47 protein-coding genes and 1 pseudogene (1 of these 48 only partly in view) are annotated in these 57,072 nt (G+C 72.5%); 21 read left to right on the top strand and 27 right to left on the bottom strand.

The genetic code is table 11. The annotated features are described in order from the left end of the window. From ACFV9T_RS20185 to ACFV9T_RS20175, 3 genes are all read right to left on the bottom strand, one after another. Nucleotides 1-1,175, bottom strand: partial view of a Na+/H+ antiporter NhaC family protein gene (locus ACFV9T_RS20185; RefSeq protein WP_385442134.1) — the 5' portion only. 232 nt of this gene lie to the left of the window's left edge; the window shows 1,175 of its 1,407 coding nt (coding positions 1-1,175); it begins with the start codon at nt 1,173-1,175; its stop codon lies off the left edge, out of view. 248 nt (nt 1,176-1,423) lie between these two features. Further along, a complete protein-coding gene (locus tag ACFV9T_RS20180; protein ID WP_385442131.1) occupies nt 1,424-2,878 on the bottom strand; it encodes a M81 family metallopeptidase in 1,455 nt (484 codons plus the stop codon). Between the two features lie 42 nt (nt 2,879-2,920). Continuing rightward, nucleotides 2,921-4,264 (bottom strand): diaminopimelate decarboxylase, encoded by a 1,344-nt coding sequence (locus tag ACFV9T_RS20175; protein ID WP_385442129.1) that lies wholly within the window; start codon nt 4,262-4,264, stop codon nt 2,921-2,923. Between the two features lie 118 nt (nt 4,265-4,382). Between ACFV9T_RS20175 and ACFV9T_RS20170 the strand changes: the two genes are divergently transcribed. The 3 genes from ACFV9T_RS20170 to ACFV9T_RS20160 all read left to right on the top strand — a co-directional run bounded on the left by ACFV9T_RS20170 (nt 4,383) and on the right by ACFV9T_RS20160 (nt 6,370). Next, a complete protein-coding gene (locus ACFV9T_RS20170) occupies nt 4,383-5,414 on the top strand; it encodes an Lrp/AsnC family transcriptional regulator (protein WP_385442126.1) in 1,032 nt (343 codons plus the stop codon). A gap of 259 nt (nt 5,415-5,673) precedes the next feature. Continuing rightward, nucleotides 5,674-5,928, top strand: a complete 255-nt coding sequence (locus tag ACFV9T_RS20165; RefSeq protein WP_385442123.1) for a hypothetical protein — start codon at nt 5,674-5,676, stop codon at nt 5,926-5,928. Then, nucleotides 5,873-6,370: a sodium:calcium antiporter gene (locus ACFV9T_RS20160; protein ID WP_385442120.1), complete on the top strand. Its 498-nt coding sequence runs from the start codon at nt 5,873-5,875 to the stop codon at nt 6,368-6,370. The genes ACFV9T_RS20165 and ACFV9T_RS20160 overlap by 56 nt, the downstream gene beginning before the upstream one ends. 81 nt (nt 6,371-6,451) lie before the next feature. Here the strand turns inward: ACFV9T_RS20160 and fabV are convergent, their stop codons facing one another. From fabV to ACFV9T_RS20145, 3 genes are read right to left on the bottom strand one after another with little or no spacing between them, the layout of a single operon-like run. Continuing rightward, nucleotides 6,452-7,666 (bottom strand): enoyl-[acyl-carrier-protein] reductase FabV, encoded by a 1,215-nt coding sequence (gene fabV / locus ACFV9T_RS20155; RefSeq protein WP_385442118.1) that lies wholly within the window; start codon nt 7,664-7,666, stop codon nt 6,452-6,454. 2 nt (nt 7,667-7,668) lie between these two features. Then, the gene (locus tag ACFV9T_RS20150; RefSeq protein WP_385442116.1) at nt 7,669-7,941 is read right to left on the bottom strand and encodes an acyl carrier protein; all 273 of its coding nucleotides are present in this window, start codon (nt 7,939-7,941) and stop codon (nt 7,669-7,671) included. After that, complete coding sequence (locus ACFV9T_RS20145) at nt 7,938-9,128, bottom strand: radical SAM protein (protein ID WP_385442114.1); 1,191 nt, start codon at nt 9,126-9,128, stop codon at nt 7,938-7,940. The genes ACFV9T_RS20150 and ACFV9T_RS20145 overlap by 4 nt, the downstream gene beginning before the upstream one ends. A 460-nt stretch (nt 9,129-9,588) precedes the next feature. Here ACFV9T_RS20145 and ACFV9T_RS20140 point away from each other — a divergent pair, with 460 nt between their 5' ends. Continuing rightward, entirely contained in the window at nt 9,589-10,509 is a 921-nt protein-coding gene (locus ACFV9T_RS20140) for a slipin family protein (protein WP_385442113.1), read from the top strand. A gap of 263 nt (nt 10,510-10,772) precedes the next feature. After that, a complete protein-coding gene (locus tag ACFV9T_RS20135) occupies nt 10,773-11,849 on the top strand; it encodes a S1 family peptidase (protein WP_385442112.1) in 1,077 nt (358 codons plus the stop codon). A 94-nt stretch (nt 11,850-11,943) separates the two neighbouring features. Here ACFV9T_RS20135 and ACFV9T_RS20130 read toward each other — a convergent pair whose 3' ends face one another. Continuing rightward, nucleotides 11,944-12,390, bottom strand: coding sequence for a subtilase-type protease inhibitor (locus ACFV9T_RS20130; RefSeq protein WP_385442109.1), 447 nt, complete (start codon nt 12,388-12,390; stop codon nt 11,944-11,946). A 428-nt stretch (nt 12,391-12,818) separates the two neighbouring features. Further along, nucleotides 12,819-13,229 (bottom strand): annotated as a pseudogene (locus tag ACFV9T_RS20125) (PPOX class F420-dependent oxidoreductase); the annotation flags it as partial. A 221-nt stretch (nt 13,230-13,450) separates the two neighbouring features. On the opposite strand from ACFV9T_RS20125, the gene ACFV9T_RS20120 reads away from it, so the two are divergent. The 3 genes from ACFV9T_RS20120 to ACFV9T_RS20110 all read left to right on the top strand — a co-directional run bounded on the left by ACFV9T_RS20120 (nt 13,451) and on the right by ACFV9T_RS20110 (nt 19,196). Then, nucleotides 13,451-16,957 (top strand): DNA polymerase III subunit alpha, encoded by a 3,507-nt coding sequence (locus ACFV9T_RS20120; RefSeq protein ID WP_385442107.1) that lies wholly within the window; start codon nt 13,451-13,453, stop codon nt 16,955-16,957. Next, entirely contained in the window at nt 16,954-18,156 is a 1,203-nt protein-coding gene (locus tag ACFV9T_RS20115) for a helix-hairpin-helix domain-containing protein (protein WP_385442104.1), read from the top strand. The genes ACFV9T_RS20120 and ACFV9T_RS20115 overlap by 4 nt, the downstream gene beginning before the upstream one ends. Nucleotides 18,157-18,332: 176 nt before the next feature. Then, on the top strand, nt 18,333-19,196 hold the full coding sequence (locus ACFV9T_RS20110; protein ID WP_385442101.1) for an esterase/lipase family protein: 864 nt from the start codon (nt 18,333-18,335) through the stop codon (nt 19,194-19,196). A gap of 15 nt (nt 19,197-19,211) precedes the next feature. On the opposite strand, the gene ACFV9T_RS20105 is transcribed toward ACFV9T_RS20110, so the two are convergent. Further along, nucleotides 19,212-19,628: an organic hydroperoxide resistance protein gene (locus ACFV9T_RS20105; protein ID WP_385442099.1), complete on the bottom strand. Its 417-nt coding sequence runs from the start codon at nt 19,626-19,628 to the stop codon at nt 19,212-19,214. A 111-nt stretch (nt 19,629-19,739) separates the two neighbouring features. Between ACFV9T_RS20105 and ACFV9T_RS20100 the strand changes: the two genes are divergently transcribed. After that, entirely contained in the window at nt 19,740-20,243 is a 504-nt protein-coding gene (locus tag ACFV9T_RS20100; RefSeq protein WP_385442097.1) for a MarR family winged helix-turn-helix transcriptional regulator, read from the top strand. Between the two features lie 26 nt (nt 20,244-20,269). Here ACFV9T_RS20100 and ACFV9T_RS20095 read toward each other — a convergent pair whose 3' ends face one another. Together ACFV9T_RS20095 and ACFV9T_RS20090 are read right to left on the bottom strand one after the other, a co-directional pair. Beyond that, on the bottom strand, nt 20,270-21,046 hold the full coding sequence (locus ACFV9T_RS20095; RefSeq protein WP_385442094.1) for a class I SAM-dependent methyltransferase: 777 nt from the start codon (nt 21,044-21,046) through the stop codon (nt 20,270-20,272). Next, nucleotides 21,043-22,359, bottom strand: a complete 1,317-nt coding sequence (locus ACFV9T_RS20090) for an APC family permease (protein ID WP_385442092.1) — start codon at nt 22,357-22,359, stop codon at nt 21,043-21,045. The genes ACFV9T_RS20095 and ACFV9T_RS20090 overlap by 4 nt, the downstream gene beginning before the upstream one ends. Before the next feature lie 80 nt (nt 22,360-22,439). On the opposite strand from ACFV9T_RS20090, the gene ACFV9T_RS20085 reads away from it, so the two are divergent. The 7 genes from ACFV9T_RS20085 to ACFV9T_RS20055 all read left to right on the top strand — a co-directional run bounded on the left by ACFV9T_RS20085 (nt 22,440) and on the right by ACFV9T_RS20055 (nt 32,532). Further along, complete coding sequence (locus ACFV9T_RS20085; protein WP_385442091.1) at nt 22,440-22,892, top strand: Lrp/AsnC family transcriptional regulator; 453 nt, start codon at nt 22,440-22,442, stop codon at nt 22,890-22,892. A 106-nt stretch (nt 22,893-22,998) separates the two neighbouring features. Further along, nucleotides 22,999-25,068 carry a carboxyl transferase domain-containing protein gene (locus ACFV9T_RS20080; protein ID WP_385442088.1) on the top strand — a complete coding sequence of 690 codons (2,070 nt, stop codon included), beginning with the start codon at nt 22,999-23,001 and terminating at the stop codon, nt 25,066-25,068. 163 nt (nt 25,069-25,231) lie between these two features. Next, on the top strand, nt 25,232-26,461 hold the full coding sequence (locus ACFV9T_RS20075) for an acetyl-CoA carboxylase biotin carboxylase subunit family protein (RefSeq protein WP_385442258.1): 1,230 nt from the start codon (nt 25,232-25,234) through the stop codon (nt 26,459-26,461). Nucleotides 26,462-27,174: 713 nt separating this feature from the next. Then, entirely contained in the window at nt 27,175-28,848 is a 1,674-nt protein-coding gene (locus ACFV9T_RS20070) for an IucA/IucC family protein (RefSeq protein WP_385442256.1), read from the top strand. Nucleotides 28,849-28,907: 59 nt separating this feature from the next. Further along, complete coding sequence (locus ACFV9T_RS20065) at nt 28,908-30,680, top strand: IucA/IucC family protein (protein WP_385442086.1); 1,773 nt, start codon at nt 28,908-28,910, stop codon at nt 30,678-30,680. Further along, nucleotides 30,677-31,876, top strand: a complete 1,200-nt coding sequence (locus ACFV9T_RS20060) for a type III PLP-dependent enzyme (RefSeq protein ID WP_385442084.1) — start codon at nt 30,677-30,679, stop codon at nt 31,874-31,876. The genes ACFV9T_RS20065 and ACFV9T_RS20060 overlap by 4 nt, the downstream gene beginning before the upstream one ends. A 74-nt stretch (nt 31,877-31,950) precedes the next feature. Next, nucleotides 31,951-32,532 (top strand): Uma2 family endonuclease, encoded by a 582-nt coding sequence (locus ACFV9T_RS20055; RefSeq protein ID WP_385442255.1) that lies wholly within the window; start codon nt 31,951-31,953, stop codon nt 32,530-32,532. Here the strand turns inward: ACFV9T_RS20055 and ACFV9T_RS20050 are convergent. From ACFV9T_RS20050 to ACFV9T_RS20030, 5 genes are all read right to left on the bottom strand, one after another. After that, complete coding sequence (locus ACFV9T_RS20050) at nt 32,479-33,573, bottom strand: LacI family DNA-binding transcriptional regulator (protein WP_385442081.1); 1,095 nt, start codon at nt 33,571-33,573, stop codon at nt 32,479-32,481. The two genes, ACFV9T_RS20055 and ACFV9T_RS20050, sit on opposite strands and share 54 nt — an antisense overlap. A gap of 118 nt (nt 33,574-33,691) precedes the next feature. Continuing rightward, nucleotides 33,692-35,455, bottom strand: a complete 1,764-nt coding sequence (locus tag ACFV9T_RS20045; protein ID WP_385442079.1) for a glycoside hydrolase family 35 protein — start codon at nt 35,453-35,455, stop codon at nt 33,692-33,694. Then, entirely contained in the window at nt 35,430-36,671 is a 1,242-nt protein-coding gene (locus ACFV9T_RS20040; protein ID WP_385442253.1) for an MFS transporter, read from the bottom strand. Before ACFV9T_RS20040 ends, ACFV9T_RS20045 begins: the two co-directional genes overlap by 26 nt. Nucleotides 36,672-36,797: 126 nt before the next feature. Next, nucleotides 36,798-37,133, bottom strand: a complete 336-nt coding sequence (locus ACFV9T_RS20035) for a helix-turn-helix domain-containing protein (RefSeq protein ID WP_385442076.1) — start codon at nt 37,131-37,133, stop codon at nt 36,798-36,800. Then, the gene (locus ACFV9T_RS20030; protein ID WP_385442073.1) at nt 37,133-37,504 is read right to left on the bottom strand and encodes a type II toxin-antitoxin system RelE/ParE family toxin; all 372 of its coding nucleotides are present in this window, start codon (nt 37,502-37,504) and stop codon (nt 37,133-37,135) included. The genes ACFV9T_RS20035 and ACFV9T_RS20030 overlap by 1 nt, the downstream gene beginning before the upstream one ends. An 86-nt stretch (nt 37,505-37,590) precedes the next feature. Between ACFV9T_RS20030 and ACFV9T_RS20025 the strand changes: the two genes are divergently transcribed. Next, nucleotides 37,591-38,751: a methyltransferase domain-containing protein gene (locus ACFV9T_RS20025; RefSeq protein ID WP_385442072.1), complete on the top strand. Its 1,161-nt coding sequence runs from the start codon at nt 37,591-37,593 to the stop codon at nt 38,749-38,751. A gap of 13 nt (nt 38,752-38,764) precedes the next feature. Here ACFV9T_RS20025 and ACFV9T_RS20020 read toward each other — a convergent pair whose 3' ends face one another. Then, nucleotides 38,765-39,706 (bottom strand): GNAT family N-acetyltransferase, encoded by a 942-nt coding sequence (locus ACFV9T_RS20020; protein ID WP_385442070.1) that lies wholly within the window; start codon nt 39,704-39,706, stop codon nt 38,765-38,767. Between the two features lie 111 nt (nt 39,707-39,817). Here ACFV9T_RS20020 and ACFV9T_RS20015 point away from each other — a divergent pair, with 111 nt between their 5' ends. Both ACFV9T_RS20015 and ddaH read left to right on the top strand, forming a co-directional pair. Further along, the gene (locus ACFV9T_RS20015; protein ID WP_385442068.1) at nt 39,818-40,201 is read left to right on the top strand and encodes a GntR family transcriptional regulator; all 384 of its coding nucleotides are present in this window, start codon (nt 39,818-39,820) and stop codon (nt 40,199-40,201) included. After that, nucleotides 40,198-40,974, top strand: coding sequence for a dimethylargininase (ddaH, locus tag ACFV9T_RS20010; RefSeq protein ID WP_385442066.1), 777 nt, complete (start codon nt 40,198-40,200; stop codon nt 40,972-40,974). The genes ACFV9T_RS20015 and ddaH overlap by 4 nt, the downstream gene beginning before the upstream one ends. A gap of 10 nt (nt 40,975-40,984) precedes the next feature. Here the strand turns inward: ddaH and ACFV9T_RS20005 are convergent, their stop codons facing one another. Further along, nucleotides 40,985-42,136: a DUF5925 domain-containing protein gene (locus ACFV9T_RS20005; protein ID WP_385442063.1), complete on the bottom strand. Its 1,152-nt coding sequence runs from the start codon at nt 42,134-42,136 to the stop codon at nt 40,985-40,987. A gap of 159 nt (nt 42,137-42,295) precedes the next feature. Here ACFV9T_RS20005 and ACFV9T_RS20000 point away from each other — a divergent pair, with 159 nt between their 5' ends. Beyond that, nucleotides 42,296-43,693, top strand: a complete 1,398-nt coding sequence (locus ACFV9T_RS20000; protein WP_385442061.1) for a xylan 1,4-beta-xylosidase — start codon at nt 42,296-42,298, stop codon at nt 43,691-43,693. An 18-nt stretch (nt 43,694-43,711) separates the two neighbouring features. Here ACFV9T_RS20000 and ACFV9T_RS19995 read toward each other — a convergent pair whose 3' ends face one another. The 7 genes from ACFV9T_RS19995 to ACFV9T_RS19965 all read right to left on the bottom strand — a co-directional run bounded on the left by ACFV9T_RS19995 (nt 43,712) and on the right by ACFV9T_RS19965 (nt 52,309). After that, a complete protein-coding gene (locus ACFV9T_RS19995; RefSeq protein ID WP_385442058.1) occupies nt 43,712-47,425 on the bottom strand; it encodes a polysaccharide biosynthesis C-terminal domain-containing protein in 3,714 nt (1,237 codons plus the stop codon). A gap of 4 nt (nt 47,426-47,429) precedes the next feature. Next, nucleotides 47,430-48,230: a polysaccharide deacetylase family protein gene (locus ACFV9T_RS19990; RefSeq protein ID WP_385442056.1), complete on the bottom strand. Its 801-nt coding sequence runs from the start codon at nt 48,228-48,230 to the stop codon at nt 47,430-47,432. Then, nucleotides 48,227-48,382, bottom strand: coding sequence for a hypothetical protein (locus ACFV9T_RS19985; protein ID WP_385442055.1), 156 nt, complete (start codon nt 48,380-48,382; stop codon nt 48,227-48,229). The genes ACFV9T_RS19990 and ACFV9T_RS19985 overlap by 4 nt, the downstream gene beginning before the upstream one ends. Then, the gene (locus tag ACFV9T_RS19980) at nt 48,379-49,587 is read right to left on the bottom strand and encodes a glycosyltransferase family 2 protein (protein WP_385442052.1); all 1,209 of its coding nucleotides are present in this window, start codon (nt 49,585-49,587) and stop codon (nt 48,379-48,381) included. The genes ACFV9T_RS19985 and ACFV9T_RS19980 overlap by 4 nt, the downstream gene beginning before the upstream one ends. Then, nucleotides 49,584-50,396 carry a glycosyltransferase family 2 protein gene (locus ACFV9T_RS19975; protein ID WP_385442049.1) on the bottom strand — a complete coding sequence of 271 codons (813 nt, stop codon included), beginning with the start codon at nt 50,394-50,396 and terminating at the stop codon, nt 49,584-49,586. The genes ACFV9T_RS19980 and ACFV9T_RS19975 overlap by 4 nt, the downstream gene beginning before the upstream one ends. Nucleotides 50,397-50,779: 383 nt before the next feature. Further along, complete coding sequence (locus ACFV9T_RS19970) at nt 50,780-51,892, bottom strand: GNAT family N-acetyltransferase (RefSeq protein ID WP_385442046.1); 1,113 nt, start codon at nt 51,890-51,892, stop codon at nt 50,780-50,782. A 3-nt stretch (nt 51,893-51,895) separates the two neighbouring features. Further along, a complete protein-coding gene (locus tag ACFV9T_RS19965) occupies nt 51,896-52,309 on the bottom strand; it encodes a hypothetical protein (protein ID WP_385442045.1) in 414 nt (137 codons plus the stop codon). A gap of 370 nt (nt 52,310-52,679) precedes the next feature. Here ACFV9T_RS19965 and ACFV9T_RS19960 point away from each other — a divergent pair, with 370 nt between their 5' ends. After that, entirely contained in the window at nt 52,680-53,486 is an 807-nt protein-coding gene (locus ACFV9T_RS19960) for an SGNH/GDSL hydrolase family protein (RefSeq protein ID WP_385442042.1), read from the top strand. Here the strand turns inward: ACFV9T_RS19960 and ACFV9T_RS19955 are convergent. Next, nucleotides 53,470-55,092, bottom strand: a complete 1,623-nt coding sequence (locus tag ACFV9T_RS19955) for a protein kinase (protein WP_385442040.1) — start codon at nt 55,090-55,092, stop codon at nt 53,470-53,472. The two genes, ACFV9T_RS19960 and ACFV9T_RS19955, sit on opposite strands and share 17 nt — an antisense overlap. A 44-nt stretch (nt 55,093-55,136) precedes the next feature. After that, complete coding sequence (locus ACFV9T_RS19950) at nt 55,137-56,618, bottom strand: nickel transporter (protein ID WP_385442252.1); 1,482 nt, start codon at nt 56,616-56,618, stop codon at nt 55,137-55,139. Between the last annotated feature and the right edge of the window lie 454 nt (nt 56,619-57,072).

Here is a 57,072-nt window from a genome sequence, read left to right as displayed (position 1 = left end):
TTGTCGAGTAGGACCACGTGTGCGGCTGCCGCTCCAGGAGCGCCGAGCATGCCCAGCAGGGCAACCACTGCCACGAATGCCAGGGGGGACATCGAGCCGAGGTCGTCGTTGAACATCGTGCGCAGCACGTCGAACGGCTTCAAGTGTTCGACGGCGATGAAGAAGACGGCCATCAGCCAGAACAGGAAGAACATCCTGAGCTGCGTAGAGGCTCCCCGAATCACGTGCTGCAATGTCGCAAGGACCGGCAGGCCGCCGGCGACACCGGTGACGACAGCGATCGCCGGCAGGGCGAGCAACGGAAACGATGTACCGGCGCCGGCAGCGATGGCGTAACCGACGCAGACAGCCAGGGTGACAGCGAAGGCGACGGTCGCGCGGGTGCGCCGAATACCGGGGGTCGGCTCGTCGGTCTCGGCGACCTCCGAGCCGTCATATTCATCACCGGTGTTCTCGGTACGCCGTTGCATCCACGGGATGACGATCATGCCGCCGATGACAGAGAGCACGGCCAGCGGGGCGGCACCGTAGAGCAGGTACTGCGGGTAGCTGACGCCCGCTGAGGTCATGATCGCCACGTTGGTTCCCGCGAAGGGGGCAACGGCCAGGCCCGCGGAGCCGCCCAGAAACATCATTGCCGCTGTTGCGGAACGCGTGAAGCCGAGACGGGCGGCCACCGGGAGCAGCAGCGGGGCCGCCACGGCCAGCGCCCCCGCCAGAGTGCCCAGCGCGGCGACCAGGACAAGGCAGACCAGCATGATGCCGAGGATGGTGCGTTGGGGACTCTTGTCGCCGGTCACCCGCAGCATGGACTTGACGATGGTGTTGGCGGTACCGGTGATGCGGAGAATCTCACCCGTGCCGGCGCCGAGCATGATGATCACGCCGATCATCGTCACGGTTTCTCCGAGCGAAGCGCCGAACATGTCCCCGATGGCGCTGGGAGCCGGCAGGAGCATGAGCAGCACGCTCATCACCGACACGGCTGTCGCGATGAGGATGTCCATCCCCAGCAGGGTGAGCAGTGAGAAGAAGACGACTGGCAGCAGGCCCCACAGCGTCGGTGGCGACGTCGCGATCCCTGCGATCAGGGAGGCAACCAGGCCGACAGCGGTTGCCGCAGGGACAAGGCGGCGCCCTTTGGGCTCTGACCGGTCTTTCGGGCTGAGCGCCATCTCGGACTCCTTGGTGGGGGACGTCGCTACAGCGGCCGTAGGACCGGTCCGCGAACAGTCGTGCAAGTCGCTCATGGCGTGCCTCCGTGCCGGTTGGATGAGTGGCTTTCGAGCGGCGGCACGGACGGTCCCTGCCGGGACATCGGTGCCAGGTGTGCGGGCCCGCGAGGGGCGCGTCGGTCGGTTGCTGAGGGGCAGTGCTGCGTGGGCGAGGCCTGCGGGAGACCGGCAGCATGTGGGCGAGCTGCCTACTTCTCAGAGATCGGCCACTTGGGAAGCCTCGCCTTTTGATACGTCAGATCGCTCCACCGGGGAGTCGCCGAACCAGGCGCACCGACATACAAGACATGGGGCGAGAGCTGCGAGAACGACTTGTAGAAGTGATGGGCGGACTTGACGACCACTACGGCCTTGTCATCGAGGGGGCACCCCAGTCCGGTGAACAGATCGATGTTCAGGGCCTGTGCCCGCTCGGATGTGAGTACGCACTCGATACCGTTGGCTTCCACCAGGGCGGCGTCCCCGACCGACAGAGGCTCTCCTGTTTGATTGGTCTCCGTGTGCTTGCGGCGCAGCGCCTTCACCCGGAAGACCTCGTCGACGGGGCTTCCTGACATGGGGCTGGTCTTGCCGCCGACGCGCATCGGCAATCGCGCGCCCACGCCGGCTGCGAAGGCGGTCTGCACGGCCACCGGGTCCCACAGTGGTCCGAGGGCCACATTGGTGATTTCTCGTTCGATCAGCCGCTGCAGGATGAAGGTGGAGTCTCCGGCTGCGCCGCTTCCAGGGTTGTCGGAGCGGTCAGCGAGGATGACGGGCCCGGGGCGCTGACTCAGCGCGGCGTCGAGAGCTTCATCGACCATCAGGTACCGGACGAGGAACTCTTCCCGCAGGGAGATCAGTTCGTCTGCCAGTTGCTGTGCCGTCTTATGAGCCGTCGGCAGGTCTGCGTCCGTGTAGACGAGGACCTTCGTTCCCATGTCCGGCACGTCTCCTGTGGCGAAGCCCTGGATGGTGGACACGGAGAGCACGCCGCCCTGTCCTTCCAGGGCCTTCATCCGGGCGACGTACGAGAGGCCCGGCTCGCGGGAGGTGTGCAGGGGGATGACCATGTTGGTGTCGATGACGGCGGGAACCGGCCGGATCTCCCCGGCGAACGTTCTTGCACACAGGTCGACGAGCTCCACGGCCCGGTCCTCGATGTCCGAGTGCGGATACTCCTTGTAAGCGATCAGGACGTCGGCGTTGGCCACCATGGCGTCACTCAGGTGTGCGTGCGGATCGAGTTCGCAACCTATCGCTGCATCCGGACCGGCCACCTCTCGTACCCGCGTGATGATGTCGCCCTCGCAGTCGTCGTAGCCGTCGGCGACCATGGCGCCGTGGAGGCCGAGGAGAACCACGTCGACGGGCAGACTGCGCCGCAGGTCCACCAGGAGCTCGTCGCGCAGGCCCTCGTAGGCCTCGCGGGAGACCAGGCCTGCGGGATGGGTGTTGGCGAAGACCCCATCGAGGATCGTCCACCCTTCCTGGCGGGCTCGTCGTTTGGCCACCGTCATGGGGGCGGAGTACCGGGTCATGTGCTCCGGATGCGTTCCTGCGGGAAAGTAACCCTGCTCGTGGAAGGCGTCGATCCCGGTGGGCAGGGGCGAGAAGGTGTTCGTCTCGGTGCCGATCCCGGCGGTAAAGACACGCATGGTCATCCTTCGCTCGGTCTGTGCTTGCGTGTGGTGCTCGAGGTGACTTCAGCGGTCCTCGGCGCTGTTGAGGGCCAGGAGGGCGTCGCGGTGTTCCGCGCCTGCCTCTGCGACGACTTCCGCCGTGGACTGGGCGGTGCGGATGGGTACGAAGACCGTGCCGTCACCGGCACTGCTGAATCCGTGTACGGCCGGGCGGGGCAGGCTGTTGTAGGAAAAGTGGGACGAGAAGTAGTAGGCGCCGGTGTCGCGCAGGACCACCAGGTCGCCTTCCGTCAGCTCCGGCAGCTCGCGGCCGTGGGCCACGACGTCGCCGGCGAAACAGCATGGCCCGGCCACGTCCTGGACCAGTTCGCGGCCGCGGCGGCGTCGGCCGCCGGCATCGTAGGCCTCTACTCGCAGCGGCCACGCCTGAGGCATGAACACGGTGCGCGTCGCCGTCTGCGCGCCGGCATGGGTGATGGCGATGCGCCGCCCGCCGGCGTCCTTGGTGTATTCGACCAGCGAGGCGATGAAGCCGTTCTTTGCCAGCAGGGACCGACCGAACTCGGTGACGAGCGAGTAGCGGCCGCTGAAGAGTTCGGGCACGCGCGCCCGCAACACCGCTACGTACTCCGTGTAGCTGGGGCGGACCGAGTCGTCGTCGAAGTTGACCGGCAGGCCTCCGCCGATGTCCAGGCTGGTTACCTGGCGCCGCCCGACGGCGGCGTTGATCTCTTCGGCGAGTTCATACGCCGCGCGCACGCCCTCGGCGATGAGTTCCAGCGGGCAGCCCTGCGAGCCGACGTGCACGTGCAGGCGCGTGAGCCAGGGTCGGGCGGCAAATGCCGACACCACTTCGTCGCGCATGCCGGGATCGGCGAGCGGGACACCGAATTTCGAACTGGCGGAGGCCGTACTCATCGCACTGATCGACCCGGCTCCCACCTGGGGGTTGACGCGAATTCCCAGGACGGAAGCCGTCTGTGGCGTGACCAGTTCGTCGATCCGCTTGAGCTCGTCGAGATTGTCCGCGTTCACCGCCACTCCGAGGTTGAGCGCCTCGGCCAGTTCTGCGCGCGTCTTCGCTGGCGAGTCCAGAACGATGCGTTCGGCAGGAAACCCCGCGGCAAGAGCCTGTGCCAGTTCGCCCGGGCTGGCCACCTCGCAGCCGAGCCCTCTGGCTGCCAGCAACCGCAGCACCGGGACGAGCGGGCATGCCTTCGCGGCAAAGGCGTGCAGAACCGCGACCCCTTCGAACGCGCTCTGCAGTTCGCCGACCGTCGTGTGCACCCCGTCGATGTCGATGAACCCGGCCACCGGATGCGCGGCCCCGGTGAGTCCCGCCTCGACCGCGGCCCGAACGACCCGATTGAATCGGCCTTCGCTGGATGGCTGACTGTCCCGCTCCATGGATGCACCTTCCTGTTCGTGTCCCCCAGACTCACCCCACTGCGGCACACCGGATCCTGGGCGGTGAAATTCGTCACATGTTCGCTGAATCAAGCCGAAATATTGCACACTCCGCTACATGCCCCTCAGTGACCTGCCTGATTTCGTCGTCGATGAGGTCGATCTCGAGCTCATCAACGCGCTGCAGGTGGCCCCACGGGCGACGTGGGCCGTCCTGGGCCGGACGCTCAGGCTCGATTCGGCCACCGTCGCGCGGCGGTGGCAGCGCCTCAGCGCGGCCGGTCTGGCCTGGGTGACCTGCACCGTGGGCCCGCCCATGCACAGCGATACGTGCATGGCGTACGTCCGCGTCGTCACGGCACAAGGTCACTTCGATGACGTGGCGACACGTCTCGTGGAGAATCCGGCCGTGCGCTACGTGCACCACACGACGGGAGCGAGTTCCCTGCTCGTGGTGGTCGCCCGGAGAAGCCCCGCGGCCGTGGCCCACTTCCTGCGCGACGTGCTGGACGTCATGCCCGGCGTGCTGTCGTACCAGTCCGAGATCCGCACGGTCGGTTACAGCGAACCGAGTCGTTGGCGCCTGCGGAGTCTTGCCCCAGCACAGCAGCAGACCCTCCAGGCGCCAGCCGTCGAAGCCCGCGGAATCAGGGTGGACGAGGTCGACCGATCCCTCTACGAGTTGCTCCACACAGACGGGCGCATGGGCTTTACGGAGATGGCCGAACAGGCAGGCGTCAGCGAGGCCACCGTCCGTCGGCGGGTGAACCGGCTTCTTGCCAGCGGCTCCCTGCGGCTCAGATGCGAGGTGGCGCAATCGGTGTCCGGATGGCCGACGACCGCCATCCTGTGGGCGCGCGTACCGTCCTCTTCTCTCGACCAGGTCGCGCGTGCGCTCGTCCCGCGCCCCGAAGTCCGCCTGAGCTGCTCCCTGTCGGGTCCCGACAACCTGCTGACGATGGTGTGGCTACGAACCCCGGCCGAGCTCCCGGAGTTCGAACGCGTCCTGTCCGAGCGCCATCCGGAGTACACCGTGACCGACCGAGCCGTCTGCCTGCACACCATGAAGCAGATGGGGCGCCAACTCGACGCGGACGGGCGCTGCATCCGCGCGCTCGCGATGAACCCGCATGCTTTCCCCGTCACCTGACCCCGCCGCCCTGGAGCATTGGGTGGGCCGCGCCACACCCGCGGACGTCTTGGCCGTGTACCACGACCGGCTGCGAAGGGGAGTAGCCCCGCAATACGGTCGTCGACACACTGGAGCCCCCGGGTTCCCGGTGACCGGGCCCGTGATCGTTGAGACTGCGGGTGGGCGAGACCTTCGGCCCTTTGTCGACGACATTAAGTGCGTATCGGCGGGGTCGAAGACGTTCCGATGGCTGGGCGAGCGCCTCAACGTCGGGAAGATGGCAGTCGGAACGATCCTGGCCGCCTTTGGTACCGCCCTGCCCGAGTCCGTGGTGACGCTGGTCGCAGTGACCACCGGCGCAACCGAGGAGGCAAAGAACATCGGCGTCGGTGCCGCGAGGGGCGGTCCACTCGCCCTGGCGACCGTCGCCTATGGCGTGACCGGCACCATGCTCCTGCTCAAGCGCCGCAAGGAACGTGCCGCCCTCCTCGCACACAGTGGGCGGTGGCGGAAGCGACGTTGCTCCGCCTGACAGCGATGCCCTCGGCGACGCGAAGGACCTGAAGCGCCTGGCCAAGGACCAGCAGTGGTTCCTGCCGATCTTCATCGTCAAGGTCGCGCTCGGCCTGGTCGCCTTCGCCTTCAAGCCGACGCTCGGCCTGTTGTTCTTCGCCGCCTACGCCGTGTACTTCTGGCGTGAGATCCGCAGCAGCAAGGCGGCCGAGGACGACGAGGAGCTGGAGCCGCTGAAGTTCCAGCCCGGCAAGGCTGCTCCGGCCACGTGGGCCGTAGTGGCCCAGACCCTGGCCACCCTCGCAGTGATCTTCTTCGCCGCCCACTTTTTCGTGAAGCAGCTGGACGTTAGCGGCCCCATGCTCGGCTTGTCCGCCACCGTGACGGCACTGTTGCTGTCGCCGATCGCCACCGAGCTCCCGGAGATCATGAACGCGGTCATCTGGGTCCGCCAGGGCTAGACCAAGCTCGCGCTGGCCAACATCTCCGGCTCCATGATGATCCAGGCCACCGTGACGCATGGCGTTCCTCCAGATGAAATGTCAGCGTGTGTACGTGGGCCAGGGGACGGCCGTCTCGACAGGCCGGGCGTAGTCGATGCCGGGCACGTCGAAGCCGTAGAGGCGCCGTACCTCGGCCTGGAACCAGTCGAGGTCGGCGAGGTTCGCGATGGTGCTGCTGGTGGCTTCCTTCCAGCGCTCGGCGACGGCGGCCTGGACGTCGCCGGCGAGTTCCCAGCTGTCCAGCCGGACACGGCCTTCGTCATCGACGGTCAGCGGTGCCGTGCCGGTGAGCTGGTCCCACAGCTCGGCGAGCTGTCGGGCAGGGGGTACGAGGGCGTCGCCGAGGACGCCGCGCAGCAGACCGACGTACAGGGCGATGCCGGGGATGGCGGTGGAGGACTGAGTGACAGCGGCCGCGTTGACGGAGGTCACCGCCCGGCCGCCGACGAGCTTGCCCAGGCGCTCGTTGAGGGTGCGGGCGGTGGTTTCCAGGTGGGTCTTCGCGGCGCCGATGGTGCCTTGCCGGTAGATCGCGGCGGTGAGCGGGGAGCCGATGTAGGAGAGGGCGGCGGTGGTGAAGCCTTCGGCGAGCAGGCCGCGGTCGGCGAGGTGGCTGATCCACCGGTCCCAGTCGGCGCCGCCCATGACCGCGACGGTCTGCTGGATGTCGTCGCCTTCGGCCGGGCCGGTCTCGACCTCGCGGACCTCCGGGTTCCCGTCGTCGCCGAAGACGAGGGTCTTGGTCCGGTGCGCCTGTCCGATGGGCTTGAGGACCGAGGCGTACGGGGTGCCGGTTTCGGGGTCGGTGCGGCGGGGCGCGGCGACGGAGTAGATCAGGTAGTCCAGCCGCCCGCCGAAGCGGTGCTCGATCAGGTCGCCGACGTGGCTCTTCATGGAGTCGGCGAACGCGTCACCGTTGAGAAAGACCATGTCCCGCCCTGCGGCATCGGCCAGGTCGGCGGTGGCGGCGGTGCGGTACCAGCCCGCAGTGGCGCTGCGCCGCTCGGTGGGGGCCTTCTCGAAGCAGATGCCGATGCCGCGGATTCCGGCTCTCTTCAGCCCGGCGACCGTGGCCGCCAGCCCGTACCCGGCCGAGGAGCCGATCACGAGCGCCACCGGCCCGTCGTCGGCCGGTGTGACGGCCGGGCCGGGGACGGCCTGCCACATGTCCTCCACGAGGCGTTCACAGCCCGCCGGGTGGGAGTCGAGGAAGAGGAAGCCGCGGTTGCGGGGGACGATGACGCGTTCGCTCACGATCAGGTCCTTATGGTCGGTTCGGACACAGGAGCGGCAGCCGCGAGGCGGCTCACCGAGTCCTGCAAGTCTGCAACCGTCTGAATACGCGCCGTGACTTCATCCGGCACAATGATCGCGAGTCGGTCTTGGAGCGTTTCCACCATTTCGAGTAGCGCGAGGCTGTCCACACCGAGGTCCGACAGCAGGACCTCGCGCCGCGTGCACACCTCCCGGGACTGCCTCGTGATCTGCGCCAGGACTTCGGCCGCCACCGCTTCCGTGTCCGTGCTCACTGAACACTCCCCGTCGGCTGAACGCGGGTGAGCAGGGAGGCGGCGGGGATGACCGGCGCGGACAGGTGCCCGGTCCTCTCTCCCGTGATCTTGTCGTGCTGACCGATGAGCAGGGCGCAGGAGTCGCAGAAGGAAGTGCAGGTGGTGTTCTCCGTATAGGAGGACGGGACCACATCGTGCAGCGCTTTCAGGCCGCGTCCGGCCCGGACGCGGGCGATGTACGTGGAGTCGTTCGCGCGAGCGAGGACGTTCCTGGCGGGCTCCCGCAGCAGGTTCCCGAAGGCCAGCTTCTCGGGCACGTTGAAGGCGGCGCAGGAGTACCAACAGCCGTCCTGCTTCATCAGGGACGTCGGCAGCACGTAAGCGCCGACGGTGGGCGCGAAGCAGTCGAAGCAGTGGTCCATCCAGCGCGACACGGGCGTCTGGCCGGGCCGGTTCACCGCTGCTTGCCCGTCGAGGCGTTCGTTGTTCAGGTAGACCCGCATCGTGGAGTGGGCCCGGTCGTGCGGGAAGTCGCCGTGCGCCTTCTCGTAGACCGCCATCAGCTCATCGACCTTGTGCTCGCGGGTCGCGGGGTCGGCCAGCGAGGAGACAGCGACGTTCAGATCCTGGACGGTGTAGTGGGTCACCGCGTGGTGGAGGATCCGCGCGACATCCTCAAGCGGGGTGGTCTGCTCGCCTATGGACAGCATCAGCAGCGGGACGAACAACCTCCCGTCCAGGAAACCGGCCTTCTCCAGACGATCAAAGACCGGCCCGCACCGCCGGGAGGTCCCCCAGATTCCGTTGGTGGTCAGCTTGGAGATGTCGATCCCGCGGTCACGGGCGCCCTCCAGAAGCACCAGCAGCGCTCGCCACGCGGTGAAGGGCTCGCCGCCGGTGATCGCCAGCGACGGCAGGCCGATGGAGGTGAACTGGTCGAGCAGAAAGCGGAGCTGCCCATCGGTGAGGGTGCGGCCGTCGGCCAGCGCCCCCATCCCGCACGTCTGGCAGGCGTCGTTGCACTTGGTGGTCAGCTCCATCTCGATCCGCATCGGCAGATACGGCGAGTCCGGATCCAGCCCGGCCGCCGCCCAGCCCTGCCGGACGCGGTCGAAGACGTCCGGAACCTTGACCGCGTACTTCCCACGGTACGGCTCCACTGCTCGCTGTCCCTCGACGAACAGGTACGACCCTTCCTTGATCACTTCACAGCTCCCTTTCCGCAGCGATCTGACCTGGCGTCAGCGCTGGGAGTCTGGGGCCAGCGTGGTGAGCGGAGGCAGGGGGCGAGCCAGCGGCACTTGGGGAGCGCCCGGTGCGGCGCTGAGGGGGAGCGGAAGGGAGCGGAAGCCCGGCGGGACGAGGAAGCGCTCCCCAGGCCCACGGAGGTGTGCTACTGCCAGTTACGTAACCTGCACAGTGAGATCACGCCTGTGGGGCCGGCGTTCTCGTACTGGTTCCGCATCTGCGGTTTCACGGAAAAGCGTCTGGTCGCCGTCGCCGAGCGGCCGAGCCACCGGCCATCTTCTCCGCCCGTCTCGGCCGCCATTTGACGGCCGCGGACCGGTTATCCACAGGGCTCCCGGGGCGGGCGGAGCGGGACTATCGTGGACATCGGTACCCCGGGTGGGGCATTATTCGCGATTTGGACGGCAGGTGGCCGTGATGCTCGATGCACTCGTGACAGTGGTGGTGATCCTGGCCTGTGCCGGTGTCGTCTGCGCCATGGCGGCGGCCCGCGTGGTCAAGCAGTACGAGCGGGGGGTGGTCTTCCGGCTCGGAAGGCTCCGCTCGGATGTCCGGGGGCCCGGCTTCACCATGATCGCTCCGGTCTTCGACCGGCTCCGCAAGGTGAACATGCAGATCGTGACGATGCCCGTGCCCGCCCAGGAGGGCATCACCCGCGACAACGTGACCGTGCGGGTCGACGCGGTCGTCTACTTCAAGGTCGTGGACCCGGCCGAGGCGATCGTCGCGGTCGAGGACTACCGCTTCGCGGTCTCCCAGATGGCCCAGACCTCGCTGCGTTCGATCATCGGCAAGAGCGATCTGGACGATCTGCTCTCCAACCGGGAGAAGCTCAACCAGGGGCTGGAGCTGATGATCGACAGCCCGGCCGTCGGCTGGGGCGTCCATATCGACCGCGTCGAGATCAAGGACGTGTCGCTGCCGGAGACCATGAAGCGGTCGATGGCCCGGCAGGCGGAGGCCGACCGGGAGCGCCGGGCCCGGGTGATCAACGCGGACGCGGAGCTGCAGGCGTCGAAGAAGCTCGCTGAGGCCGCCAAGCAGATGTCCGAGACCCCGTCCGCCCTTCAGCTGCGGCTGCTGCAGACGGTGATGGCGGTCGCCGCCGAGAAGAACTCCACGCTGGTCCTGCCCATACCGGTGGAGCTGCTGCGCTTCCTGGAGCGGGGCCACCAGCCCCCGGGTGCGGCCCGGTCGGACGGCGGCAGCGCCAAGGAGCAGGTGCCCGCCGGGCAGGAGCCCCCGCCCGCCGTACAGGAGGCCCCGCCCGCTCCGGCCGTCCCCACACTGACGGAGCGTGAACCGGAGCGCGAACCGGAGCGTGCCGTGGAGCGGTGATCCGTCGGCCGTAAACCCCGTGCCCGCGTGCCCGATAGAGGTGCGCGGGCACCGTCATGTCCGGATATGAGGATCGACGCTCCATAAATTTCATGCAGATGACGTGAACGCGGTCTTGTGCGCCCCCGGCGGCGCTGGGAATACTCGGCGGCGCAATTTGGCATGGACGCGCTCCCGCACGGGCAGGCGCGCCCCGTGCCGTACGCCCTCCGGGCCGGGCACCCCACTGCCGACGGCCCAACCCCCCACTGGAGGACAGAGAGTTGAAGCACCGCCGCATACCCAAGCGCCGTGCAGCCATAGCCGGGACCGGAGCCGTGGCACTCGTCGCCGCTGCGCTTACCCTGCAGAACGCCAACGCCGCCCCCGCCGAGCCGCAGCCGCACACGCTCTCGGTGAACGCCGCGGGCAAGCTCGCGGGCACCCTCACGTCGGCGCTCAAGGGTGACACCGTCGGTTCGTACTACGACGCCAAGGCCAAGAAGCTCGTGGTCAACGTGGTGAACAAGGCCGCCGCCGAGCGGGTCGCCGACGCGGGCGCCGAGGCCAAGGTGGTCGAGCACACGCTGGCGCAGCTCAAGGAGGCGCGCACCACCCTGAAGGACAAGGCCACCATCCCCGGCACCTCGTGGTCGGTCGACCCCAGAGCCAACAAGGTCGTCGTCACCGCGGACAGCAGTGTCAAGGGCAGCCGGATGGCCACGCTCAACAAGGTCGCCAAGGGCCTGGGCGACAAGGTCGAGGTGAAGCGCTCGGCCGGTAAGTTCTCCACCTTCCTCGCGGGCGGCGACGCCATCTGGGGCGGTGGCGGGCGCTGCTCGCTGGGGTTCAACGTGGTCAAGGGCGGCGAGCCGTACTTCCTGACCGCCGGTCACTGCACCGCGTCCATCGACAGCTGGTCCGACTCGCAGGGCGGTGACGAGATCGGGGCCAACGAGGGCAGCGAGTTCCCCGGCAACGACTACGGCCTGGTCAAGTACACCAAGGACGTCCCGCACCCGAGCGAGGTGAACCTCTACAACGGTGACACCCAGGCCATCTCCAAGGCCGGTGAGGCCACCGTCGGCCAGAAGGTGACCCGCAGCGGTTCCACCACCCAGGTGCACGACGGTGAGGTCACCGGTCTCGACGCGACCGTCAACTACCAGGAGGGCTCGGTCAGCGGGCTGATCCAGACCAACGTCTGCGCCGAGCCCGGCGACAGCGGCGGCGCACTCTTCGCGGGCGACACCGCGCTCGGTCTGACCTCGGGCGGCAGCGGCGACTGCTCCTCGGGCGGCGAGACCTTCTTCCAGCCGGTGCCGGAGGCGCTGGAGGCGTACGGAGCCGAGATCGGCTGACCTGCCGACAGGCCGACCTGGCGACAGGGACAGGCCCCCGGACACCCGTGGACGGTGTCCGGGGGCCTTCGCGCGGCTGTTCAGAGGCAGCGGCTCAGAACTCGAAGACCTGGGTCAGGGCCGCGTTCTTGAGGCAGTTGTTGGCGAAGGTGTGCTCGTACGCCACCCGCTGACCGTCCCAGATCCCCTCCGCGGTGACGGTCACCGGCCGCCAGTCCTTGGTGCACACCCGGCCGGACTCGGTGCCCTCGGTCAGGGTGGAGAACTCGCCGTTCACGGCGCGCAGTTCGGCGCAGGCCCGGGCGGGCGCCGGGTGGGTACCCGAGGGGGTGGGCTGACAGCTCACCGTCACCGCCCGCTGGACGGCCATCGAGGACGCGTCGGGTCCGTGGCCGATGCTGAGGACCAGCGCGGAGGGCGGATACAGGCTCTTCGGCGTCGCGGACTCGGCGTGTGCCGTGCCGCTGGCCCCCAGTCCGAGCGCGGCGCTCATGGCCAGCGCGGCGCCGATGCCACCGATCGCCCCTGTCGTCTTCCGCATATCGAACACTCCCTTGCTCGTGCTTGCAGATACCGGACGGAGTTCTACGCCCCGCAAGTCGGGAACGCACGTTGATCGAGCACTTCCGGTCGCTACAAGTAGTCATTCGGTGGCTCATTGTCGCGTGTGCGGGGTGTGGCCCAGCGGAACGCCGCGTGTCGACCGGGTGCGTGCTGATGTGCGGGCCGGGGGAGCGCGGTTGCCTCGCCGCGCCGTCGAACGACAGTTCAGTGGCGCTCAAATCGATTCAGAAATGCTCAGATGTGAGGCATGCCGAGAGTGTCGGTGCACGAGTGGCGCCAGGGCGAGAACCTGCCAGGGCAAGCCGACCGTAAGGGGACGAAGCCGGTGGCTTTTCGGCTGCCTGATTCAGGCGAGGGGGAGTGTCGGTCCAGTGCGCCGCTGAGCGGACCGGTGTTGCGGCCCCAGCCGTACGCGCGGGAGGTGCGCAGCCGCACCACCAGCCGCCGGTCGGCCACCATCGCGGCGCGGAACTCCTCCCAGTCCGGGTGGTCGCCCTGGATGGCGCGGTAGATCTCGACCAGCTCGTCGGCGGTGGCGTCGTGCGGGTCGGTCGTCACGGGCGTCAGCTCGGCGTCGCCCTCGGCCACCAGATAGGAGAAGCGGTCGCCGCTGGTGACGTAGAAGCTCGCGCGCGGGTCGCGGCGCAGATTGCGGGTCTTGGCGCGGTCGTCGGTGACCGAGACGCGGATGAGGTGCTCGGCCGGGTCGTAGCTGTAGGCGACGTTGGACAGCTGGGGGCGGCCGTCGCGCTTGAGGGTGACCAGCGCACCGGTGTGCTGTTCCCGCAGCAGGTCGAACAGGGTCGGCTCCGTCATGGTGATCAGGATACGGGTGCCGGTGGCCGATTTCCCGGGATGCGACACGCGGAATGAAGGGGCGATTTGCATGCTTATGGTGTATATGGAAGCGCCGCGAGAGGTGCCCGATGCCCGTTCGAGGCCACTCGCACGCTTGTTCGAGAATGGGGTTAAGGTGGGGGCCGGGGAGGACGACCAGAGCAGGATCGGCCAGGGGGTGTGAGCAGTGGGAGGTGCGGATGCCAGGCTTCACGCATCTGCACACCGCCTCCGGGTTCTCCCTGCGGTACGGCGCCGCACACCCGGAGCGGCTGGCGACGCGCGCCGCCGAGCGCGGCATGGACGCCATCGCGCTGACCGACCGCGACAGCCTCGCCGGAGCGGTGCGATTCGCCCGGGCGAGTGAGGCCGCGGGCGTCAGGCCGCTCTTCGGCGTGGACCTGGCCGTCCAGCCGGAACCCCAGGACCCGGCCGGGCGCACGGCCCGGCGGCGCACGCCCGTGCGCGGCGGGGCGTTCATCGACGAGTCCACGCCCCGGGTGGTCTTCCTCGCCCGGGACGGCGCCGCCGGGTGGGCCGCCCTGTGCGGGCTGGTCTCCGCCGCCCACGCCGGGCTCGGCCACCCCGGCACCGCCCGTACGAACGGCGACGGACCGCCCCTGCTGCACTGGCGCGACCTGGTGGACACCCCCGGGGCGCTCGCCCCCGTGACCCCGCTCCTCGGCCCGGACTCCGACGTCGGCCGCGCCCTGGCCGCCGGGCGCCCCGACCGGGCCGCCCGGCTGCTCGCCCCCTGGCGCGATCTGTTCGGCGACGCGCTGCGCCTGGAGGCCGTATGGCACGGCCGCACCGGCACCGGGCCCGGCTCGCTGCGGCTGGCCGCCCGTACCGTCGGCTTCGCCGCCGACCAGGGCGTGCGGGCCGTGCTCAGCAACGCCGTCCGCTACGCCGACCCCGGCGAGGGCCCGGTCGCCGACGTCCTGGACTCCGCCCGCAGGCTCGTCCCCATCGACCCGCGCAAGCCCGCCGCGCTCGACAGCGGTGAGCGCTGGCTCAAGGGCCCGCGCGACATGGCGCGCGCCGCCGAGCGGATCGCGGAGGCGGCCGGGCTGCGGCGGGACGGTGCGCACCGGCTGCTGGAGGAGACGGCGCGTACCGCCGCCGCGTGCCTGGTCGACCCCGAGGACCACATCGGCCTCGGTACCGTCCACTTCCCCGAACCGCGCCTGGTCGGCGCGGGGCGGCGGAGCGCCGAGCGGGTGCTGCGGTCGCGCTGCGCCGCCGCCATGGTGCTGCGGGGCTACGACCGCGACCGGGCGCGCTGGGAGCGTCTTGAGGACGAGCTGCGCACCATCGAACGGCTCGGCTTCGCCTCGTACTTCCTCACCGTCGCCCGGGTCGTGGACGACACCCGGGCGCTCGGGGTGCGGGTGGCCGCCCGGGGCTCCGGCGCGGGCTCGTTCGTCAACCATCTGCTCGGCATCGCCCACGCCGACCCCGTGGCCTGCGGTCTGCTGATGGAGCGCTTCCTGTCGGTACGGCGGGCCGCGCTGCCCGACATCGACATCGACGTGGAGTCCGCGCGCCGCCTCGACGTCTACCGCGCGATCTTCGACCGCTTCGGGCCGGAGCGGGTCGCGACCGTCTCGATGCCCGAGACCTACCGGGTGCGGCACGCCGTACGGGACGTGGGCGCGGCCCTCGGCATGGACCCGGCCGAGGTGGACCGGCTCGCCAAGGCCTTCCCGCACATCCGCGCCCGCGACGCGCGGGCGGCGCTCGCCGAACTGCCCGAGCTGAAGGAGGTCGCGGCCGAGCAGGATCGTTTCGGCAAGCTCTGGGAGCTGGTCGAGGCGCTCGACGGCCTGCCCCGGGGCATCGCCATGCACCCCTGCGGGGTGCTGCTCTCGGACGCCGGGCTGCCGGGCCGTACCCCCATCGTGCCGACCAGCGGCGAGGGCTTCCCCATGTCGCAGTTCGACAAGGACGACGTCGAGGAGCTGGGGCTGCTCAAGCTCGACGTCCTCGGCGTACGGATGCAGTCCGCGATGGCGCACGCGGTCGCCGAGATCCGGCGGGCGACGGGTGAGACCGTGGACCTCGACGACCCCGCGCAGGTCCGGCCCGGCGACCCGGCGACCTACGACCTGATCCGCTCCACCGAGACGCTCGGCTGCTTCCAGATCGAATCGCCCGGCCAGCGCGATCTGCTCGGCCGCCTCCAGCCCACCTCCTTCCACGACCTCGTGGTCGACATATCGCTCTTCCGGCCGGGCCCGGTCGCCGCCGACATGGTGCGCCCCTTCATCGACGCCCGGCACGGCCGCCACCCCGCCCGCTATCCGCATCCGGACCTGACCGACGCGCTGCGCGAGACCCATGGGGTCGTCGTCTTCCACGAGCAGATCATCAAGATCCTGTCGATCATGACCGGATGTGAACGGGACCTCGCCGACGAGGCGCGCCGCGCCCTGTCCGACCCCGAACGGCAGGGCCGGGTGCGGGCCTGGTTCCACGCGGAGGCGGGCATGCGGGGGTACTCGGCGGAGGTGCTGGGCCGTACCTGGGAGATCGTCGAGGCGTTCGGTTCGTACGGCTTCTGCAAGGCGCACGCGGTCGCCTTCGCGGTCCCGACGTACCAGTCCGCCTGGCTCAAGGCGCACCATCCGGCGGCCTTCTACGCGGGGCTGCTCACCCACGACCCCGGGATGTACCCGAAGCGGCTGCTGCTGGCGGACGCGCGGCGGCGGGGCGTACCGATCCTGCCGCTCGATGTGAACCGCTCGGGCTCCGACTATCGAATCGAACTGGTGTCTGGGGATGGTGGTGGTGAGGGTGATGGTGGTGTGGGGGTCCGGCTGGCGCTGAGCGACGTCCACGGCATCAGCGAGGCCGAGACGCGGCGGATCGCCGCCGGTCAGCCTTACTCCTCGCTCCAGGACCTGTGGCTGCGCGCCCACCCCGGGCGGCCGGTCGCCGAACGGCTGGCCCAGGTCGGGGCGTTGGACGCGTTCGGTACGGGCCGCCGCGATCTGCTGCTGCACATCGCCGAACTGCACCGGCAGCGCGCCGGGACCCACGACGAGGGTCAGCTGCCGCTGGCCGAAACCGGACCGCCCGCCCCCGCCGGGCTGCCCGACCTCGACGACGGCGAACGCCTCGGCGCCGAGCTGGGCATCCTCGGCATGGACGTCTCCCGCCATCTGATGGCCGACCACCGGGCCTTCCTGGACGAGCTGGGCGCGATGCCCGCGAAGCGGCTGCGGTCGGCCCGGCATGGGGAGACGGTGCTCGTCGCGGGCGCCAAGGCCGCCACCCAGACCCCGCCGATCCGCTCCGGCCGCCGGGTCATCTTCACCACCCTGGACGACGGTACGGGCCTGGTCGACTGCGCCTTCTTCGACGACAGCCACGCCGCCTGCGCGCACACCGTCTTCCACTCCTGGCTGCTGCTGGTGCGCGGGGTCGTCCAGCGCCGTGGCCCGCGCAGCCTCAGCGTCGTCGGATCGGCCGTCTGGAACCTCGCCGAACTGGCCCGGCTGCGGAGCGAAGGCGGTCTGGAGGCGGTCGCCGCCGAGCTGGCGGGCGCGGACCCCGGCGAGAGCGGGGCCGAGGCCGACTCCGGCCGCCGCATCCAGCTGTCCACCGGCTACGCCCTGCACCCCTGGGCCGACCTCCAGCCCGCGGGCGACCAGTCCGCCACCGGCCGCAAACTGTGGCACTCGAGCCCGGGGAGCGCGGGATGAAACCGAACCCGACCGAAGACCCCTCGCTGCCGCCCGGCACCCCGACGCCGTACGACGCCGCGGCGGTCGACTCCGGTGCTGAGCCGGGTGGAGCGTCCGAGCCGGGTTCCGGCGCCGTGCCGGGGACGGGCGCGCCGCGCCCGGCAGGCGCGGGGGATGGTGGGGGGTCGCCGGGCGACGCCGTCGCCGCGGTCGGTGCGGGCGAGGCGCATGTGCTGTACGTGCGGTTCCAGGGCGACGGCGCGCTCGCCGAGGACGTCTATCAGGGGCTGCTCGCGCTGCTCGGCGAGGTGACGCCCGTCGTGGAGGCGCTGCCGCCCGATGCCGCGCTCGCCGATGTCCGGGGCGCGCTGCGGTACTTCGGGCGGGACGCGGCGGGGCTCGCGGAGATCGTACGGGTACGGGCGCTGGCCCGGTACGGCGTCGACTGCACCGTGGGCGTCGCCGCCAACCCCATGCTCGCCCGCATGGCCGCCCACGACACCCCGCCGAACACGCCCGGCACGGTCCGTACCGTGCCCGGCGACCCCGGCGCCGTCGCCGGGTTCCTGGCCCGTAAGCCGCCCATCGCGCTGCCCGGGGTGGGCGCCGCGACGGCCAGGGCCCTGTGTGCGTACGGCCTCGACAGCACCGAGCGGATCGCCGCCGCGCCGCTGGGCACGCTGCAGCGGATCCTCGGTGCGGCGACCGCGCGCCGGGTGCACGCGTGGGCGCACGGCATCGACCCCGCGCCCGTCACCCCGAACGCCCCCGCCCGCGCGGTGGGCGCCGAGCACCGCTTCGACCGCGATGAGCTGGACCCGGTCCGGCGGCGCCGGGCGCTGCTGACGCTCGCCGACGGGCTCGGTATCCGGCTGCGGACGAGCGGGCAGATCGCGTCCCGGGTCAGCCTCACCGTCCGGTACGCGGACCGCTCCTCGACGACCCGTACCCGGACCCTGACCGAGCCGACCGCCCACACCCCGGTGCTGACCGCCGCCGCGTACGCGCTGCATGACGCGCTCGGGCTGCAGCGGGCCCGGGTGCGGTCCGTCGCGCTGCGGGCCGAGGGGCTGATGAGCGCCGAACTCGCCGCCCATCAGCTGTCGTTCGACGCCGAGGACGACAAGGCCCGCCGGGCGGAGGCCGCCGCCGACCGGGCGCGGGCCCGCTTCGGGGTGTCCGCGGTCAGGCCCGCCGGATTCCTGGACGTCGCGTAAGGCGCGGCGTAAGTCCTGGACGTCGCGTAAGGGCTGGGTGAACTTTTCTTCACCGGCACATGGCTGGAAGTCCCCGCTACTCACGCGTAATTTGATCCTCGCGCCATGCGTTTGTGATCCGGGTCACAGGGTGCGCCGTCAGTGCGACTCCATCCCCACCGCGAGGAGTTCATGTGATGCTGCCCTGGAGGCATATCCGTACCTTAGTGCCCGCCCTGGCCCTGGCGGTCGCGGCGGCGACCGCGGCCCCCGCCGCCGCGGTCGCCCAGTCGTCGCAGGCCACCAGCAGCGGCTGGAACGACTACTCCTGCAAGCCCTCCGCCCAGCACCCCCGGCCCGTCGTCCTCGTCCACGGCACCCTCGGCAACTCCGTCGACAACTGGCTCGGGTTCGCCCCGTATCTGGTCGACCGCGGCTACTGCGTCTTCTCCCTCGACTACGGCCAGCTCCCCGGCGTGCCCTTCTTCCACGGGCTCGGTCCCGTCGACCGGTCCGCCGGGCAGCTGTCCTCGTACGTCGACCGGGTGCTCGCCGCCACCGGGACCTCCGAGGTCGATCTGGTCGGCCACTCCCAGGGCGGGATGATGCCCCGCTACTACCTCAAGTTCCTCGGCGGCGCGGCGAAGGTGAACGCGCTGGTCGGCCTCGCCCCGTCCAACCACGGCACGACCCTGCTCGGGCTGACGAAGCTGCTGGACTTCTTCCCGGGGCTCGACGAGGCCATCGCCAAGGCGGCCCCGGGGCTGCGGGATCAGGTGGCCGGGTCGGACCTGCTGAACCGGCTCAACGCGGGCGGCGACACCGTGCCCGGAGTCCGGTACACCGTCATCGCCACCCGGTACGACGAGGTGGTCACGCCGTACCGCAGCCAGTTCCTGACCGGTCCGGACGTCAAGAACGTCGTCCTCCAGGACCTGTGCGCCACCGATCTGTCCGAGCACCTGACCATCGCGATGACGGACCGGCTCGCCTTCCACGAGGCCGTCAACGCCCTCGACCCGGCGCACGCCACGCCCACGACCTGCGCCTCGGACGACTGACGTTGCCCATCGGGCCTATTCGGAGATCAGGTCGACCTCGACATTGCCCTGTGTCGCCTTCGAGTACGGGCACACCTGGTGCGCCTGCTCGACCAGCTTGCGGCCGGTCTCGTTCTCCAGGTCGCCCGGCAGCTCGACGCGCAGCGTCACCTTGAGGGCGAAGCCGCCGTCCGACTCGTCCTTGCCGATGCCGACCTCGGCGGTGACGGAGATGTCCTTGGTGTCCACCTTGGCCTGGCGGCCGACGAGGCCGAGGGCGCTCGCGAAGCAGGCGGCGTAGCCCGCGGCGAACAGCTGCTCCGGGTTGGTGCCCTGGCCGTCGCCGCCGAGGGCGGGCGGCATGGCGAGGGGCAGGTCGAGGCGGCCGTCGGAGCTGACGGCGCGTCCGTCGCGGCCGTTCGCCGTGGCCACCGCGGTGTAGAGCGCATCCATGAAGACCAATCCCTTTCGAGTCCCGGCGGCCGGGGGTTCCGGCCAGGTCCGGCAGTGGCCTCAGTAGAGCACACAATTAAATTGTGCACAACTAAGAGGTACGCTGGTCATATGTCACCTCAGCCCGACCCGCTTCCCGCGCAGAACGGGGCCGCCACGGCGGACGATCCGCTCCGGCTCGATCTGCAGCTCTGCTTCGCCCTGCACGCCGCCTCGCGCGCGTTCGGCGGTGTCTACCGACGGGTGCTGCGCGAGACGGAGCTGACGTACCCGCAGTACCTGGCGCTGCTGGTGCTGTGGGAGCACGGCGAGATGCCGGTCAAGCAGCTGGGCGAGTATCTGCGGCTCGATTCGGGCACCCTGTCGCCGCTGCTCAAGCGCATGCAGTCGGCCGGGCTCGTCGAACGCGAGCGCAGCGCGCACGACGAGCGCTCGGTTACGGTCCGGGCGACGGCGGAGGGCGAGGCGCTTAAGGAGCAGGCCCGCGAGGTCCCCCTGAAGGTGATCCGGTCGACCGGCCTGGACCGGGAGGAACTGGTCGATCTGCGGTCGCGGGTCCAGCGGCTGACGGCGGCGCTCGACGCGGCGCTGGCCGACGACGAGGACACCCCCTAGGGCGCCCTCCCCGCCGGGAGCAGCCGTCAGACGGGCTTGACCGCCGCCAGGACGTGCATGCCGCGCGGCCCCGGCGCGTCGTGCACCACTTCGAGACCCGCGTCCCGGCACCGGTCGGCGAGCCAGTCGGCGGCGATCCGCAGCTTCGGATACGCCCCGGTGCGCAAGCGCCAGCCCTCGGATGTGCGGACGTGCAGCAGATCGTGGACCAGCACGGTGTGTTCGTCGCGGTACTCGAGGAAGCAGGTGAGGATGCGGTCCGCGTCGCTCCGTACCGGCAGGAAGCGGTCCGTACCCTCCAGGGGCCGGGTCAGATCGCGGTACGTGAGGACCAGCCGGCCGCCGGGGGCGAGCGCGCGGCTCGCGTCCGCGACAAGGGTGAGCACGTCGTCCTTGGCGGGCAGATGGGTCAGGGTGTCGCCCATGCACACGATCCCGGCCACGCCGCCCGGGGCGGTGATCCGGGGCAGCGCGGTGCGGATGTCCTCCCGGACGGGACGTATCGACGTACCGGGGAAGTCGGCGGCGGCCGCGGTGAGTTCGTCCAGCAGGGCTTGACTCGTGTCCACCGCGGCGATGTGGAAGAAGCCGAGTGACGCGAGCGCCAGCGTCTGGGCGCCGGGTCCGCATCCGAGGTCGACGGCGCGAGCGCGGCCGGGGCCCGGGGCCACGCCCAGCTCACGCAGCAGTACGGTCTGCTGCTCGGCCGCCGCCGCGAGATCACCCCCGGTCATCCAGGTGTAGTGGGCGGCCAGCAGCCGCTCGTAGTGGGTCTCGGCGGAGGTGCCGACGGACGCGGTCATACGGGGTTCTCCTCGGGAGCGGGGACACGGCGGCGGAGCCGCGTCTGGAAGCACAGGGCCGCGGCCGCCAGGGCCAGCGGTATCACCAGCAGGACGCCGGAGAGGGCGAGGACGGTCGCGGTGATCGCCGCGCTGCCGACGGCCGACCACCACAGGGGCGTACGGCGCGGCAGCAGCATCAGCGCCGCCAGCAGCCCGGCCAGGGTGACCGCGGCCAGGCAGGTGGAGGTCGCGCGCATCAGCCCGTCGAGCCCCGCCGCGCCGCCCGCCGCCAACGCCCCGACCGCCACACATCCGGCGGCGAGCACGGCCAGGCTGCGCCGCGGCACCTCGCCGGGCACACCGCCCCGGGCCAGCCACCGGGGCGCGGCGCCGTCGCGGGCGAGGGCGGCACCGAGCCGGGCGGCGCCCGCGACATAGGAGTTGACGGCGCCGAAGGTGAGGAACAGCGCCGCGACGGCGGCCACCGCGCGCGCCGCGCCGCCCACGCTGCGGGTCAGCAGCGCGGTCAGCGGGGTGTCGGTGGCCGCGGCGGCGGGGCCGAGCGCGCCGACCGTCACGATCGCGAGCCCCAGGTACAGCACGCTGACCACGGCGAGCGTGAGCGCGGTGACGCGCGGCAGATCGCGCCGCGGATCCGCGAATTCGGCGGACAGGTGGCTGGCCGCCTCCCACCCCGCGAACGCGAAGAAGAGCACCCCCGCCGCCGAGCCGACCGAGCCCCAGCCGCCCGGCATGAACGGCGTGAAGTGCGCGGCGCGCACCTGGGGCGCCGCCGCGAGAACCGCCGCCAGCAGCAGCGCCGTCAGCAGCCCGACCAGCAGCAGCTGCACCCGGCTGGACAGCCGCAGCCCGCGGCAGTTGGCGGCGAGCGCGGCCGCCAGGACCAGCGCGGCCACGGCCGCCGTCCCCGTACCGCCCCAGCCGGTGGCGGCCGTGACGTACTGCCCGCCGATCCACGCGGCCGCGACCACGCCGACCGGTACGGCCCCGTAGAACCACCACCCCACGACCGCCGCCGCACGCGGCCCGACGGCCCGGTGGACGTACGTGGCCACCCCGCCGCCGTCCGGGAACCGGGCGCCGAGCGCCGCGAAGCACGCGGCGACCGGCACGCTCGTCACCAGCAGGGCGGCCCACGCCAGAACCGAGGCGGGCCCGGCGGCCGCGGCCGCGAGCGCGGGCAGCGCGAGCACCCCGGGCCCGAGGACGGCGCCCACGTACAGGGCGGTGCCGCCCCCGGAGCCGAGGCGGCGGGGTGAGGTGAGGGGCGGTCGCGCAGGAGTGGACAGCTTGGCCCGTTGTGCGGTCATGCCGAGGAAAGCTAGCTGGTCAGCCGGGTATGTGGGGGACTCGCCGAACGAAATTCGGCGAGCCTGGGATCATGCTCGCCATGGACGAACTTGATACGGCGATCGTCCGCGAACTCCAGCGCGACGCACGCCAGACCAACCGCGAACTCGCCCGCACCCTCGGCATCGCCCCCTCCACCTGCCTGGAGCGGGTCCGGGGGCTGCGCAACCGTGGCGTGATCACCGGCTATCGGGCGACGGTCGACCTGCGTGCCCTGGGCCGCCCGGTCCAGGCCCTTCTCGCGGTCCGGATCCGGCCGTTGAGCCGGGAGGTCATCGAGGGGTTCAAGGCGTACCTGGTCACGCTGCCCGAGGTGCTGTCGGTGTACGTGGTCGCGGGCGGCGACGACTTCCTGGTCCATGTGTCGGTGCCCGATGTGGACCGGCTGCACGCCTTCCTGATGGACCGTGTCTCGGGCCGTAAGGAGGTCGTGGACTTCCGCAGTTCGATCATCTACCAGCATGTGGCGGGCGATGTGATCAGCGAGTTGTGATCACCGAGTGGTGATCGCCGGACGCGATGCGATCGCCCGCGGCCGGTGCGGATCAGCACCTGCCGGGAATGATTGAGCGGCATCGGATGCGTGGAAGGTGTCAGACATGACCGGAACTCATCCCCGCGCGGGCGCCGGCAAGGCCCGCAAGTCCGCCATCGAGCTGGTCGAGACCTTCCTCGACCCCGGCAGTCGGCGCGGCTGGGACCAGCCGGTCGAGATCACCACGACCGACCCCGACTACCGGGCCGACCTGGAGCGCGCCCGCGAGCGCACCGGGCTCGACGAGTCGGTGATCACGGGGGAGGGGCGCATCGAGGGGCGCCGGGTCGCGTATGTGGCCTGCGAGTTCCGCTTCCTCGCCGGTTCGATCGGGGTCGCGGCGGGGGAGCGGCTGGTGCGCGCCGTCGAGCGCGCCACGGCGGAACGGCTCCCGCTGCTGGCCGCCCCGGCGTCCGGCGGGACCCGGATGCAGGAGGGCACGGTCGCGTTCCTGCAGATGGTGAAGGTGGCGGCGGCGATAACCGACCACAAGGCCGCGGGCCTGCCGTACCTGGTGCATGTGCGCCACCCCACCACCGGCGGCGTCCTCGCCTCCTGGGGCTCCCTGGGCCACGTCACCGCCGCCGAACCGGGCGCCCTCATCGGCTTCATGGGCCCCCGGGTGCACGAGGCCCTGTACGGCGAGGAGTTCCCGGCGGGCGTCCAGGTGGCCGAGAACCTGATGAACCACGGCCTGATCGACGCGGTCCTCCCGACGAGCCGCCTCGCGGAGGTCGCGGCGCGCGTGCTCCGCGTCCTGTGTGGCGACGATGCCCTGCCACCCCGCCCGGCGGGTTCCGGCCCCGGGGTCGAGGGCGGGTCCTCCGGGTGCGGCCCCACGGGCGACGCGTCGGATGTCCCGGCCGCTGGGCAAGGTGGCGTGACTGGTGCTGCGGCGGGCCGGGGCGGTGTGCCGTCCGCTTCTGCGGCGGGCCTGGGTGCCGCAGCCGAGCCGTGCCTCGGTGCGGGCGAGGTGGTGCCCGGCGCGGAACGCCCCGCGACCCCCTCCGAGTCCGGCCCCGCGAGCGGAATGCCGGACGCCCCGGCCGCGCGGGCGGCCGGTGGGGGTGCGGGTAGCGGTGCCTCGGGCGGGCTCGCGGCAACCGGGGCTGCGGATGCCGGGCCTGGTTCGCCGTCGACCGGGTCGGAGGCTGAGCGTGGTGCGGTGGACGCGGCGGCTGCCGGGGCTGCCGGGCCTTCTGCGGTGCGGGGCGGCGCGCCGTCCGCGTCCGTTTCCGGCGCGGCTGCCGGGGGCGAGGGTGCGGGTGGCGGTGCCCCGGGTGGGTCCGCCGCAGCCGGGCCACGCCCCGGCGGGGGCGGAGTGGCCGGGGCGGGGGCTACGGCGGTGGGGCCCTCGGCCGAGGAGTCGATCCGGGCCTCGCGGCGGGGGGATCGGCCCGGGGTGCGGGATCTGTTGCGGGTCGCGGCGGAGGACGTGAGTCCGCTCAGCGGGACCGGCGCCGGGGAGCACGATCCCGGGCTGCTGCTCGCCCTCGCGCGCGTCGGCGGGGTGCCGTGCGTGGTGCTCGGGCACAACCGGGGCGGGCGGCGGGGCAGTGCGCGCGCGTCGGCCGAGGGACAGCCGCTGGGGCCCGCCGGGCTGCGTACCGCGCGGCGCGGGATGCACATCGCGGCCGAGCTGGGGCTGCCGCTGCTCACCGTCATCGACACCGCGGGCGCGGCGCTCAGCCGCGAGGCCGAGGAGGGCGGGCTGGCGGGGGAGATCGCCCGGTGCCTCGCGGACATGGTGACGCTGCCCGCGCCCACCCTCTGCCTGCTGCTCGGCCAGGGCGCGGGCGGGGTCGCGCTCGCGCTGCTGCCCGCCGACCGGGTCGTGGCGGCGCGGCACGCCTGGCTGTCGCCGCTGCCGCCCGAGGGCGCGTCGGCCATCCTCCACCGGACCACGGACCGGGCGTACGAGGTCGCCGACCGGCAGGGGGTGCGCTCCGCCGACCTCCTGGCCAGCGGAATCGTCGATAGAGTGGTGGAGGAGGACGGGGAGGAGAGCGACGGCTTCCTCGCACGCCTCGGGCACATCCTCGGCGCCGAACTCGCCGCCCTCCGCGCCCAGGACCCCGCCGAGCGGATGGCCGCCCGCCGGGCGCGGCACCGCCGGATCGGGCTGCCGAGCTGACGACGTGGACGGCGTGGACGGCGTAACAGGGCCAAACGGGCGGCCCGGCCAGCCGAATTGGCAGTCTTAGGTATACCTAACCTAATCTCGGCTCGTGAACGAGAATGATCTCGGCACGGCACCCCGGCCGTTCTCCACCCCTGCCCCTGCCCACTCCGCGCGAATCCACTTTCTCGCCCTCAACCCCACCGACTCCGTCACCGAAGGCTTCCTCCCCGCCGCCGCCCGCCTCGGCCTGTCCGTCACCCTCCTCACGGACCAGCCCGAGGCGCACGAGCGCGCGTACGCCCGCTACGCGGCCCGAGGCGGGCAGCTCCCCGCCGCGCTCGACGTCGCCCCCTGCGACGTACGGGACTTCCGCGAGGTCATCAGCCGGATCGCCGCCACCCCGGACACCCCAGCCCCCCGGGCCGTCTTCACCAACAGCGACCACCTCCAGACCCAGGCCGCCCTCGCCGCCGAGTACTTCGGCCTCCCCGGCAAGGACTGGCGCGCCGCCCTCCGCGCCAAGAACAAGGCCGAGCTGCGCCGCGCCCTCGCCGCGGCCGGGGCCGACACGGTGTGGTCCACCGAACTCGGCACCGGCGACGACCCGTCCACCCTCGCCGACCTCGACGCGCCCTTCCCCTGCGTCGTCAAGCCGCGCGAGGGCGTGGCCAGCGAGGACGTCGTCCTCGTCGCCGACGCCGCCGAACTCGTCCGCAGCTGCCATGAGATACGCGCCCACCGGCCCGGCGCGGCGCTGGTGATCGAGGAGTACCTGCACGGCGAACTGCGCACCCTCGAAACCCTCGGCGACGGCCACACCCTCCACGTCCTCGGCGCCTTCCGCACCGACGTCTCGCCGCCCCCGCACTTCATCGAGGAACGGCTGCATCTGCTGCCCGCCCCGCCCCCGCAGCCCCACACCGGCCAGGTGCTGGCACAGCTCCGGGCGCTGGGAGTAGGATTCGGCGCTTGCCATACCGAATACGTCGTCCAGGGCGACCGGGCCCGCCTCATCGAGGTCAACTACCGTGCCATCGGCGACCAGTGCGACCTGGTGCTCGCGGAACTCCTCGGCATCCCGCTCTTCGAGCACATTCTCCGTACCCACCTCGGCGAACCGCTCCCGGCCGACCTCGGCGCCCGCACGGATGGGCGGGTCCGCATGGAGTACGTCATGGCCGACCGCCCGGGCCGCCTCGTCGCCGCCCCGGCGGCGAACGTGACCGAACGCGACGGCGTACGGCTCGACTACCGCCCGCTGCGCGAGATCGGCGAGGACCACCCCCTCTACCGGACCAACCGCGACTTCCTCGGCGTCCTGCGCGCGACCGGCACCGACCAGGGCCGGATCGACGCGGCCGTGACGGAGTTCCTGGCGGCCCACCGGTGGGAGATCGCGTCATGAGCCGCGCGGAAGGGGAGGAGGCCGAGGAGGAACTCCTCGGCCGGGTGCTCGACACCCTGCTCCGGGAGGACGCGTACCACCTGCGCGGCCGCGCCCGCACCGTGCGCCGCGCCGACGGCGACTGGCTGCGCATCGCGCTGAGGGAGGGCGGAAACGTGCTGCTGCCGGTGGAACCGGAAGGCTTCCAGTGCGAGATCCGCGCCCGCAGGCCGGTGACCCTGGAACACGAACCGCCACCCCCGACCGGGGTTTCCACCCCCGGACACGGAGCTGCGCCGGTCCCGGCGGCCCCCGCGCCACACCGTGCCGTCGCCCAGCCCGGACCGGGCAGTACGGCAGCGGGCGGCGCGGTGCTGCCCGGGGCCGGGAGCCCCGGCCCCGCCGTGGCCGGTGGCGGACACGCCGCCGCGCCGGGCGCGGTCGACGGGCAGCCCGCGCCGGTCGGCGGCGGTGCCGACGGGCGGAGCGCCGCGGAGAGCGGCGGACCCGTGCGGGGAGACCGCGCCTGTGCCGGTGGGCCGGGCCCTGACGAGGCGGCGCCTTCGGCCGAGCCGGACCCGGACCGTACCGGCGAGGGCCGCGCGGCGCAGCCCTCGGCCGGGAGCCCCGGCACCGGGCCTGCCCGTGCCGGGCACGTCGCGGGGGCGCCCGGTGCGGCCGGGGGCGGCGCCGGGCCGCGAGCCGTCGCGGCAGGCCCCGCCGCGCCGCGCCGGGTGGTCGCCAACACCGGGTCGGGCGCGACGGAAGCGGGCCGCGCCGAGCGGCCCGACGGGCGGGACGCCGCAGATGGCGGTGGCGAGCCCGGGCAGGAGGACCGTGCCGTCGCGGCGGGCCCCCGCGACGGGGCCCCGGCCGTCGTACTGCGCGGGCTCGGCGCCGTCCTCGGGCGGCTGCGGGGGGCCGTGGCGGAGGAGGACCGGGAGCTGTACGACGTCTTCGTGGGGGAGTGCCACCGGGCGCTGGACGCCACGCGGCTGCACGACCGCGTCCGGCCCGGCGTCGTGCGGGGGCTGGCCGTGCGGTACGGGGAGAGCGGGCGGTGGGCCGGGATGGCCGGGGCCGTCGCGTACGACACCCTCGCAGCCTTCCGTGACCACCCCGTCTACCCGACCAGCCGCGGCCGGTCCGTGTTCACCGAGGACGCCCTGCGCGCCCACGCGCCCGAGTTCGCGCCCGGCTTCGGCTTGCGCTGGCTCGCCCTGCCGCGCACTGCGATCGGCGGGGATCCGGAGCGGCTGCCCGCGTGGTGGCCGAGCCCCGGGGAGCTGGGGCTGCCCGCACGGCTCGACGCCGACCACCTCGCGTTCCCCGTCCATCCGCTCACCGTCGGCAGCTCCCTCACCGACGCGCTCGACGCGACCGGGCTCCGGCCACGGGCGCAGCTCGCCGAGGGGCCGTGGCTGGACGTGCGGCCCACGCTGTCGATGCGGACCGTCGCCGTCGACGACGACCCGCTCACCCACCTCAAGCTGCCGCTCACCACCGCCACCCTGGGGATGCGCAACCGGCGGACCGTCAAGCCGGGCACGCTCGTCGACGGCGAGGTGGCGCAGCGCCTGGTGGAGGAGGTGATCTCGCGCGAGCCCCGGTTCAAGGACACCGTGCTGCTGGCCGACGAGACCACCCATCTCCACGCCGGGCACGAGCTGCTGGCCACCCTCGTCCGCCGCTATCCGCCGGGCCTGGAGAACGCCCAGGTCGTGCCGGTGGCCGGGCTGCTGGCCCGGACCCCGGACGGCAGGCTCGTGGCGGACGTGCTCGCCGAGCGGCACTACGGCGGGGATCTGCTCGCGCTGTTCGACGCGTACCTCACCCTCCTCTTCGACTTCCACACCACCCTCTTCGCCTACGGCATCGCGCTGGAGTCGCATCAGCAGAACACCTCCCTCGTCTTCGACGGCACCGGCGGCCCGGCCACCCCCCGACTGCGGCTGCTCATCAAGGACCACGACGGCCCGCGCGTCCACGCGATACGGCTCGCCGCCATGATCGGCGGGGGCGAGGCCGCGGACCTGTGCGGATTCGACGACCGCCGCATCCTGACCGGCGGCGACGGCCCGGTGGCGGACGTGTTCACCACCATCACCGTCCATCTGTGCGCCGCCGCGCCCGCCTTCGAGCTGGCCACCCTCGGCCGCGCCCCCCTGGACGCCCTGCTGCGGCGGCTGCGCGACCGGCTCGGCGAGGCCGTCGAACGGACCGGCGCGGTCTACCCCGGGCGGGCCGCCGCCGTGCTGCGCGCCCGGGTGCTGGGCGCGGACCGGCTGCCGGTCAAGGCGATGGTGAGCGCGGGCACGCTGTTCACCAAGGCCCGGTCGGGCGCCGCCGACGTCAACAAGCACTACGTGACCGGGCCCAACTACCTTCTGCGGGGGCGCGGCAGATGACGGCCGCGACCTCCTTATCCCTCCGCCTCTCTCCTCTCCGCACCCGCTGGAGCCGCTCCATGCCTACGACCTCCTCGCCCTCTTCGGCCGTCTCGCCGGTCTCGCCGGAATCGCCCGCCACGGCGCCGGTTTCCGCCGACCACGCGACCGCCCACACCCTGCTCAACTGTCTGCTGCGCGAGGTATCGGGCCCGGAACACCAGACCGTCGTGGCCGACGGCCGGCTGCGGCTGCGGCTGCCCCGCAGCGGGGTGCTGCTGCGGGTGGGGCTGCGCCGTACGTCGCTGATCGGCGCGCACCGGTTCACCGGACCGGTCAGCGAACAGCGCGACGGCGACTGGGCGGAGGTCTCCTGGCGCGGCCTGGCCGAGCGCGTCCAGCGGGAACTCCAGCTGCGCACGGGGGTCCGCAACGACGAGTTCCTGGCGCAGGTCGCTTCCAGCCACGCGGGCATGACGGCCGCCCTCCAGGAGCGCGAGAAGGCCACGGGGAACCCTGTCCCCGACGCCTATCTGGCCTCCGAGCAGTCCCTCTTCTTCGGCCACCGCTTCCACCCCACCCCCAAGGCCCGCACCGGAAGCCCCGCCTCCTGGTCGCTGTTCGCGCCCGAGGCCGGGGCCCGCTTCCCGCTGCACCACCTCGCCGTGCGCCGGGAGTACGTACGGGAGGAGACCGCGCACCCCGGGGCGCTGGCGGCCCTCGACCGCCAGCGGCCGGTCCCCGACGGCTACCGGCTGCTGCCCGCCCACCCCTGGCAGTACGCCATGCTCCGCGAGCACCGGGTGCTGCGGGCCGCGCTCGACCGGGGCGACGTCCTCGACCTGGGGCCCGGCGGGCCGGACTTCGCGCCGACCGCCTCGGTCCGCACGCTCTACGACGGCCGGGACTTCCTCAAGTTCAGCCTGAACGTGCGCATCACCAACTGCCTCCGCAAGAACGCCGACTACGAGCTGTCCGGCGCCGTCGCCCTCACCCGGCTGCTGGAGCCCGTCGCCGCCGACCTCGCCGCCCGCTTCCCCGGCGCCGACCTGCTGCGCGAACCCGGCTACCGCACCCTCGACCTCGCCGACCGCCATCTGTCCGAGGGCTTCGGCGTGATCGTCCGCGAGGGTCTTGATGTCCGGCTGCGGCCGGGGCTGACCGGGCTGCTGGCGGCGGCCGTCGCCGACGAGTACCCGACGAGCGGCGCCCAGCTCTCCCACCTCCTCGGCGGCACCGGGCCCGAGCACGCGCTCGCCTGGTGGCAGGCGTATCTCGACCTCCTCGTACCGCCCGTGCTGGCCGCCTACTTCGACCACGGAGTGGTCCTCGAACCCCACCTCCAGAACGTGGTCGTCGGCGTGGACACCACCGGCACCCCGCGCCAGGTGCTCTTCCGCGACCTGGAGGGCACCAAGCTGGTGCCCGGCCACCACACCGCCGCGCTCGCCGCACTCCCCGAGGCGGTGGCCCGCCCCATGACGTACGAGCGGGAGCGCGGCTGGGACCGGGTGGTGTACTGCCTGCTGGTCAACCACCTCGCCGAGATGGTCGCCGCCCTCGCCGACCGCCACCCCCGCCTGGAGCCCGACCTGTGGTCGGCGGTCCGCCGCGTCCTCGTCGAACGCTCCGCCGCCCACGACGACCCGCCCGCGCTGCGCGCCCTGGTGGCGGGCGTCCCGCTGCCCGCCAAGGCCAACCTGCTGACGCGCTGGGGCCGCAAGGCCGACCGCGACGCCGGTTACGTCCGTATCGCCAGCCCGCTCGCCTCCGACCTGCTGTCCGAGGCGGCCCTCGCCTCCGACCTGCTGTCCGAGGCGGCCCGTGTCATCGCCCCCGGGAGCGCCCGTTGAACAACGCGTACCTCACCCCCTCGGCCGCCGCCCTCGCCGAGCGCCTGACCGGGGACGGCCTCCCCGCGTACGTCTACGACCTCACCGCCCTCGCCGCCCACGCCCAGGAGATACGGGCCGCCCTCCCGCCGCGCGTCGAGCTGTACTACGCGGCGAAGGCCAACCCGGAACCCCCGGTCCTGCGCGCGCTCGCCCCGTACGTCACCGGCTACGAGGTCGCCTCGGGCGGCGAGCTGGCGCACGTCCGCGAGGCCGTCCCCGAGCGGCCGCTCGCCTTCGGCGGACCGGGCAAGACGGAGACGGAGCTGCGGCGGGCGCTGGCGCTGGGGGTGGAGCGGTTCCACGTGGAGAGCGAGCACGAACTACGCCTCCTGTCCTCCCTCGCCGACCTCACCGACCGCCCGGTGGACGTCCTGCTCCGGGTCAACCTCCCCCTGACGGACGAGGCGCTGGGCGGCGCGGCGCTCGCCATGGGCGGCCGCCCCAGCCCCTTCGGCCTCGACCCCGAGCGGGTCGAGGACTGCCTGCCGCTCTTCACCCCGGACGGCCCGCTCCGCCCGCGCGGCATCCACGCCCACCTGGCGAGCGGCCTGGACGCCCCGACCCAGACCGCCGTGGCCGCGCGGATCGCCGCGTGGACGAGCGAGCTGTCGGACCGTCACGCCCTCGGCCTGACCGAGGTCAACGTCGGCGGCGGCATGGCCGTGGACTACGCCCGCCCCGACACCCGCTTCGACTGGAAGGCGTACGGCGCGGGCCTGGCCGGGGTCGCCGACCGGCACCCCGGACTGACCCTGCGGATCGAGCCGGGCCGGGCGCTGACCGCGTACTGCGGCTGGTATGTCACGGAGGTGCTGGACCTCAAGCACAGCCGCGGCGAGGCGTTCGCGGTGCTCCGCGGCGGCACCCACCACCTGCGCACCCCGGCCGCCAAACAGCACGACCACCCCTTCCAGACGCTCCCCACCACCGATTGGCCCCACCCCTGGCCCCGCCCCGCCGCCCGCGACGAACCGGTCACCCTGGTCGGCCAGCTGTGCACCCCCAAGGACGTCCTGGCCCGCGGCGTCCCGCTCACGGAGCTGCGCGCGGGCGACCGCGTCGCCTTCGCGCTGGCGGGCGCGTACGCCTGGAACATCTCGCACCACGACTTCCTCATGCACCCGGAGCCGGGCTTCCACTACCTCGGGGAGTGACCGTGTGACCTGCTCGGATGACCGGCAAGGGCTAAGCTGGGAGCAGCGCCGCACCCCCGAAGGAGGCCATGGGCATGACCGCGACCCACGATCGTCCGCAGATGCTGCCGGAGGAGTTCGAGGAGTATGCGCGGTTGGCGGCCCGTGTGGCGGAAGGGGTGCGGTGGGAGTTCATCAACGGGAGGATCGGGGTTACGCCGGTGCCGGATGGCGATCACGGCCGGATCATCCAGTGGCTGGCACGGATCTGCATCCAGACGAGCCCTGATCTCTGGCTCCACGATCAGGGCCTCAAGGTGGAGACCTACCGCAACGGCCATGCCCGTCCCGATGGGACCCTCGCCCACAGCGACGCGTTCGTCGGTCAGGGCGAGTGGGCTGACGCCGAGCCCGCCCTCATGGTCGCCGAGGTCACGTCCTATGACTCCGACACCGACCGACGGGACCGCGTCGAGAAGCCTCGGGCTTATGCGGAGACGGGCATCCCCGTATATCTGCTGATCGACCGGGAGGCCGGTGAGATCACCGTCTTCAGCGAGCCCGACGGAGTCCGGTACGAGAGCACGAAGACCGTGCCGTTCGGCAAACCGATCACGTTGCCCTCACCGGTCGGGATCACGCTCGACACCGAGCCGCTCAAGGGCTGGGTGCGCTGAGGGCGAGGCCGTGCTGTGGCGGATGACCAGTTCGGTGGGGATGGTCACGCGGACGCCGGGCTCCGGGAAGCGGTCGAGCTGGTCGAGGGTCAGGGTCAGGCAGCGGCGGCCGATCTCGGCGAAGTCGGTGCGGACCGTGGTGAGCGGCGGGAGCAGATGGGCGGCTTCGGGGATGTCGTCGTAGCCCACCACGCTGACGTCCTCGGGGACCCGGCGGCCCGCCTCGTGGAGGGCGCGCAGCACGCCGACGGCCATCTGGTCGTTGGAGACGAACAGCGCGGTGAGGCCGGGCTGCCGGGCGACGCGGCGGCCCAGGTCGTAGCCGGAGTCCGCGCTCCAGTCGCCCAGCAGCGGTTCGTGGACCTCGGCGCCCGCGTCCGCGAGGGCGGCGCGCCAGCCGTCGACGCGGGCCTCGGCGGCGATCCAGCCGGTGGGGCCCGCGATGTGGCGGACGGTGCGGTGGCCGAGGCCGAGGAGGTGCGCGGTGGCCTGGCGGGCGCCGGAGGCGGAGTCGCCCGCGACGACGGGGATGTGCGCGCCGAAGCTCTTGTCCAGGGTGACCATGGGGACGCGGTGGTCGATCTCCACCAGGGCCTGGCCGACCGAGCGCTGGGGCGCGATGGCGATGATGCCGTCCGCGCCCTGGCCGAGCAGCCGGTCCACCGCGCCGGTGACGGCGGTCTGGTCGGCGGCGGTGAGGGCGATCGTACTGACGAGGTAACCGGCCTCCTGGGCAGCCTCGTTGATCCCGGCGAGGGTGGCGGCCGGGCCGAACCGGGCCGCGTCGAAGGAGATCACGCCGAGGGTGCGGCTGCGGCCGCTGGCCAGGGTGCGGGCGCTGGCCGTGGGGCGGTATCCCAGCTCGCGCATGGCGGCGCGGACGCGTTCGCGGGTCTCGGCGCGGACCCGGGGGTGGTCGTTGAGGACGCGGGAGACGGTCTGGTCGGAGACGCCCGCGAGCCGGGCGACGTCCGCCATCACCACACCGCCGCCGGTGGTGGGGCGGCGTCGGCGGGTGGGGGTGCGGGATGGCTCCGCCATGCGGTCTCGGTTCCTTTCGGCGTGCGGCCCGGGGTGCGCCCCGGGGATGCGCTCCGGCGCGTGCCCCGGGGTGCGGCTCGTCGTGCGGTCCGCGCCCCGGGGCTCCGGGCCTTGGGGGTCAGTCCTGCGCGGTCCAGCCCAGGTCCGGTTCGCCGACCAGGCGGGCCACCCGGGTCGTCGCCGACTGTAGCTCCAGCAGGGTCAGCTCGTTCTCGCCCGCCTTCAGCACCGGCGACGGCACGTACAGCCGCCGCTGCGGGCCGCGCGACCAGTAGCGGCCCAGGTTGAAGCCGTTGACCCAGGCCAGGCCCTTGGTCCAGCCCGGCAGGTCGAGATACGCGTCGGCGGGCGTCTCCACCGTGAACGTGCCGCGGTGGAAGCCCGGGCCCGCGACGGGGGTGTCCGTGGTGCGGAAGGGGAGTTCGGGCAGCCGGTCCAGGGGGAGGCGGTGGCAGGTCCAGTTCTCCAGCGGCTCACCGTCGAGGGTGACGGGGCCGGTGATGCCCTTGGGGTCGCCGATGCGGGCGCCGTAGTTGGCGCGGCCCATGTTCTCGACCAGGACGTCCAGCCGGGCGCCGTATTCGGGGCTGCGCACATGGATGCTGTCCTCGTGGCGCTCGCGCTCGATGACACCGGCCGGGGCGCCGTTCACGAACACCTGCGCCCGGTCGCCGACCCCGCCCGTGAAGTGCAGCACGTGGTCACCGATGACGGGCAGTTCGGTGCCGTAGAGGACGAACCCGTACGACTGGCCGAGCGCCTCCATGGTGGGCGGGTCGGTGAAGTGCTCGGCCGGGGCCAGGAACTCGGCGCTGACCAGGGCGTTCGCCGAGGCGGTCAGCCGGACCTCGGTGGGCGGCAGCTTGGGCGACGGCTCCGGAAGGGGCTCGTCCGGTACGGCCGCGTGGCGGGCGATGACCTCGCGGAACGCCGCGTACTTGGGGCCCGGGTCGCCGCACTCGGTCAGCACCGCGTCGTAGTCGTAGGAGGTGACGGCGGGGGCGTAGGCGTGATCGTGGTTCGCGCCGCTGGTGAAGGCGAAGTTGGTGCCGCCGTGGAACATGTAGATGTTCACCGACGCCCCCGCCGACAGCAGCGCGTCCAGATCGGCGGCCGCGTCGTCCGCCGCCCGCGTGTGGTGCGGCTCGCCCCAGTGGTCGAACCAGCCGATCCAGAACTCCGCGCACATCAGCGGCCCGCTCTCCTGATGCGCGCGCAGCACCTCCAGCGCGTCGCCGACCCGGCCGCCGAAGGTGCCGGTGGCGAGCACCCCGGGCAGGCTCCCGGCGGCGAGCTTCGCCCGGTCGGCCTGGTCGCAGGTGAACAGCAGCTCCTCGACGCCGCGCTTGCGCAGGGCGTCGGCCAGATGGGCGAGGTAGGCGGTGTCGTCGCCGTACGCGCCGTACTCGTTCTCCACCTGCACCGCGATGACCGGACCGCCGGACTCCGCCATGTACGGGGCGAGCGGCGGCAGCAGCAGATCGAGGTACGCGTCCACGGCGGCGGTGAACCGCGGATCGCTGCTGCGCTGCCGGATCCGCCGGTCCGCGGTCAGCCAGGAGGGCAGCCCGCCGCCCTCCCACTCGGCGCAGATGTACGGGCCGGGGCGCAGCAGGACGTACAGCCCCTCGGCCCGGGCCAGTTCCAGGAAACGGGGGAGGTCGAGCAGGCCGTCGAGGTCGAGCGGGCCGTCCGGGGCGGGCTGGTGCAGATTCCAGGGGACGTACGTCTCGACCGTGTTGAGCCCCAGCAGCCGGGCCTTGCGCAGCCGGTCGGCCCACTGGTCGGGGTGGGTGCGGAAGTAGTGGATGCCGCCGGAGAGGATCCGGAAGGGCTTGCCGTGGAGCAGGAAGCCGTCATGGCTGAGCGTCAGGGCGGGCATGGGCCGATGTCCTTTCGACCGCACGGGCGGGAGCGGGTGCGGTGGGGGAGGTGTTCGTAGGGGATACGGACGAGGACGTAGCGCGGATCAGCCAGATGGTGGTGATCAGGCAGACGGCCGAAACACCGCCCAGGATCAGCGGTACGGAGCGGATGCCCGCCCACTCGATCGCCTTGCCGAGCACGGGCCCCGCGGCCACCCCGCCGATCATCGAGGCGGCGATCACCAGCGCCCCGGCCCGGCGGGCCCGTGGCGCGGCCTGGCCCAGCCAGGGCAGACCGGTCGGGAAGATGGGCGCGATGAACAGGCCGACGCCCGCGTACGCGTACGGGGCCACGGCCGGGATCGCGGCGAGCAGCAGGCAGACGGTCATGCCCGCACAGCTGACCGCGATGATCGCCGGGGCGGACCAGCGCAGCGCGAGCGGAACGGCCAGGAAGCGGCCGACGGTCATCATCAGCCAGTACACGGAGGTCGCGGAGGCGGCGGCGGTCGCGCCGTACCCGACGGTCTCCAGATGCGTGGGCTCCCAGCCCCCGACCCCGGCCTCGACGCCGACGTGGAGGACGTAGAGCAGCACGAACGCGCCGAGGACGGTGGCCAGGCTGCGGTTACGGGCCCCCTCGCGGCCCTGCTCGGCGCTCTTCCGCGGCTCGGCGCCGCCGCGCGCCGGGGCCTCGTTCCGCACCCCGGTCAGACACAGCACCAGCGGCAGCGTGAGCACGGCGAACCCCAGGAACACCACGGGGTAGTGCTCCGCCCCGACCAGGCCGATGAGGGCCGGGCCGAGGATCGCGCCGATGCCGAAATGGGCGTTGAGGACGTTGAGCATGGCGGCGCCGCGCCGCCCGAAGCCGACCGCGAACAGCTGGTTGAGCCCGTAGTCGATACCGCCGAAGCCGAGCCCCGCGATCAGCGCCATGACGAGGGCGAGCGGCCAGTTCGGGGCGAGCGCGAACCCGGCCGCGCCGCCCGCCATGAGCAGATACGAGCCGCCGAGCACCGTGCGGTTGCCGACCCGGCCGAAGAGCCGGTCGAAGCCGAGGACGCCCGCGACACCGCCGACGAAGTGCGCGCTCAGGCCCAGCCCGGCGGCCGAGGGCGACAGCCCGTGCGCGTCGCGGAAGGCGGGGATCGCCGGGCCGTACAGGGCCTGCAGCGCGCCGATGAGGATGAAGCCGACGCAGGACGCGACCACCGCGGCGCGGCTGAACAGCGGTGTTCCGGGGTCGGCTTGAACGGGAGGTTGGCCTACGTGCTCGTCCACGTTGTCCACCAGGCGAGTGTTACCGCTAACATTTCCGCCGTCAAGACACCGCCGGGCCGACGCGTCGCCGCTCCGCTACGCCGCTTCGTGGGCTGTGAGCGTCACCTGTGCGTCGTCCTCGTCGATGGCGATGTTCAGGGAGGCGTTCAGGCCCTTGGCCAGCTTTGCGAGCAGAGGCAGAGTGGGAACGGTGTCGGACCCCTCGATCCGGGAAATCTTGGCCTGGGACAGTCCGGTACGGGTGGCCAGCTCGCTCTGGGAAAGCCCGAGTTCCAGGCGACGGTCGTAGACGACCTTGGCCAGCGCCATGGACAGCCGGTGCTCTTGGCGCTCCTGTTCGACCTCGGGGGTCTCCCGGTGCCCCTCGGTCAGCTCGCGTTCACGCGCCAACCTCCAGCGACTGTGCCCCATCACTCGTCTCCTTCCATGCGGATGAACTCTGAATGCGCTGGGCCATGCTCGGCTTCGCACTCCTTCTTCGCCAGCACCGCCCTACTGATCTGGGCTTCCTCATGGGCCCTGGTCTTGCGGAACACGGTCAGCAGGACGACGCGGCGGTCGTCCGTGATCCAGTAGGTCACCCGCGTCTGTACGCCGTCGAGGCTGGGACGTAGCTCACTCACTCCATCGCGCAGCGGGCGGGCGTAAGGCATCGGGGTGTGTGGCCCCAGCTCGGCCAGTAACTCGGCGTAGGCCTCCACCTTGCGGTAGAGCTTGCCGGGTAGGAGTTCGAGCCAGGTCCTGATCTCGGGCTCGACCTCGATGGCGTACAGGGCGTCCATGTCGTGCACGATATATGTCGCCAACGACATTACCAAGTGGAGTCGGGCCCGGGGAGTTGTCAGTGGCGGATGCGACGATTCGCGGCATGTGCGCTGAGGGAGCAACCGCCCATCACGAATCCGCCGGTCACGGAACCGCCTCCGTCCGGGATGCCGACTACTGGGACGCCGCCGCGGCCGGGTTCGACGACGAGCCCGACCACGGTCTGCGCGATCCGGCCGTGCGGGAGGCATGGGCCGGTCGGCTGCGGGACTGGCTGCCCGGGCGGCCCTGCGATGTGCTCGACCTCGGCTGCGGCACGGGCAGCCTGGCCCGCCTCGCCGCCGAGCAGGGCCACCGGGTGACGGGCGTCGACCGCTCACCGCGCATGGCCGGGCACGCCCGCGCCAAGCTCGCCGGTACGGACGCCACCGTGCTCGTCGGGGACGCGGCGGCGCCGCCGGTGGAGGAGGGGGCCTTCGGCGTCGTCCTGGCACGCCATCTGCTGTGGCTGCTGCCCGACCAGGAGGCGGTGCTGCGGCGCTGGGCGCGGCTGCTGCGCCCGGGCGGGACGCTGGTGCTGATCGAGGGCCGGTGGGGCGAGTCGGACCCGGTCGGGCTGGCGGCGGGCGACCTGCTGCGCATGGTCGAGCCGCTGGCGTCCCGTACGTATGTCGAACAGCTGGCGGCGGACGCGGCGCTCTGGGGGCGTCCGGTGCGCGACGAGCGCTACGTACTGCGCGCGACCGTCGCCCCGCCCCGCCGCCATGCCGAGATCGTCGACGTCCATCTGCTGCTGCGCCGCGGCGGCGAGATCCTGCTCGCCCGCCGCGCGGGCACGGGCTACGCGGACGGCCTGCTGCACGCCCCGTCCGGCCACGTGGAGGACGGCGAGGACGTCCGGACCGCGATGCTCCGCGAGACAGCGGAGGAGATCGGCATCCGGCTCACCCCGGACGAGGTGCGGGTGGCGCTCGTCATGCAGCACAAGTCGCCCACCGGCTCGGCCCGTACGGGCTGGTTCTTCGAGGCGCGGCTGCCGGACGGCGCCCCGCAGCCGGTGAACCGCGAACCGGACAAGTGCTCGGAGATCGGCTGGTTCGCCCTGGACGCCCTGCCGGACGACATGGTGGCGTACTGCAGGGCGGGCGTGGAGGCGTACCGCGCCGGGGAGCGCTTCGCCACGCACTGGCACGAGCCGGGGGACGACATCGCGTTCACCCCGGACGGCCCGGACCGGCTGGTGGCGCTGGAGGCGTCGGGGTGACGGCTGACCCGCGTCAGTGGCGCAGCTCGCGCACGTAGCGCCACTCCACGGAGGCCAAGCCGTAGCCCAGCCCCGCGTTGATCGCCAGCATCGGGCCGTTCTCGCTGTCGTTGCCCGTGAACGCCTCGGCGCACCCCGCCGCGCGCGCCCGGTGCAGCGAATCGGTCTTGGCCAGCTTGGCCAGGCCCCGGCCCCGGTAGGCGCGCAGCGTGCCGGTCATGCCCGACCAGTAGCGCCCCCGGCCGTCCGTATGGGCGAGGCTGAACGCCGCGACGCGGCCGTCCACGACGGCCAGCGAGGTCAGTTCGTGGTCCAGCGAGGGATGGTCCCAGGTCCGGGCCAGCCACTCGGCGTAGGGCATGCCGCCCTCCACCACATCGCCCGGCTCGTCCGCCATCACGGCGACGTCCGTCTCGTACAGCGGGCGCGGGTCACCGGCGAGGTCCGCCGCGGTCCGCAGCGCCACGCCGTCCGGCAGGGCGTCCGCGTCCAGCGGCGGCAGGGCCGCGGTCGCGAGGTCCAGCCGCAGGATGCGGCACGACCGGCTGCGCCGGTAGCCGCGGCGCTCGGCGAACGCGACGACGGCGGGCTCGTCCATGGTCCACGCGAACACCTTGGCGGCGCCCAGCCCCGCCGCGTACTCCTCCGCCGCGGTCACCAGCGCCGAACCGGCGCCCCGGCCCCGCGCGTCGGCGCGTACCGAGGTGTTGGCGCAGGCCACGCCAGGACCGTCGCCGTCCTCGCCCGGGAAGAGGCCCACTTCGCACGCGCCCACCACCCGGCCGTCCGCCTCCGCGACCAGCAGCCGGTAGCGGCGGGCCTCCGGCGCGCTCGCCACCTCCCAGGCCACGGTCCGGTCCGTGGTGACCAGATGCGGGTAGGCGGAGCGACGCGCCTCCACGACGGCGGCCGCGTCGGCGGCCCGGAAATCGCGCACGGTCACGGTCATGGTCATGGGCGCGCAGACTACGGCTTGGTGCGCCCGGCCGCCTCCGGATTTCCGGCCGCGTCCCCAGCGGCACACAATGGGTGCGACAAACCGCGCCCGTACCCCCTGGAGCCCCACGTGGCCTTGCAGATCACCGTCGACCCCGATGTGGCGACCGCGCCCTTCGAACAGATCCGCGCGCAGATCGCCGAACAGGCGCGCTCCGGGCAGGTGCCCGTGGGGTACAAGCTGCCCACCGTGCGCGGCTTCGCCGAGGAGCTGGGGCTGGCGGCGAACACCGTCGCCAAGGCGTACCGGGCGCTGGAGGCGGACGGGGTGATCGAGACCCGTGGCCGCCACGGCACGTTCGTCGCGGCGGCCGGGGACGCGGCCGGGCGGCAGGCCGCCGAGGCGGCGCAGACGTACGCCCAGCGGGCGCGGCGGCTCGGGCTGGACCGCGCGGCGGCGCTCGCCGCCGTCGAGGACGCACTGCGGGCTGTGTATGACGGGGAGGCGCTGTGACCAGCCGTATCGCCCTGGTACGACGGCCGAGCCCACGGCTGGCCGACGGGCTCGTCACCCACATCGACCGCAAGCCGGTCGACGCCGCGCTCGCGCTGCGGCAGTGGGAGACGTACGTCGCCGCCCTGCGGACGCACGGCTGGGAGACGGTGGAGGCGGATCCGGTCGACGCGTGCCCGGACGGGGTCTTCGTCGAGGACACGATGGTCGTCTACCGGAACGTCGCGCTGATCGCGCGCCCCGGCGCCGCGTCCCGCCGCCCCGAGACCGAGGCCGCCGAGGCGGCCGTGACGGCGCTCGGCTGTTCGGTCAACCGGGTGCGGGAGCCGGGGACGCTGGAGGGCGGCGATGTGCTCAAGATCGGCGACACGGTGTACGTGGGCCGCGGCGGCCGGACGAACGGCGAGGGCGTGCGCCAGGTGCGCGCCGCCTTCGAGCCGCTGGGCGCGCGGGTGGTGGCGGTGCCGGTCAGCAAGGTGCTGCACCTCAAGTCGGCGGTCACGGCGCTGCCGGACGGGACCGTGATCGGGTACCCGCCGCTGGTCGACGACCCGGCCGTCTTCCCGCGCTTTCTGCCGGTGCCCGAGGAGTCCGGGGCCCATGTGGTGCTGCTGGGCGGCGGCAGGCTGCTGATGGCGGCGAGCGCGCCGCGCAGCGCGGCGCTCTTCGCCGACCTCGGATATGAGCCGGTGCCGGTGGACATCGGCGAGTTCGAGAAGATGGAGGGCTGCGTCACCTGTCTGTCGGTGCGGCTGCGGGAGCTGTACGGCTAGCGAGGGCGTGTCAGAGGTAGAGCCCCGCGTCCGACTCGCCCGGCTGGATGGGCACCGAGGCGGGGCGGGTGCCGCGGCGCAGGGCGAACAGCTCCGCGAGCGTCGCGCCGTCCCGGCCGATGCCCTCCTCCGTACCGAGCCAGTTGGCCGCCTCCGCGCGGTTCAGCTTGCCGACCTCGATACGGGCGAGACAGCGGCCGGGGCGGACCACCGCCGGGTGCAGCCGCTCCAGGTCCTCGTTGGTGGTCACCCCGACCAGGACGTTGCGCCCCTGGCCCAGCAGACCGTCCGTCAGGTTGAGCAGCCGGGACAGCGCCTGGCCCGCCGTGTGCTTGGCCTCGCCGCGGATCAGCTCGTCGCAGTCCTCCAGGAGCAGCAGCCGCCAGCGGCCCTTGGCCGAGCCGTCGTCCTCGCCGATGGCGATGTCCATCAGATAGCCGACGTCGGTGAACAGCCGCTCCGGGTCCAGGACGCAGTCCACCTGGCACCAGTCGCGCCAGGAACGGGCAAGCGTGCGCAGGGCGGAGGTCTTGCCGGTGCCGGGCGGGCCGTGCAGCAGCAGGAGGCGGCCCGCGATGTCGTCCGGGGTGACCTTCATCAGCCCGTCCATGGCCTCGGCGACCGGCGCGGTGTAGTTGTCGCGGATCTCCTCCCAGGTCCCGGCCGCGATCTGGCGGGTGGTGCGGTGCGGGCCGCGGCGCGGCGAGACGTACCAGAAGCCCATGGACACGTTCTCCGGCTGGGGATCGGGCTCGTCCTCCGCACCGTCGACCGCCTGCCGCAGCACCGTTTCGGCGAGGTCGTCCTCGATCGCGGTCACGGTCACGTCCGCGCCCCGGTTCCACCGGGACACCAGGAGGGTCCAGCCGTCGCCCTCGGCGAGCGTGGCGCTGCGGTCGTCGTCGCGGGCCGCGCGCAGCACGGTCGCGGCGGGCGGCAGCAGCGTGGCGCCCGACTTCACCCGGTCGACGGAGTGGCTGCGGGCATACGGCTGCTCTCCGGTCGCGAACCGGCCGAGAAAGAGTGCGTCGACGACATCCGACGGCGAATCGCTGTCATCGACGTTCAGCCGGATCGGAAGGGACTGTTCGGCGGGTGTAGCGGGCAGGGTCTGCCTCCTGAGAAAGCGGTCCGGTGCGGCGGTCGGCGCACCCGGCCCCATGATCCAGCACGAGGGGCGTCGGCGCACCGGGGTTTACGGCCGTTTACCGAGCTGTTCCGAAGAAGCCCACCGGAATGGGGGCGTTCAGGGATACTCTTACCCTTTGTGTGACGTCAAGGACGGAAACGGGGCGGGGCGCGGGTGGGAACCAGGGTGGGAATGCCGGTGGGATCGCGGGCGGGGTTACCAGGAGCGCGGCGGTGGCGGATCACCACGCTGCTCGCCATCGGCATGGGCACGCTGGCCCTGCTGCTGACCACCTGCACGGTCTGGCCGGGTGACAGCGCGGGGCGGCCGGGGGCATCGGCCTCGGCCCGGGAGCGAGCGGCGTCGGCCGGTCTCGGCTGGGGCTTCACCCACACCCAGTACAGCGCCGACCGTGGCACCGACAGCGCCAGGAAGACCGCCGAGTCGCTGCTGTCCGACCACCCGATGCCGCAGAACCAGCACATCATGGGGTGGGGCGCGGGCAACCCCGAGCCGTCCCCGGGCCGCTACGACTTCGCGGACCTGGACCGGCGCGTCGCCCTGATGCGCGAGACCGGCACCGAGCCCGTCCTCACGCTGTGCTGTGCGCCCGACTGGATGAAGGGCGGCGACCCGGGGGACACCGACTGGTCGCAGGACGCCCTGGAGACCGCGCCGACCCCCGACCACTACAAGGACTTCGCGAAGCTCGCCGGGAAGGTCGCCGACCGCTACCCCGAGGTGCGCCACTTCATCGTCTGGAACGAGTTCAAGGGCTTCTTCGACGAGTCCAAGAACCGCTGGAACTACGAGGGCTACACCAAGCTCTACAACCTCGTCTACGAAGAGCTGAAGAAGCGGAACCCGAAGAACCTGGTCGGCGGGCCGTATGTGGTCGCCGACAGCGACCCGCCCGGCGCGGCGGGCGGCGACGACACGGTGAGCGGCCCGTGGGGCGCCCTCGACCGGCGCTCCGCCGACGCCATCACGTACTGGAACGAGCACAAGGCGGGCGCCGACTTCGTCGTGGTCGACGGTTCCAGCTACACCCGCGAGGGCGACCGGCTGATCCCCGACGCGTTCCGTGCCACCGAGAAGTTCGAGGACGTCACCCGCTGGCTCGACGGGCTCACCAAGCTGCCGGTGTGGTGGGCCGAGTGGTATGTGGAACCGGCCGCCGACACCAGCGGGGAGAGCACCGGCGGCCGCTGGAGCGAGGCGCACCGCGTCGCCGTCCAGGCCACCGCGCTGACCCGGCTGGCCCGTGGCGGCGCCGCCACCGCCTTCTACTGGAACCCGGAGACGACCGGTGCCTCCTGCCCCGGCTGTCTGTGGCGCCCCACCGAACTGGACGACGGCGGCGCCGCGCTGCCCATGATGGAGCTGCTGAGCCGCTTCGGCCGCGAGTTCCCGCCGGGCACCCGCTTCCGCTCGGTGGACATCGCCGCCGACGACCGGCCCAACGTCCGGGTCCTCGCCGACGACGACGCGACGCTGGTGGTCAACACCCTGGGCCGGTCGATCCAGGCGAAGGTCGACGGCCGGTCGTTCGACCTGGACGCGTACGAGGTGCGCTGGCTCAAGCGGTGACGGGCGCCTCACGGTGTCTCACACCATCGTCAGGAACCGCTGCGCCAGCGACGCCAGCACCACCACCAGCAGCGGCAGTGCGAACCAGTACGACGCCTGCAGCAGGCGAAGCCGCCGCACGCTCGGCCGCACCGCCACCCGCACCACCTCGCGCGCCGCGAGCAGCACCATCAGCACCACCGCCGCCAGCGCGCCGGTCACCGACCACGGCGTCCAGGTGATCTGCGGCCCGGCCGGGCCCGGCGTCGGCTCCGGCACCGCACCGCGCGGCGGCCGCTTCAGCTCGTACAGTGACGCGTCCTCGTTCGACAGCACCCGGCGCAGGTCCGGGCGGTGGTCCAGGGAGCGCAGCAGCCGCTCCTGCCAGCGCGCCCCGTAACCGGAGTCCATCTGCAGCGAGATGGACTGGCCGCGGCCCACCATCAGATACGAACGCGGCCCGGCGTCCCGCAGCGCCGTCACCAGCCCGCCCACCAGCACCGGGTCACGCGGCGCGAGCGTGGGTTCGTACGCGACCCGCTCCATGTCCCGCGCGCCCCACGGCATCGCGGGGGTGACGCTGTTGACGGGGTCGTCGCTCATCCACAGCACCCGCGCGGTCGGCTTGTCGTGCGCGTAGAGGTACTCCATGGCCGCGACCTCGCCGGGCCGCACCCGCTCGAACGCCTCGTTGCCCCAGCGGGCGACCAGGAAGCCGGACATCAGCGTCAGCCCCGCCACCAGGGCCGCCAGCGGCGCCAGGCCACGGCGGTCCGGCCGCACCCGTGGGAAGATCGCCAGCGCCCCGAGCACACAGGCACCCGGCAGCGCGAACATGAAGACGCGCAGCGCCATCTCACCGCCGTAGGACTGCATGCCGAAGCCCAGGAACGGTACGAAGGTCAGCACCAGCAGGGCCCGCTCGGTGAACCCCGCCGCACGCCGCCGCAGCACCCCCCAGCAGGCGAACGCCAGCACCCCGCCCGCCAGCGCCACCCGTACGTACAGCACCAGCTTGTGCACACTGCTGCCGCCCTCGATCCGGCCGGAGACGGACGACGACACATTGCCGCCCACCCCGCCGACCCCGCCGAACAGCTCGTCCCAGTGGCCCGACCAGTACGGCTCCGCCAGGAAGCCGATCCAGACGACCACCATCACCCCGCACAGCAGCGGCAGCCCGTACAGATCGGAACGCCGCACCAGGACCAGCGCGGTCACCACCCCGAGCATCACGAACGGCGTCAGCTGATGCGCCGCCACCGACGCCGCGAAGAGCGTGATCAGCAGCCCGAGCAGGGCCGCGCGCTGCCCGCGCGTCGCCTCCGCCACCTCCGCCTCACCGGGCCTGCGCTTAGCCCCCAGCACCCGGGGCTCGCGGAACCACACCAGCAGCACGGCGACGAACACCAGATAGAAGAGGTACGTGAACCCCTGCGGCGAGAAGTAGTCCTGCCCCACCCAGCCGCTCAAGCCGAACAGCCACACCGCCGTCCACTTGGCCCGCCAGCTCGCCCGCAGCGCGCGCATCAGCACCATCAGGGGGGCGAGGTAGAGCAGCTGGATGAGCGTCGGCCACCAGCGCAGCAGCGCGGAGAAGTCCCGTACGCCGCACGCCTCGGCGAGGAACGCGGCCCCGGCGAAGAAGCCCGGCCAGCTCCAGCGCGCGTCGAGGTCGGGCACGGCGTCGCCGGTCCGGCCGATGTAGTCCAGGAACCCCAGGTGCTGCCAGGCGGTCGGGAACCTCGGATGGGTCTCCAGCACGCCGGGCACGGCGTGCAGCGAGACGACGGTGGCCAGCAGGGTGACGGCGAGGAGCGCACGGCGCTGTCGGCCGAGCCCGAGCGCACCGGCGAACACGGCCACGAGCAGCGCGGCCCCCACCAGCGTCGGCACCGGCAGCACCGAGACGAGCCCGAGCCCGCCCATCCGGTCCAGGTCGGCGTCGTCCAGACCGAACAGCGGCAGCCAGTAGAGGACGAGCCCGGCGGCCAGGGCCGCCCAGAGGACGGCCGTCACGGCCTGCGGCCGGGGCGTGCGCGTATCGCGCGGCGGCGGAGCTGCGGTGGTGGTGTCAGGCATGGGCATGGAAGGCACGGGCTTTTCGGTTGGCGGGGGCGTTGGCAGGGGCGTTGTCGGGGGCGCTTCGGGCTGCGGGCCGTACCGCGCGTCGGGGCGGCGCTCCGGGTGGTCGAAGTCCATCCGGACGCCCAGCACCAGCGTGTCCGCGTCCAGCGCCGCGCGCAGCGCCCAGCGGGTGCCGTAGCGGGGGTCGTGGGTGCCACGGGACCGCCTGGCGCGACGGTCGCCGTCCACCGCCAGATCCGCCAGATCGCCATCGGGCGCGGTGCCGCGCTCCCACACCGGGGTCGGGCCGGGCGGCGGCGGAATCCGGGCCGGAGCGGGAGCCGGAGCCGGGGCCGTGGGCTGGGCCTTGACCACCCGGTACAGCTTCACCGACGCGATCGAGGCGATCACCGCAAGGCTGGAGATCTCCGCGATCCCCGCCCCCACCAGCCCCATCCGCGGCAGCAGCAGCAACGTCAGCCCCAGCACCAGCACACACAACAGCCCCTGGAGATACGCCAGCCCCGAGGTGCGGCTCTGCGCCCGCAGCACCGCGAAGTACACCTCGATGACCACCCGCAGCGCCGCGCCCACCGCGAACCAGCGCAGCAGCGGCGCCGCCGCGTCCGCGTAGCCCGCTCCGAACACGCCCAGGATCCTCGGCGCGAAGACGAACAGCCCGAGGCAGACCGGCACCATGATGCGCGCCATCCGGCGCAGCGCCGCCCGGCAGTTCTCGGCGAGCCGGGCCGGGTCGTGCGCGCCCTCGACGGTCAGCGACGCGCCCATGTTGATGGCGAGCAGATTGACCGTGCCGCCGATGGTGGTGGCGATGTAGAAGTACGCGTTGTCGGCCGAGCCGACCTGCGAGGCGACGATGACCGGCACCGCGTACACCACGGCCAGCGAGAACAGCGACCCCGTGTAGTCCCCGGCGAGGAAGCGGCCCATCTCCCGGTACGACGCGGGCCGCGCCCGGTCCTTCGTCGTCTTCGCGTGCCGTGGCACCAGCCGCCGGAAGACCAGCCAGCCCAGCGGCAGCACGGACAGCGCGATGGAGATCACCCACGAGACGAACACCCCGGCGGTCGGGATCGTGGACGCGAGCGCGAAGAGCAGCAGCAGCTTCGCCGCCAGGAACACCGTATTGCCCACCGGCACCCAGAGCGCGCTGCGCAGCCCGGTGAGCACCCCGTCCTGCAAGGTCAGCAGCGACCAGCCGACGACCGCCACGACGAAGCCGACGCCGTGCACCGGGCCCTGCAGAAAGCGGTACGAGGGGCCCCAGAGGTCCAGCGTGAGCAGGAAGACCACGGCGGCGCACGCCACGACCACCGAACTGCCCGCGTAGGTGACGCCCACCAGCCGCCCCGTCGTCCGACCGGCGACCGGGATGAACCGGGCCAGGGCGCCGGTCAGCGTCACCGCGGTGAGCCCCGCGAGGAGCTTCATCGCGGCGATGGCCGCCGAGCCCTGGCCGACCGCGTCGTCCGCGTAGTAGCGGGCCGCGACCAGCCAGAAGCCGAGGCCGAGGACGGCCGAGATGCCCGTGTTGAGCATCAGCGCATAGGCGTTGCGGAACAGCTGGCTGCCGCCGCCGGTCGTCGGCGGCTGCTCGGCGGCCCCGGTGGCCCCGGCGGCCTCTGCGGCCCCTGCGGCCTCGGTCCGGGTGGTCGTGTCGGACACGGGCTCAGCGCACCTTCCCTAAAAGCTGGCGTGATCTGCGGACGAGGGCATAGCCCTTGGTGAGCGCCCGGTCCCGGGCGAAGGCACGGCCCACGGCCCTGCCGTGGACCAGCCGCTCGAACTCCTCGATACGGGTGGTGCGGGCGACGGTCACCCGCCGCAGCGCGTACGGCCCCTGGCGGCGGTCCGCCAGCGCGTTGCCCACCGCGAGCGACACCCCGAACCCGGCCTCCCGCACCACCTGCCGGACCCGGCGGTCGGAGTAGCCGTAGGGGTACGCGAACGACACCGGCGGACGGCCCAGCTCGGCCGCGATGATGTCCCGGCAGCGCACCACCTCGAAGCGGAGCCGCTCGTCCGCGAGCTGATCGAGCTGCGGATGGGTGTGGCTGTGCCCGCCGATCTCCACCCCGGACGCGGCGAGTTCGCGCACCTGCCCCCAGTCGAGCATCAGGTCGAGCGCGCCGTCGGTCTCGTACCGGCCGCGCAGCCACCCCGTCGAGGCGAACAGGGTGGCCGCGAAGCCGCGCCGGTCGAGGACGGGGAGGGCGTGCCGGTGCACGCCCTCGTAGCCGTCGTCGAAGGTGATCAGCACGGGATCCGGCGGCAGTTCCGGGCCCCCGCGCCAGGCCTGGGCGAGCCGTTCGCTGGTCACCGGGGTGAAGCCGGACGCGCCGAGCAGCTCCATCTGCTCGGCGAACGCCTCCGGTGAGACCGACAGCGCGTGCGTCGCCCGCGCGGGGGAGTGGGCCACGGCGTGGTACATCAGTATCGGCACCGGTCGTGTCGTCACGGGGACGGTCATGCGGACCCTCCCCACTCGGCCCAGCCCCGGCCGCCACGGTCCCCGGCCGCGACCGCGCGGCGCACCGTGCTCGCGCCGCGTGCGCCGCGCACCGTGCTGCCGCCGCGCGCCACGGCCCGTCGCCTTCCGGCGGGCCCGCGTCTTCCGCTCATGCCGCCCCCTCCCGCGCCGTCTGGGCGGGCCCGTCGGCCGGTCCGGCCGGGCGGTCCGGCCTGGCGGCCGGAGGGCCCGCTGCGGTGGTCGGAGAGCCCGGCTCGGTGGCCGGAGGACCCGCCGTTGCGGCCGGTGCCGCGCCCGGAGGTCCCGGTACCGCTGCCTGGGCAGCCTCCGCGCCGGACGCCGAGGGGCCCGGCACCGCCGCGATCGTGAAGCGGGCGCCGCCCGCCCGGCGGGCCCGGGCGGTGCCGATCAGATAGCCGCCCGCCGCGGCCGCCAAACCGGCCACGATCGCGCCCGCGCGACCGGCCCCGCCCGCCCGGCCGAGCAGCGCGTCCCGCACCCCCCGGGCGACACCCGCGGGCAGGACCAGGGTGGTGTAGCGGCGCTCGGTCGCCAGCCCGGCCTGGGCCCCCACGCTGCGGGCGACCAGGGCCTTCGACAGCCCCTCGGCATACGCCCGGCTGCGGAAGTAGCCGAACCGCTCCCGCGCGGCGGGCACCTTGTGGTGGATCACCGCGCGGTCGTCGATCAGCAGCACCGCGTCCGGCCGGGCGCGGGTCAGCCGGATGCACAGCTCGGTCTCCTCGCAGCCCAGCGGCCGCTTGTCACCGTCCCGCCCGATACCGCTCGCGAAGCCGCCGACCGCGTCGAACGCCTCCCTGCGGAACGAGGCGTTCCCGCCGAGTACGTTGCGCACCCGGACCCGGCCGGGCGGCAGCCCCCGGTACGTACACCCCACGACCCAGTCGAACTCCTCCGGGAACCAGGCCGGGCGGCGCCGGGACGCCCACACCGGTTCGGTGCGCCCGCCGACCGCCAGCACGCGCGGATCGGCGTACCCGGCGGCGAAGTGGCGCAGCCAGTCCCGCTCGGCGACCGCGTCGTCGTCGAGGAACGCGATCACCTCGCCGGTGGACGCGGCGATGCCGGTGTTACGGCCCGCGGACAGGCCGCGGGGGCCCGCGTTGGCGAGCACCCGCACCTCCTCCTGACCTTCCGCCACATCGGCGGCGCCCTCGTAGTGCTCCCGGAGCCGCCGCAGCAGCGCCGGGTTGTGGTCCACCACGAGCAGCGTCTCCTCGGCGGGCCACGACTGGTCGCGCACCGAGGCCACCGCGGCGAGGATGTCGTCCCAGCGGTCCTCGGTGTAGACGCAGATCACCACCGAGATCGCTGGTTGCGGTCGGGCGAGCGTCAAGACACCTCCCCGCGGACCGCCGGGGGCGCCACGGCCGGGCGGCCGGGCCGCCGGACGCCGCGCTCGCGCAGGATCACCTTGAGTACCCGCAGCCCGTCGCGGACGGCCCGCAGATTGCTGGCGCCGTGGATGCGCTCGTACTCATGGCTGGGGATCTCCTGGACCCGCAGCCCGGCCTTGACCACCCGGATGTTCATCAGCGTCTCCACCTCGAACCCGGCGCAGTCCAGCGCGATCTCGTCCAGGCAGCGGCGCCAGAAGGCGTTGTAGCCGTAGCACAGATCGGTGTAGCGGGCGCCGAACTTGCGGTTGACGATCGCGGTGAGCGCGCGGTTGCCGAGCTTGCGGATCGGCGTCATGTCGTCCGTGCCGCCGCCGTTGGCGAAGCGCGACCCCTTGGCGAAGTCGGCGCCCGACACCAGCGCGGACACATAGCTGACGATCTCGGACCCGTCGGCGGAGCCGTCCGCGTCCACCATGACCACGATTTCCCCGGTGCAGGCGGCGAATCCGGTGATCAGCGCGTTCCCCTTGCCCTTGCCGCGCTGCGGGACCACCTTCACGTCCGGCCACAGTTCACGGGCCACCGGGACCGTGTCATCAGTGGAATTGCCATCCACCAGGACGACTTCATGAATCCAGTCCGGAAGGGTCTTGAAGACGTACGGAAGATTCTCGGCCTCGTTCATCGCCGGAATCACGACGCTCACCGGCGGCGCGATCGCGAGATGCGAGGTGATGGGCCGGTATCGGGATGATCCGGCGGACGGTGCGATGTCGGTCGTGGCCGGTCGCACAAAAGAACTCATGACGATGTTTCCCTCTCGTCCGGTGGACCACCGTCCCCACGGCGGTCCTTTGGTGTATCCGGTTCGAAAGGGGGGTTCTCATCCGCGCATGACGACATGGACTTATCGGCACACCGTGCAGAACAGATGAGCTGGCTGTTACTGGCCTCGCGGCCCGCGCCTCGGCCGTCTCCTCACAACAGGCAGGAAAAACCGGACGCGGCACCCCCCTACCGCGCCCCGCACGGAATCCATCGCGGCGCTCGAGCCCTCCCCTTGAGCCGCGTTGAATGATGGTCCGATGCGGGTTGAGTAACGACGGTATTGCTGCTGCTACATCTCTGGAGCCTCTTGACCCTAGGGCAAGACGGCGGTGGCGACACCTCTTTCAGAAACGTTGCCTGTCATTTCTCTTTCCCATTCTTCCCGGCCGCTCGCACACTCCCCATGCGTTTCAGCAGCCGGTCGGCCGGACCGAAAAGCTCCGGCCGGGAAAGCACCGTGTTCCGCAGCGCCCGCACCGGGGCACGCCGTGCCCGATGCCCCAGCGCCACCGGGTGGCGGCGCATCACCCACCCCTCCGACACGCTGAGATCGCGTGTCTTCAGGGAGTCCTTGTACTGCTTCTCACCGCGCCCGAGATCCAGATAGTCCACACCCTGGGCGGCGGCTCCCTCCGCCATCCGCAGGTGCAGCACCAGACCGGGCGAGTATTTGGCGAAGTCCGTGTCGTACGCGGGAAACCAGCACGTCAGGACGCGCTCCGAGCGCAGCCCGAAATGCGCGGCGACCGGCCGCCCGCCCGCGTACAGCACCGACAGCATTCCCGCGAAGGAATCACCCCGGGTGTGGAACAGCTGCCGCAGCAGCCGGATGATCCACGGATGGGCGAAGCGGTCGCTCCGCCCGGTCCTGCGGTACTGCGCGGACTTCCACCCCATCAGCGTGCGCAGCACGGCCGGGTCGCGCTCGTCATGGACGTACGACACCTCGCCGACTTCCCGGCCCAGCTTGCGCTCCTTGGCCAGCGTCGAGCGGATGAACTTCGGCGAGCGGGAGCGCAGTTGGGCGAGATATGCCTCGTACCCCCGGTCGACGTCGATCACGGGGGAGCCAAACGCGCCCCGCGCCGACACCTCGAACGGCTTCTGGCCCTCCACCAGGTGGTCGAACTCCCAGACCGCCAGCCCGCAGGCCCGCAGCAGCTCCCGCGCGTCCCACTGGAACCCCGGGCGGTGCACCAGCCCCTGCGCGTCCGACAGGCCGAGGCCGATCGCCCGGCCCACCCCGAACCGGGTCCGCTGGAACGGGAAGAAGCCCACCGCCTCGCCGTCCTCGCGCAGCACCGCGATCCGCACTCCGCGCCGGCAGTGGCCGAGCGCGAGCGCGAACTCGGGGGACAGGAAGGGGTTCGCCAGCTGCGGCGCGCCCTGCAGATGCGCCTGGGTCTGCATGGCCGTCCAGATCGCCCGGTCCGCGGCGGTCAGCTCGCCCGGCCGGTACACACGGATGTCCACGGGTCAGCAGCCCCCGCCATCTTTGAGGGCCCGGGGTCGTTTTTCGCCGGAGCGCCGGTCGCGCGTGAGGAGCGTCGGGGTCAGTATCAGCAGGCTCAGCAGCCCCACCGCGGCCACTCCGCCGCGCACCGACCAGACGTGCAGCGCGAGCATCGTCTGCGCCACCAGCAGATCGAGGGCGAGCGCGCCCGCCACCCCCAGCACCGCGCGGGCCGCCGCGTCGAGCCCGCGCAGGGCGCTGCCGAGCGCCGCGGAGGGCGCCGCCAGAAGGAAGAACAGAGTGAACGGCGCGCGCAGCGGCGAGTCGAAGTCCGCCAGCGTGAGCGCGGCGCCGATGGCCGCGATGCCGACGGCCGCCCCCGCGGCCACCGGCAGTAGTTCGGCGCGTGCCGATCTGTTGTCAGTGTTGGTCTGCATTGGCGACTTTGCCCCCCGAAGCGCCGGATGCCGGGCTTCAATGTCGCGCAGGGCGCCAAGGCCCGTCAAGACGGGAAAAGTGTGCGAACAGGTCGTGCGAGAGCGCGTAGTTGAGCGCCTACCAAGGGTTTTGCGCGCTCCACGCGCCAGGCGCGCGCCGGAGGTTGCGTGCAGGATTCACCCTTTTGAGTGATCGAAAGATTTTGGACACCTACACGCATAGATCATGATTTTCGGCGGCATGACATAGCCATGTCATGCCGCCGATATATGCACGGTGGCGTGATTGACGGTTTCGAACGTGATTGCCCCGCTTCGGGGTGATTGCGCCTCACATCGACACAGGAGTGATCCTGCTAGGGAGATTCGAATGAAACTGTCCAGATTCACGGCGACGTTAGGCGCGTTCGTCGTCGGCGCCGTCCTCGCCCTCACCGGGGCCGGTGCCGCCCACGCCACCGGGCAGAGCGCCGGTCCCGCCTATGTGGCGCTCGGTGACTCCTACTCATCCGGGGTCGGCGCGGGCAGCTACGACAGCGCCAGCGGTTCCTGCAAGCGCAGCACCAAGGCGTACCCCGCGCTCTGGGCCGCCGCCCACTCCCCCTCCAGCTTCGCCTTCACCGCCTGCTCGGGCGCCAAGACCGGTGATGTGCTCAGCGGTCAGCTCGGCCCGCTCAACTCCGGCACCGGACTCGTCAGCATCAGCATCGGCGGCAACGACGCCGGTTTCGCCAGCGTGATGACCACCTGCGCGCTGTCCGGCGAGAGCGGCTGTCTCACCGCCGTCGCCAACGCCCGTACGTACGCCGAGAACACCCTGCCCGGCAAGCTCGACCAGGTGTACGACGCCATCAGCGCCAAGGCCCCGTCCGCCCATGTCGTGGTCCTCGGCTACCCGCGCTTCTACAAGCTGAACGGCTCCTGTCTGCTGGGCCTCAGCGAGGCCTCGCGCGCCGCCATCAACAACGCCGCCGACCTCCTCAACTCCGTCACCGCCAAGCGCGCCGCCGACCACGGCTTCGCCTTCGGTGACGTCACCCCGACCTTCACCGGTCATGAGATCTGCTCCGGCAGCGCCTGGCTGAACAGCGTCACCTTCCCCATCGAGGACTCCTACCACCCGACCGCCGCCGGTCAGTCCGGTGGCTACCTCCCGGTGTTCACCTCAGCTGCTTGATCGGTTCCGTTTCCCGAGGCTTCCACGCAGAGGAGGAGGCCCCGTCCGTCGGGGCCTCCTCGCATGTCGTGGTGAAGTCGACGCGCGAGGACGTGGCGGATGTGGCGCCCTTCTGGCCCCTGGTCTCCACGGCGATCCAGTCCTTGTGCGCGCCGCCCGGCTGATAGGACAGCTCGGTGTGGCGCACCGTCCTGGACGTGGTGCCGTCGCCGAAGTCCGCCCACTTCCAGCCGCCGTCCACCACCTTGCCGCTGCCGGTGATCCAGCGGTATTCGACCCTCGCGGGGGCGCGGTTCACGGAGAGCGTCGCGGAGAAGGCCGGTGCCTCGCCGGTCGGGGGCGGGCACGCGCCCCGGTAGTCGGCGCGCTCTGCCTTGATGACGACGGTGACGGTGAGGTCGGGCGCGGCGGTGCTGGTGGTCGTGCTCGCGGGGCGGGAGGCCTCGCTGCCCCCGCTGCCCTTGGTGGCGTCCGTGGCCTCCGTACGGTGCGTGCCCGTGGCGGCCGTATGGCCGCCGCTGCCGCCGCTCTTGTCGTCCTGGCCGTCGTCGTTCAGCAGCGCCCACGTCAGCCCGCTCAGCGCCAGGACGCCCAGCAGCGCCCCGGCCGCGATCGCCGCCACCGCGCGGCGGGGGTGCGGCGGCGGTGGCTGGTCGTCGGCGGGTCCCGGGCCGGGCCCGGGGGATGGGGTGGCCGACGGCTCCGCCGCCACCGGGGGAGGGGGTGTGGCGGTCGTGCCCGATCCCGGCCGTACGTCGCCGGGGGCGCCGCCCGCGGCCACCAGCCGCAGCTGCCGTTCCGCCTCCGCCGCCGTCGTCCGCTGCCGCGGATCCTTGTGGAGCAGCCCCTCCAGTACGGGCCTCAGCGGCCCGGCCCAGCGGGGCGGCGGTAACGGCGCGTCCACCACGGCCCGCAGCGTCGACAGCGGCGTGTCCTGCCGGAACGGCGAGAAGCCCTCGACCGCCGCGTACAGCGTCACGCCCAGCGACCACAGATCCGCCTCCGGGCCCGGCGGCGCGCCGAGCGCCCGTTCCGGGGCGAGGAATTCCGGCGAGCCGACCAGTTCCCCGGTCAGCGTCAGCGCCGTCGCGTCGCCCTCCACCATGGCGATCCCGAAGTCGGAGAGCACCACATGGCCGTCGTTCGCGAGCAGTACGTTGCCGGGCTTGACGTCCCGGTGCAGGACGCCCACCGCGTGCGCGGCCCGCAGCGCCGCCAGCACCTCGGCGCCGACGAACGCGGCGCGCGCGGGCGGCACCGAACCCTCCGCCTCCAGTACGTCCGCGAAGGACAGCCCGCGCACCAGCTCCATGACGATCCACGGGCGGCCGGCCTCCATCGCCACGTCGTACACGGTGACCACGTTGCGGTGCGAGACCCGTGCCGCCGCCCGGCCCTCCCGCTCCAGGCGGGCGAAGAGCCGGTCCACCTCGCGGGCGGCGAGCCCGGACGGAGCCAGCACCTCCTTGATGGCGACTTCGCGGCCCAGCGCCTCGTCGTACGCCCGCCACACCACGCCCATGCCGCCGCGGCCCAGCTCGCCGAGGAGGCGGTAACGCCCCCCGGCCAGCCGCTCACCCCGCTGGCCGAAACCCTCTTCGCTCATGGCCGAGCCCTCCCCCCAACCGAGCAATTCGGGCTGAATTTACCTCAACCGAGCGTTGTTGCCGCCCCCCTGAGCACCAATCCGCAGCCGAGTACGAGGACGACGGCGGCCGTACCGAACGGCGACGCGCGGTGCAGCACCCCCAGGACCTTGTGGCCCCGGCCCGCCCGCTCCCGGCGGGCCATCAGCCGCTCGGCGGCCTCCTGGCCCACGCGTACCGCCGTGAACCCGGCCGCCGTGAGGGTCAGCGCCAGCCCGAGCCCGTACGCGATCACCAGCACGACCCCGAACCAGGCCTGGCCGAGCGCGGCGGCGCCGACGAGCACGACGACAGCGGAGGGGCTGGGGACCATGCCGCCCGCGAAGCCCATCAGGAGGGTGCCGCGGAGGGTGGGGCGCAGCTCGTGGGTGTGGGTGTGGCCGTCTCCGTGGTCGTGGGTGTGGCTGTGCCCATGCCCATGCCCATGCCCATGGTCGTGATTGTGATCGTGCTGATGTTGATGTTGATGTGCCTTCACATGCCGATGCCTGCGTACGGCCTTGCGCAGCAGTCCCGCGCCCGTCAGTGCGACCAGCGCCCCGCTCGCGATGCCCAGCCAGGAGATCACCGAGGGCGCGGCCGCCGAACCCGCCGTGACCAGCAGCCCCAGGGCGAACACCCCCATCGTGTGGGTGACCGTCACCGACGCGCCCAGCGCCAGCACATCGCGCATCGCGCTGCGCCCGCCCGCCGCGGCGGCCGCCGCCATCATCGTCTTCCCGTGGCCCGGGGCGAGCGCGTGCATCGCGCCCAGCAGGACGGCGATGCCGAAGGCGGTCATCGCGAAGCCGAAGGTGATGTCGTGCCGCGCCACCATCGAGGTGAGCGCCTGCGTCCAGCGGTCCGCGCCGCGCGGCAGTACCGACGAGCCGACCGCGTCGTCGCGGTCGGACGCCGCGGTGGCGGCGAGCGCGGGGCCGCCCGGCTCGACCCGGAGGGTGGCCGCGCGCTGGTCGAGCGGCGAGGACAGCTGGCCCTTGGGGTAGCTGACCAGCCGGTGGGAGACCGAGCGGGCGGGGACGGTCGAGTCGGCGAGCGTCATCCGGTCGCCCTGGGCCGTCAGCTCACGCCAGCCGGGACCGGCACCGACGTCGTGGGGGCGATAGGTGATGGCCGCCTCGCGCGCCTGCGCCAGGTCGGCCGTCAGACGGCAGTCCACGCGCAGGGTCGGCAACCCGGCCTGCCCGGGCCGGTTGCGGGCCTCACTGCGCTGGACGCCGACGGTGGTCTTACGGCCGTCCACGGTCAGCCGCGCCTTGTCCGCGGCGGTCGCGCAACGGGTCTCGGCCCAGGCGCTCAGCTCGCTCCGGGAGAGCGAGTCGTCGCCGTTCCGGTCGATCTGGGCCTTCGCCTGCGCCGACGGGATCTCGGCCAGGTCCTCGACGTGGTCGACGCGGACGGCGTCCTGTGCGATGACGATGCCGTCGTAGCGGTTGACGGTGAAGTTGCCGAGGGGGTGGGCCTCAGCGGTCCCGGCGGGCAGCATCACCGCCGCCACGGCCCCCAGCAGCACCCCGGCAGCCACCACCCGCCGCCGCAACCGCCGCCGCGCGGCCACATCCCGAGGATGCCCGGAGGCTTTTGCCGACCGTGGGGTGCGCTGCCGCGTGGCTGTGCCCGGGGTCTCGCAGGCGTCTGCGGGCCGGTGGCCGGGCTTGTTCCCCCACCCCGCCCCTCCCCGAACCCGGGACTCCGCCCCGGCCCCCACCGCGCGCTCCGCCTCGACCCGCGCGGGGAGTTCCGTCCCGGGTGCGGCCGGTTGGTTTGGCGCGGGCTGCGCGGTGCGCTCTGCCCCGGGCTGTGCCGGGTGGTTCGTCTCCGGCTGCGCCGTGGGCTCCGCTGTGCGCTCCGCCTCGACCCGCGCGGGGAGTTCCGTCCCGGGTGCGGCCGGTTGGTTTGGCGCGGGCTGCGCGGTGCGCTCTGCCCCGGGCTGTGCCGGG

This window comes from Streptomyces sp. NPDC059850, assembly GCF_042731515.1.
Lineage (GTDB): Bacteria > Actinomycetota > Actinomycetes > Streptomycetales > Streptomycetaceae > Streptomyces.
This window is presented reverse-complemented; position numbering and strand designations above follow the sequence as displayed.

Coding starts and splice junctions, on each gene's coding strand:
- ACFV9T_RS20180 (WP_385442131.1), bottom strand. CDS start 2,878: ATGACCATGCGTGTCTTTACCGCCGGGATCGGCACCGAGACGAACACC.
- ACFV9T_RS20175 (WP_385442129.1), bottom strand. CDS start 4,264: ATGGAGCGGGACAGTCAGCCATCCAGCGAAGGCCGATTCAATCGGGTC.
- ACFV9T_RS20170 (WP_385442126.1), top strand. CDS start 4,383: ATGCCCCTCAGTGACCTGCCTGATTTCGTCGTCGATGAGGTCGATCTC.
- ACFV9T_RS20165 (WP_385442123.1), top strand. CDS start 5,674: ATGGCAGTCGGAACGATCCTGGCCGCCTTTGGTACCGCCCTGCCCGAG.
- ACFV9T_RS20140 (WP_385442113.1), top strand. CDS start 9,589: ATGCTCGATGCACTCGTGACAGTGGTGGTGATCCTGGCCTGTGCCGGT.
- ACFV9T_RS20130 (WP_385442109.1), bottom strand. CDS start 12,390: ATGCGGAAGACGACAGGGGCGATCGGTGGCATCGGCGCCGCGCTGGCC.
- ACFV9T_RS20120 (WP_385442107.1), top strand. CDS start 13,451: ATGCCAGGCTTCACGCATCTGCACACCGCCTCCGGGTTCTCCCTGCGG.
- ACFV9T_RS20115 (WP_385442104.1), top strand. CDS start 16,954: ATGAAACCGAACCCGACCGAAGACCCCTCGCTGCCGCCCGGCACCCCG.
- ACFV9T_RS20110 (WP_385442101.1), top strand. CDS start 18,333: ATGCTGCCCTGGAGGCATATCCGTACCTTAGTGCCCGCCCTGGCCCTG.
- ACFV9T_RS20105 (WP_385442099.1), bottom strand. CDS start 19,628: ATGGATGCGCTCTACACCGCGGTGGCCACGGCGAACGGCCGCGACGGA.
- ACFV9T_RS20100 (WP_385442097.1), top strand. CDS start 19,740: ATGTCACCTCAGCCCGACCCGCTTCCCGCGCAGAACGGGGCCGCCACG.
- ACFV9T_RS20095 (WP_385442094.1), bottom strand. CDS start 21,046: ATGACCGCGTCCGTCGGCACCTCCGCCGAGACCCACTACGAGCGGCTG.
- ACFV9T_RS20090 (WP_385442092.1), bottom strand. CDS start 22,359: ATGACCGCACAACGGGCCAAGCTGTCCACTCCTGCGCGACCGCCCCTC.
- ACFV9T_RS20085 (WP_385442091.1), top strand. CDS start 22,440: ATGGACGAACTTGATACGGCGATCGTCCGCGAACTCCAGCGCGACGCA.
- ACFV9T_RS20080 (WP_385442088.1), top strand. CDS start 22,999: ATGACCGGAACTCATCCCCGCGCGGGCGCCGGCAAGGCCCGCAAGTCC.
- ACFV9T_RS20065 (WP_385442086.1), top strand. CDS start 28,908: ATGCCTACGACCTCCTCGCCCTCTTCGGCCGTCTCGCCGGTCTCGCCG.
- ACFV9T_RS20055 (WP_385442255.1), top strand. CDS start 31,951: ATGACCGCGACCCACGATCGTCCGCAGATGCTGCCGGAGGAGTTCGAG.
- ACFV9T_RS20050 (WP_385442081.1), bottom strand. CDS start 33,573: ATGGCGGAGCCATCCCGCACCCCCACCCGCCGACGCCGCCCCACCACC.
- ACFV9T_RS20045 (WP_385442079.1), bottom strand. CDS start 35,455: ATGCCCGCCCTGACGCTCAGCCATGACGGCTTCCTGCTCCACGGCAAG.
- ACFV9T_RS20035 (WP_385442076.1), bottom strand. CDS start 37,133: ATGGGGCACAGTCGCTGGAGGTTGGCGCGTGAACGCGAGCTGACCGAG.
- ACFV9T_RS20030 (WP_385442073.1), bottom strand. CDS start 37,504: ATGGACGCCCTGTACGCCATCGAGGTCGAGCCCGAGATCAGGACCTGG.
- ACFV9T_RS20025 (WP_385442072.1), top strand. CDS start 37,591: ATGTGCGCTGAGGGAGCAACCGCCCATCACGAATCCGCCGGTCACGGA.
- ACFV9T_RS20020 (WP_385442070.1), bottom strand. CDS start 39,706: ATGACCATGACCGTGACCGTGCGCGATTTCCGGGCCGCCGACGCGGCC.
- ACFV9T_RS20005 (WP_385442063.1), bottom strand. CDS start 42,136: ATGGGGCCGGGTGCGCCGACCGCCGCACCGGACCGCTTTCTCAGGAGG.
- ACFV9T_RS20000 (WP_385442061.1), top strand. CDS start 42,296: ATGCCGGTGGGATCGCGGGCGGGGTTACCAGGAGCGCGGCGGTGGCGG.
- ACFV9T_RS19990 (WP_385442056.1), bottom strand. CDS start 48,230: ATGACCGTCCCCGTGACGACACGACCGGTGCCGATACTGATGTACCAC.
- ACFV9T_RS19985 (WP_385442055.1), bottom strand. CDS start 48,382: ATGAGCGGAAGACGCGGGCCCGCCGGAAGGCGACGGGCCGTGGCGCGC.
- ACFV9T_RS19975 (WP_385442049.1), bottom strand. CDS start 50,396: ATGAGTTCTTTTGTGCGACCGGCCACGACCGACATCGCACCGTCCGCC.
- ACFV9T_RS19965 (WP_385442045.1), bottom strand. CDS start 52,309: ATGCAGACCAACACTGACAACAGATCGGCACGCGCCGAACTACTGCCG.
- ACFV9T_RS19960 (WP_385442042.1), top strand. CDS start 52,680: ATGAAACTGTCCAGATTCACGGCGACGTTAGGCGCGTTCGTCGTCGGC.
- ACFV9T_RS19955 (WP_385442040.1), bottom strand. CDS start 55,092: ATGAGCGAAGAGGGTTTCGGCCAGCGGGGTGAGCGGCTGGCCGGGGGG.
- ACFV9T_RS19950 (WP_385442252.1), bottom strand. CDS start 56,618: ATGCTGCCCGCCGGGACCGCTGAGGCCCACCCCCTCGGCAACTTCACC.